Source organism: Pseudomonas sp. D(2018) (assembly GCF_005502555.1).
GTDB lineage: Bacteria > Pseudomonadota > Gammaproteobacteria > Pseudomonadales > Pseudomonadaceae > Metapseudomonas > Metapseudomonas resinovorans.
Map to the genome: position 1 here is coordinate 54,724 of NZ_SCOK01000014.1, position 56,438 is coordinate 111,161.

Annotated in this window: 50 protein-coding genes and 1 pseudogene (1 of these 51 running past the window's edge); 35 read left to right on the top strand and 16 right to left on the bottom strand. The window is 63.8% G+C overall.

What is annotated here, in order from left to right; all coding sequences use genetic code 11:
• The 3 genes in view from hpaE to FFS60_RS11635 are tightly spaced (at most 10 nt apart) and all read right to left on the bottom strand, a layout consistent with a single transcriptional unit that may run on beyond the window.
• Positions 1-649: the beginning of a 5-carboxymethyl-2-hydroxymuconate semialdehyde dehydrogenase gene (hpaE, locus tag FFS60_RS11625; protein ID WP_137822076.1), read on the bottom strand. It extends 812 nt beyond the left edge of the window; the window shows 649 of its 1,461 coding nt (coding positions 1-649); the start codon lies at positions 647-649; its stop codon lies beyond the left edge, outside the window.
• Positions 650-654: 5 nt separating this feature from the next.
• Positions 655-1,428, bottom strand: a complete 774-nt coding sequence (locus tag FFS60_RS11630; protein WP_137822045.1) for a fumarylacetoacetate hydrolase family protein — start codon at positions 1,426-1,428, stop codon at positions 655-657.
• Between the two features lie 10 nt (positions 1,429-1,438).
• Positions 1,439-2,098, bottom strand: a complete 660-nt coding sequence (locus FFS60_RS11635) for a fumarylacetoacetate hydrolase family protein (RefSeq protein WP_137822046.1) — start codon at positions 2,096-2,098, stop codon at positions 1,439-1,441.
• Between the two features lie 167 nt (positions 2,099-2,265).
• Here FFS60_RS11635 and hpaA point away from each other — a divergent pair, with 167 nt between their 5' ends.
• Complete coding sequence (gene hpaA / locus FFS60_RS11640) at positions 2,266-3,183, top strand: 4-hydroxyphenylacetate catabolism regulatory protein HpaA (RefSeq protein WP_137822047.1); 918 nt, start codon at positions 2,266-2,268, stop codon at positions 3,181-3,183.
• 151 nt (positions 3,184-3,334) lie between these two features.
• On the opposite strand, the gene FFS60_RS11645 is transcribed toward hpaA, so the two are convergent.
• The gene (locus FFS60_RS11645) at positions 3,335-4,582 is read right to left on the bottom strand and encodes an OprD family porin (protein WP_137822048.1); all 1,248 of its coding nucleotides are present in this window, start codon (positions 4,580-4,582) and stop codon (positions 3,335-3,337) included.
• A 381-nt stretch (positions 4,583-4,963) separates the two neighbouring features.
• On the opposite strand from FFS60_RS11645, the gene FFS60_RS11650 reads away from it, so the two are divergent.
• From FFS60_RS11650 to FFS60_RS11660, 3 genes are read left to right on the top strand one after another with little or no spacing between them, the layout of a single operon-like run.
• A complete protein-coding gene (locus tag FFS60_RS11650; protein ID WP_137822049.1) occupies positions 4,964-5,986 on the top strand; it encodes a TRAP transporter substrate-binding protein in 1,023 nt (340 codons plus the stop codon).
• Between the two features lie 6 nt (positions 5,987-5,992).
• A complete protein-coding gene (locus FFS60_RS11655) occupies positions 5,993-6,523 on the top strand; it encodes a TRAP transporter small permease (RefSeq protein ID WP_028630980.1) in 531 nt (176 codons plus the stop codon).
• The gene (locus FFS60_RS11660; RefSeq protein WP_137822050.1) at positions 6,520-7,842 is read left to right on the top strand and encodes a TRAP transporter large permease; all 1,323 of its coding nucleotides are present in this window, start codon (positions 6,520-6,522) and stop codon (positions 7,840-7,842) included. Before FFS60_RS11655 ends, FFS60_RS11660 begins: the two co-directional genes overlap by 4 nt.
• A 264-nt stretch (positions 7,843-8,106) precedes the next feature.
• On the opposite strand, the gene FFS60_RS11665 is transcribed toward FFS60_RS11660, so the two are convergent.
• The gene (locus FFS60_RS11665; RefSeq protein ID WP_028630978.1) at positions 8,107-9,354 is read right to left on the bottom strand and encodes an MFS transporter; all 1,248 of its coding nucleotides are present in this window, start codon (positions 9,352-9,354) and stop codon (positions 8,107-8,109) included.
• Between the two features lie 209 nt (positions 9,355-9,563).
• Between FFS60_RS11665 and FFS60_RS11670 the strand changes: the two genes are divergently transcribed.
• The gene (locus FFS60_RS11670; RefSeq protein WP_137822051.1) at positions 9,564-9,857 is read left to right on the top strand and encodes a hypothetical protein; all 294 of its coding nucleotides are present in this window, start codon (positions 9,564-9,566) and stop codon (positions 9,855-9,857) included.
• Positions 9,858-10,006: 149 nt separating this feature from the next.
• On the opposite strand, the gene FFS60_RS29435 is transcribed toward FFS60_RS11670, so the two are convergent.
• Both FFS60_RS29435 and FFS60_RS11680 read right to left on the bottom strand, forming a co-directional pair.
• A complete protein-coding gene (locus FFS60_RS29435; protein ID WP_028630976.1) occupies positions 10,007-10,333 on the bottom strand; it encodes a hypothetical protein in 327 nt (108 codons plus the stop codon).
• 89 nt (positions 10,334-10,422) lie between these two features.
• The gene (locus FFS60_RS11680; protein WP_137822052.1) at positions 10,423-11,757 is read right to left on the bottom strand and encodes an aspartate aminotransferase family protein; all 1,335 of its coding nucleotides are present in this window, start codon (positions 11,755-11,757) and stop codon (positions 10,423-10,425) included.
• 240 nt (positions 11,758-11,997) lie between these two features.
• Here FFS60_RS11680 and FFS60_RS11685 point away from each other — a divergent pair, with 240 nt between their 5' ends.
• The 3 genes from FFS60_RS11685 to feaR all read left to right on the top strand — a co-directional run bounded on the left by FFS60_RS11685 (position 11,998) and on the right by feaR (position 16,044).
• A complete protein-coding gene (locus FFS60_RS11685) occupies positions 11,998-13,485 on the top strand; it encodes an aldehyde dehydrogenase (protein ID WP_137822053.1) in 1,488 nt (495 codons plus the stop codon).
• 38 nt (positions 13,486-13,523) lie between these two features.
• On the top strand, positions 13,524-14,933 hold the full coding sequence (locus tag FFS60_RS11690; protein WP_137822054.1) for an APC family permease: 1,410 nt from the start codon (positions 13,524-13,526) through the stop codon (positions 14,931-14,933).
• Positions 14,934-15,093: 160 nt separating this feature from the next.
• A complete protein-coding gene (gene feaR / locus FFS60_RS11695; protein ID WP_028630972.1) occupies positions 15,094-16,044 on the top strand; it encodes a transcriptional regulator FeaR in 951 nt (316 codons plus the stop codon).
• A 71-nt stretch (positions 16,045-16,115) separates the two neighbouring features.
• Here feaR and cra read toward each other — a convergent pair whose 3' ends face one another.
• Complete coding sequence (cra, locus tag FFS60_RS11700) at positions 16,116-17,105, bottom strand: catabolite repressor/activator (RefSeq protein WP_137822055.1); 990 nt, start codon at positions 17,103-17,105, stop codon at positions 16,116-16,118.
• 205 nt (positions 17,106-17,310) lie between these two features.
• Here cra and ptsP point away from each other — a divergent pair, with 205 nt between their 5' ends.
• The 16 genes from ptsP (at position 17,311) to FFS60_RS11780 (ending at position 34,800) form a co-directional block, all read left to right on the top strand.
• Complete coding sequence (gene ptsP / locus FFS60_RS11705) at positions 17,311-20,172, top strand: phosphoenolpyruvate--protein phosphotransferase (RefSeq protein ID WP_137822056.1); 2,862 nt, start codon at positions 17,311-17,313, stop codon at positions 20,170-20,172.
• A complete protein-coding gene (gene pfkB, locus FFS60_RS11710) occupies positions 20,172-21,128 on the top strand; it encodes a 1-phosphofructokinase (RefSeq protein WP_137822057.1) in 957 nt (318 codons plus the stop codon). Before ptsP ends, pfkB begins: the two co-directional genes overlap by 1 nt.
• Positions 21,125-22,870: a PTS fructose-like transporter subunit IIB gene (locus FFS60_RS11715; RefSeq protein WP_137822058.1), complete on the top strand. Its 1,746-nt coding sequence runs from the start codon at positions 21,125-21,127 to the stop codon at positions 22,868-22,870. Before pfkB ends, FFS60_RS11715 begins: the two co-directional genes overlap by 4 nt.
• A gap of 56 nt (positions 22,871-22,926) precedes the next feature.
• Positions 22,927-23,340 (top strand): alternative ribosome rescue aminoacyl-tRNA hydrolase ArfB, encoded by a 414-nt coding sequence (arfB, locus tag FFS60_RS11720; protein ID WP_028630967.1) that lies wholly within the window; start codon positions 22,927-22,929, stop codon positions 23,338-23,340.
• A gap of 338 nt (positions 23,341-23,678) precedes the next feature.
• Positions 23,679-24,440 carry an ABC transporter permease gene (locus tag FFS60_RS11725; protein WP_051246919.1) on the top strand — a complete coding sequence of 254 codons (762 nt, stop codon included), beginning with the start codon at positions 23,679-23,681 and terminating at the stop codon, positions 24,438-24,440.
• A complete protein-coding gene (locus FFS60_RS11730) occupies positions 24,430-26,145 on the top strand; it encodes a GspE/PulE family protein (RefSeq protein WP_028630965.1) in 1,716 nt (571 codons plus the stop codon). Before FFS60_RS11725 ends, FFS60_RS11730 begins: the two co-directional genes overlap by 11 nt.
• A 4-nt stretch (positions 26,146-26,149) precedes the next feature.
• Positions 26,150-27,337 (top strand): type II secretion system F family protein, encoded by a 1,188-nt coding sequence (locus tag FFS60_RS11735; RefSeq protein ID WP_028630964.1) that lies wholly within the window; start codon positions 26,150-26,152, stop codon positions 27,335-27,337.
• 88 nt (positions 27,338-27,425) lie between these two features.
• The gene (gene gspG / locus FFS60_RS11740; RefSeq protein WP_028630963.1) at positions 27,426-27,860 is read left to right on the top strand and encodes a type II secretion system major pseudopilin GspG; all 435 of its coding nucleotides are present in this window, start codon (positions 27,426-27,428) and stop codon (positions 27,858-27,860) included.
• Positions 27,829-28,242 carry a prepilin-type N-terminal cleavage/methylation domain-containing protein gene (locus tag FFS60_RS11745; RefSeq protein ID WP_137822077.1) on the top strand — a complete coding sequence of 138 codons (414 nt, stop codon included), beginning with the start codon at positions 27,829-27,831 and terminating at the stop codon, positions 28,240-28,242. The genes gspG and FFS60_RS11745 overlap by 32 nt, the downstream gene beginning before the upstream one ends.
• The gene (locus tag FFS60_RS11750) at positions 28,239-28,664 is read left to right on the top strand and encodes a type II secretion system protein J (protein WP_028630961.1); all 426 of its coding nucleotides are present in this window, start codon (positions 28,239-28,241) and stop codon (positions 28,662-28,664) included. Before FFS60_RS11745 ends, FFS60_RS11750 begins: the two co-directional genes overlap by 4 nt.
• Positions 28,664-29,254, top strand: a complete 591-nt coding sequence (locus FFS60_RS11755) for a prepilin-type N-terminal cleavage/methylation domain-containing protein (RefSeq protein ID WP_137822059.1) — start codon at positions 28,664-28,666, stop codon at positions 29,252-29,254. The genes FFS60_RS11750 and FFS60_RS11755 overlap by 1 nt, the downstream gene beginning before the upstream one ends.
• Complete coding sequence (locus FFS60_RS11760) at positions 29,244-30,290, top strand: type II secretion system protein GspK (protein WP_256658072.1); 1,047 nt, start codon at positions 29,244-29,246, stop codon at positions 30,288-30,290. Before FFS60_RS11755 ends, FFS60_RS11760 begins: the two co-directional genes overlap by 11 nt.
• Positions 30,232-31,317 (top strand): hypothetical protein, encoded by a 1,086-nt coding sequence (locus tag FFS60_RS11765; protein ID WP_169338783.1) that lies wholly within the window; start codon positions 30,232-30,234, stop codon positions 31,315-31,317. The genes FFS60_RS11760 and FFS60_RS11765 overlap by 59 nt, the downstream gene beginning before the upstream one ends.
• Positions 31,314-31,913, top strand: a complete 600-nt coding sequence (locus FFS60_RS11770) for a GspMb/PilO family protein (protein ID WP_256658073.1) — start codon at positions 31,314-31,316, stop codon at positions 31,911-31,913. Before FFS60_RS11765 ends, FFS60_RS11770 begins: the two co-directional genes overlap by 4 nt.
• 75 nt (positions 31,914-31,988) lie before the next feature.
• Positions 31,989-32,540 (top strand): hypothetical protein, encoded by a 552-nt coding sequence (locus tag FFS60_RS28675; protein WP_171016515.1) that lies wholly within the window; start codon positions 31,989-31,991, stop codon positions 32,538-32,540.
• Positions 32,524-34,800 carry a type II secretion system protein GspD gene (locus FFS60_RS11780; protein ID WP_137822060.1) on the top strand — a complete coding sequence of 759 codons (2,277 nt, stop codon included), beginning with the start codon at positions 32,524-32,526 and terminating at the stop codon, positions 34,798-34,800. The genes FFS60_RS28675 and FFS60_RS11780 overlap by 17 nt, the downstream gene beginning before the upstream one ends.
• A gap of 122 nt (positions 34,801-34,922) precedes the next feature.
• Here the strand turns inward: FFS60_RS11780 and FFS60_RS11785 are convergent.
• Positions 34,923-35,108: pseudogene (locus FFS60_RS11785) on the bottom strand (IS3 family transposase); the annotation flags it as partial.
• A 376-nt stretch (positions 35,109-35,484) separates the two neighbouring features.
• On the opposite strand from FFS60_RS11785, the gene FFS60_RS11790 reads away from it, so the two are divergent.
• Genes FFS60_RS11790 through FFS60_RS11810 form a run of 5 tightly spaced genes read left to right on the top strand, consistent with a single transcriptional unit; the run spans position 35,485 to position 39,751 of the window.
• Positions 35,485-36,135: a penicillin-binding protein activator LpoB gene (locus FFS60_RS11790; protein WP_137822061.1), complete on the top strand. Its 651-nt coding sequence runs from the start codon at positions 35,485-35,487 to the stop codon at positions 36,133-36,135.
• Between the two features lie 28 nt (positions 36,136-36,163).
• Positions 36,164-37,324, top strand: a complete 1,161-nt coding sequence (locus tag FFS60_RS11795; protein WP_137822062.1) for a hypothetical protein — start codon at positions 36,164-36,166, stop codon at positions 37,322-37,324.
• Between the two features lie 14 nt (positions 37,325-37,338).
• Positions 37,339-37,788, top strand: a complete 450-nt coding sequence (locus FFS60_RS11800) for a hypothetical protein (RefSeq protein ID WP_028630953.1) — start codon at positions 37,339-37,341, stop codon at positions 37,786-37,788.
• Positions 37,788-38,717, top strand: coding sequence for a hypothetical protein (locus FFS60_RS11805; protein WP_137822063.1), 930 nt, complete (start codon positions 37,788-37,790; stop codon positions 38,715-38,717). The genes FFS60_RS11800 and FFS60_RS11805 overlap by 1 nt, the downstream gene beginning before the upstream one ends.
• Before the next feature lie 20 nt (positions 38,718-38,737).
• On the top strand, positions 38,738-39,751 hold the full coding sequence (locus FFS60_RS11810) for a hypothetical protein (protein WP_028630951.1): 1,014 nt from the start codon (positions 38,738-38,740) through the stop codon (positions 39,749-39,751).
• Positions 39,752-39,986: 235 nt separating this feature from the next.
• Here FFS60_RS11810 and FFS60_RS11815 read toward each other — a convergent pair whose 3' ends face one another.
• The 3 genes from FFS60_RS11815 to FFS60_RS11825 all read right to left on the bottom strand — a co-directional run bounded on the left by FFS60_RS11815 (position 39,987) and on the right by FFS60_RS11825 (position 44,269).
• Positions 39,987-41,318, bottom strand: coding sequence for an MFS transporter (locus FFS60_RS11815; protein ID WP_137822064.1), 1,332 nt, complete (start codon positions 41,316-41,318; stop codon positions 39,987-39,989).
• Between the two features lie 70 nt (positions 41,319-41,388).
• Positions 41,389-42,465: a C45 family peptidase gene (locus tag FFS60_RS11820; protein WP_137822065.1), complete on the bottom strand. Its 1,077-nt coding sequence runs from the start codon at positions 42,463-42,465 to the stop codon at positions 41,389-41,391.
• Between the two features lie 76 nt (positions 42,466-42,541).
• Complete coding sequence (locus tag FFS60_RS11825) at positions 42,542-44,269, bottom strand: amidohydrolase (protein ID WP_137822066.1); 1,728 nt, start codon at positions 44,267-44,269, stop codon at positions 42,542-42,544.
• Between the two features lie 108 nt (positions 44,270-44,377).
• Here FFS60_RS11825 and FFS60_RS11830 point away from each other — a divergent pair, with 108 nt between their 5' ends.
• Positions 44,378-45,295, top strand: coding sequence for a LysR family transcriptional regulator (locus FFS60_RS11830; RefSeq protein ID WP_137822067.1), 918 nt, complete (start codon positions 44,378-44,380; stop codon positions 45,293-45,295).
• 135 nt (positions 45,296-45,430) lie between these two features.
• Here FFS60_RS11830 and FFS60_RS11835 read toward each other — a convergent pair whose 3' ends face one another.
• From FFS60_RS11835 to FFS60_RS11845, 3 genes are all read right to left on the bottom strand, one after another.
• Positions 45,431-45,856: a VOC family protein gene (locus FFS60_RS11835; protein ID WP_137822068.1), complete on the bottom strand. Its 426-nt coding sequence runs from the start codon at positions 45,854-45,856 to the stop codon at positions 45,431-45,433.
• Positions 45,857-45,974: 118 nt separating this feature from the next.
• On the bottom strand, positions 45,975-46,883 hold the full coding sequence (locus FFS60_RS11840) for a LysR family transcriptional regulator (protein ID WP_051246911.1): 909 nt from the start codon (positions 46,881-46,883) through the stop codon (positions 45,975-45,977).
• Positions 46,884-47,271: 388 nt separating this feature from the next.
• Complete coding sequence (locus tag FFS60_RS11845) at positions 47,272-48,189, bottom strand: LysR family transcriptional regulator (RefSeq protein WP_028630945.1); 918 nt, start codon at positions 48,187-48,189, stop codon at positions 47,272-47,274.
• A gap of 232 nt (positions 48,190-48,421) precedes the next feature.
• Here FFS60_RS11845 and FFS60_RS11850 point away from each other — a divergent pair, with 232 nt between their 5' ends.
• The 5 genes from FFS60_RS11850 to FFS60_RS11870 all read left to right on the top strand — a co-directional run bounded on the left by FFS60_RS11850 (position 48,422) and on the right by FFS60_RS11870 (position 55,931).
• Positions 48,422-49,912: an aldehyde dehydrogenase gene (locus tag FFS60_RS11850; RefSeq protein ID WP_137822069.1), complete on the top strand. Its 1,491-nt coding sequence runs from the start codon at positions 48,422-48,424 to the stop codon at positions 49,910-49,912.
• Positions 49,913-50,068: 156 nt separating this feature from the next.
• Complete coding sequence (locus tag FFS60_RS11855) at positions 50,069-51,121, top strand: ABC transporter substrate-binding protein (RefSeq protein WP_028630943.1); 1,053 nt, start codon at positions 50,069-50,071, stop codon at positions 51,119-51,121.
• 146 nt (positions 51,122-51,267) lie between these two features.
• Positions 51,268-52,671, top strand: coding sequence for an APC family permease (locus FFS60_RS11860; RefSeq protein ID WP_137822070.1), 1,404 nt, complete (start codon positions 51,268-51,270; stop codon positions 52,669-52,671).
• 215 nt (positions 52,672-52,886) lie between these two features.
• Positions 52,887-54,269 carry an aspartate aminotransferase family protein gene (locus FFS60_RS11865; protein WP_028630942.1) on the top strand — a complete coding sequence of 461 codons (1,383 nt, stop codon included), beginning with the start codon at positions 52,887-52,889 and terminating at the stop codon, positions 54,267-54,269.
• A gap of 864 nt (positions 54,270-55,133) precedes the next feature.
• Entirely contained in the window at positions 55,134-55,931 is a 798-nt protein-coding gene (locus tag FFS60_RS11870; RefSeq protein ID WP_028630941.1) for an SDR family oxidoreductase, read from the top strand.
• 82 nt (positions 55,932-56,013) lie between these two features.
• Here the strand turns inward: FFS60_RS11870 and FFS60_RS11875 are convergent, their stop codons facing one another.
• A complete protein-coding gene (locus FFS60_RS11875; RefSeq protein ID WP_028630940.1) occupies positions 56,014-56,358 on the bottom strand; it encodes a cupin domain-containing protein in 345 nt (114 codons plus the stop codon).
• Positions 56,359-56,438 lie beyond the last annotated feature (80 nt).

Sequence of the window (56,438 nt, forward strand, 5' to 3'; positions counted from 1 at the left end):
CGCGCACGTCCGGGTGGCGGACCAGGGCGTCGCCAGCGGTGCCACCGTAGCCCTGCACCACGTTGAGCACGCCTTTCGGGATGCCGGCTTCCAGCGCCAGACGGCCCAGTTCGTTGGCGGTCAGCGGCGACAGCTCGCTCATCTTCAGCACCGCGGTGTTGCCCAGCGCGAGGCAGGGCGCTGTCTTCCAGGTGGCGGTCATGAACGGCACGTTCCAGGGGGAGACCAGGCCACAGACACCCACCGGCTGGTAGAGGGTGTAGTTGAGCATCTGATCGTCCACCGGGTAGCTGTGGCCGTCCATGCGGGTGCAGACCTCGGCGAAGAACTCGAAGTTGTGCGAGGCGCGGGGGATCAGCACATTCTTCGTCTGATGGATCGGCAGGCCGGTATCCAGGGTTTCCAGCTCGGCCAGGTGCGGCACGTTCGCATCGATCAGTTCACCCAGCTTGCGCATCAGCTTCGCGCGCTCTTTCGCCGGGGTGTTGGCCCACTTGGGGAAGGCGTCCTTGGCGGCGGCCACGGCGGCGGCGATTTCCTCGGCACCGCCGCTGGCGACTTCGCCGATGGCATCGCCGGTGGCCGGGTTGTAATTGACGAAGACCTCTTTGCTCTCGACTTCCTGGCCGTTGATCCAGTGCTTGATCATGTTGCTCATGCCTCTTGTTGCTTGCTGGCGAAGAAGGCCTCTTCGCTGACGATTCGGTTGACCAGGCGGCCCACGCCTTCCACTTCCACCACCACTTCATCGCCGGGCACCACGTCGGCCAGGCCTTCCGGCGTGCCGGTGGCGATCATGTCGCCCGGCTGCAGGGTCATGAAGCTGGAGAAGTATTCGATCAGGTAGGGGATGTCGAAGATCATGTCCGCGGTGGTGCCTTCCTGTTTCAGCTCGCCGTTCACCCAGGTGCGCAGCTTCAATTTCGAGGGATCGGGCACGTCGGCGGCGTCGACAATCCAGGGGCCGACCGGGGTGGTGGCATCGCGGTTCTTCACCCGCAGGTTGGGCCGGTAGTAATTCTCCAGGTAGTCGCGGATGGCGTAGTCGTTGCAGACGGTGTAGCCGGCCAGGTAGGCGAGGGCGTCCTCGCGCTTGACGTTGCGCGCCGGCTTGCCGATGACTGCCACCAACTCGCACTCGTAGTGCATGTAGGCGACGTTGTCCGGACGCCAGGTGACCTGGTCGTGGCCGGTGTAGGTACCCGGCGACTTGATGAAGGCCAGCGGCTCGGTGGGCGCCTTGAAGGACAGTTCGGCGGCGTGGTCGGCGTAGTTCAGCCCCAAGGCGAACATGCTGCCGGTAGCGGGCGGCAGCCACAGGACCTGGTCTTCGGCGAGCAGGCGGCCATCGGCAAGGCGGACAGCATTGCCTGCTTCCACGGTCACGGCGTGGACTTCGCCCTGGTAACGGATGCGTGCGTGTTTCATCTCGGGCTCCTTATTCCGCAACCACGGTGTTGGCGAGGCGGCCGAGGCCGCTGATTTCCACTTCCACGAGGTCACCGGGCTGCAAGTCGACGCGGCCTTCCGGGGTGCCGGTGATCAGCACGTCACCTTCGTGCAGGGTCATGAAGTCGCTGATCTCCTCGATCAGCTGGGGAATGCCGCGCACCAGGTTGGCGGTAGTGTTTTCCTGGCGCAGTTCACCGTTGACGAAGAGCTTGAGCGTTAGGGTGTGCGGGTCCTGAATCTGCGCGGCGGGGACGAATTCCGGGCCGATGGGGCAGAAGCCGTCGCGGCACTTGGCCTTCACTGCCGGGCGGTAGTAGCTCTCTTCCGGCAGGCTGAACTCGTTGACGATCACGTAGCCGGCCACATGGGCCATGGCGTCTTCGGCACGCACACGGCTGGCGCTCTTGCCGATCACCACACCCAGCGCCGGGCCGGGTTGCAGGTGCTCGACGCCCTTCGGATACACCACCGGTTGGCCGTGGCCGTTGCGGGTATTTGGGGTCTTGATGAACAGCACCGGCTTGACCGGCGGCTTCTGGTAGGGGGGCTGCTGGAATTCGTCCAGACGGCTCTCCAGCAGGCCCTGGTAGTTCAGCGCGACGCCGAACAGGGTGCCGGTGGCGACGTGGTCGAGTGCAGGGCGCATGGTGGTCTCCTGTGGATAAAAAGCGGGTGGACCGTGACAGGGGCGCCACCCGTAACGAGGTTTTCGTTAATGTGTTAACGTTATATTTAACATGTTAATGATCGTCAAGCCTTGCGTCTTCGCCTTTCGTCATCGAAGGTGTGCAAAGGCAGCGGAGAAAGGTCGCCATGTCAGAGCGCCAGCCCATTCCCAACATCAACATCGGCCAGGTCTACGACCAGCGTTACGCCGATGCCGAGGTGCATTACGAGGCCCTGGGCAAGCTGGCGGACTTCTTCGGCCGCAACATGCCGGTGCATCGCCACGACCGGTTCTTCCAGGTGCACTACGTGAAGAGCGGTGCGGTGCGGGTCTACCTGGATGAGCAGCAATACCGCCAGGAAGGCCCGCTGTTCTTCCTCACGCCACCGACCATCCCGCATGCCTTCGTCACCGAGCAGGACGCCGATGGCCACGTACTCACGGTTCGTCAGCAACTGGTCTGGCCGCTGCTGGAGGCCGAGCAGGGCCTGGCCGACGGTCCGCAGATTGCGCCGGTGTGCGTCGCCTTTTCGGAGCTGGGGGAGGAATACCGCGAGGAAGTGCAACGCCTGGATTTACTCTTCGACCAGTTGCGCAGCGAGTTCGGTGCCCAGCGTCCGGGGCGCGAGGCGAGCCTGTCGGCGCTGACGCGGCTGATCTTCATCAGCCTGCTGCGTCTGTCGGCCCGTTCGCTCAAGGCGCAGCCGGCGCGTCACGAAGACCTGCAGGTGTTCCACCGCTTCAACGGGCTGATCGAGGCGCACTACCGCGAGCACTGGCCCCTCGTGCAGTACGCCAGCCAGATGGGGGTGACCGAGGCGCGCCTGAACGACATCTGCCGACGCATCGCCGACCTGCCATCCAAGCGCCTGATCCACGACCGGGTGATGCAGGAGGCCAAGCGCCTGCTGCTGTTCACCGGCAACTCGGCCAACGAGATCTGCTACCAGCTGGGCTTCAAGGACCCGGCCTACTTCAGCCGCTTCTTCGCCCGCAACGCCGGCATGAGCCCCGGGGAGTATCGCCATCGCCGGGCCGGGGACAAGGAAGAGGCCTGGCGCTGATCCGCTCTTGGCCCAGGCGTTGGGCCTCCTTCCTCGGCGCCAACCTGCGGCAGGACTGCGTCCCGCTTGGCGAATGAATTCGCCCCTGCAGGACCGTGCCGGAGGGAAGCCGGGAGTCACCCGTTTCCCCTTGGGAGAGGGGGCGGGCGGTCTACCAGAGCGCCAGGGTGTAGCCGAGGATGATGCGGTTCTCGTCGATGTCCTGGGTCAGGCCGTCGCCTGAGCGGAAGGTGACGTTGCGCAGGCGGATATTGAAGCCGCGCAGGCTGCCGCTCTGCACCACATAGGCGAGGTCGGTGTCGCGCTCCCATTCACGGCCGTCACGCACTGCGCCCTGTTCCACGCCATCGCCGCTGACGTATCGGGTCATGAAGCTCAACCCCGGAATACCCAGGCTGGCGAAGTCGTAGTCATAGCGCAGTTGCCAGGAGTCTTCCTCGGGCTTGGTGAAGGTGTTGTAGGTCACCAGGTTGACCACGAAGGGATCGCCACCGGTGAGGAAGGGGAAGGCGCTATCGCCGGACAGGCGCTGCCAGGCGGCAGAGAAGCGCTGGGCGCCGACGGTCAGGCTGAGCATGCCGTTGAAGTTGCGGTTGTCGACGCGCCCGGCCTTGCCTGCCCCCGTATCGCGGCTGTCGAAGTAGCGCAGGTCGCTGCGCAGGCTGAGGCCCTCGCCCAGGGGCAGTGTGTGCACCAGGCCGGCGAAGTGCTGGCGGTAGATGTCTTCCAGCTCCGAGGTGTACGCGGTCAGCACGAGGCTGGGCGTCAGCGCATAGGTGCCACCCGCGAAGTCGAAGTGGTCGCTGGTCTGCCCGGCGTAGCCGATGTCATCGCGGCTGGAAGAGTCCCGCAGGTTGGTTTCGGTCAGGCGCCCGACATTCAGGGTCAGGCCATCCAGCTCCTGGCTGGTGAGCAGGCCGCCGGTGAAGGTCGAAGGCAGCAGGCGGGTGTCGTTGTACATCGCCACCGGCAGGGTCGGCTGCAGGGTACCCAGGCGCAGCACGCTCTTCGAGGCGCGCAGCTTGGCGGTCAGGCCCAGCTCGCTGTAGTCGTCCACCGGTTCCTTGCTGGAGGGGCCGAAAGGCAGTAGGCCAGTGCCTCGGCGGTCGCGACTGGAGTCGAGCTTCACCCCCAGCTCGCCCAGGGCATCCAGGCCGACGCCGATGCTCCCCTCAGTGAAGCCGGACTCGAAGCGGGCGATGAAGCCCTGGCCCCATTCGGCTGCCTTCGACTGGGGCGCGCCATCCTGGCGGAAATCGCGGTTGAGGTAGACGTTGCGCAGCTCGAGGCTGGCCTTGCTGTCGCCGGCCAGGTCGGCGACGGCGGGCGTGCTGCAGGCGAGCGCCAGCAGGGTGAGGACGGTTGCTTCACGAGTGCGTTGCAGGTGGGGCCTGATCATTGTTCTTGTCTCCAGAGGCCGTTGCGATGGCGCCGACACCAGGTGGGGCCAAGTGGCGGCGACGCAGATTACTAGCATCTGATTAATATCTTAACAATCAATATTTTTGTGTTTCCCTGCCAGGCTTCCGGCGTCAGGGCTTTGCCGGTAATGATGTGTGAATTTATTAAGTAATTGAGTAATAAGGTTTTTTATTCTGTTCGTGGAATGGGTGTGACGAACATGGCTTCTGGCAAAGAGTTGTCTGTGGTTGACAGCGTCATTATAAAGGTTAATGTGTTAACGAGATCTTGAATCTGTTAACGAGATCGGCGCTGCCGATGCTGCATTGCGGGCTTGGCAGGCACACACGCGAGTACAAGAACAACGAGGCTCACCCCCATGAAGATGTCCAAGCTTGCCGTCCTGCTGGCTGCTGCCTGCGTTTCCTCCGCTGCCTTGGCGGAACCGGTCTACACCCTCAAGGTCGCGCACTTCCTGCCCGCCAATTCCAATGCCCAGCGCAACATCATCGAACCTTGGTGCCAGCAGCTCGCCAGCGAATCGGCCGGCCGCCTGAAATGCCAGCTCTATCCCTCGATGCAGTTGGGGGGCACCCCGGCCAAGCTGGCCGACATGGCGCGCAATGGCGTGGCCGACATCGTCTGGACGGCGCCGGCCTACTCGGCAGGCAAGTTCCCGCGCATCGAGGCCATGGAACTGCCCTTCATGCTGCCGGCGGGGGCCAAGGCAAGTAACCCGATCATCTGGCAGTACTACGAGCAGTACGCCAGGGACGACTTCAAGGGCTACAAGGTGCTGTCCATCCATGGTGACGGCGGCATGGACATCCACACCCGTGGCAAGGCCGTGGCCAGCCTCGATGACCTGAGGAATCTCAAGTTGCGTGCTTCCAGCCGCACCGCTGCGAAACTGGTGGAAGCCCTTGGCGCCGCCCCGGTGAGCATGCCGCCGGCGCAGATGACCGAGTCCATCTCCAAGGGCGTGGTCGACGGTGCTCTCGCCTCTTGGGAAGTGGTGCCGCCGACCAAACTGGACGAGGTCACCGACCACCATTCCTCCATCCCAGCCGGCCAGCCCGCGTTCTCCTACACCGTGCTCGCCATGCTGATGAACGAGCGCAAGTTCAACAGCCTGCCCGAGGACCTGCGCGCCATCATCGAGCGCAACAGTGGCCCGACCTTGAACGAGCGCTTCGCCACGGCCTGGGACAGCTTCCTCGACAAGGCCCGCAATGCAACGCCGGCCGCGCAGATGGTGGCCATCGACGAGTCCGCCTACGCGGCCATGCGCCAGGCTGCCGCCCCAGTGGCCGAGGCCTGGGCGAGTGAGGCCAGCGACAAGGGGCTGGATGGCAAGGCCCTGCTGGAAGGCGCCCGCAGCCTGTCGACCCAGGCCCGGTGACCCGCGATGAACGAGTCCCTTTCCTATGACGCCGCGCCCGAAACGGGGCGCGGCACCGCGGGCCGCCTGTTGTACCGCGTGACCCAGGGGTTCGCCCTGGGTGGCGGGTTGATTCTGCTGGCGCTCGTGGCCATGTCCTTGCTGTCGGTTATCGGCCGCAAGCTGTTCGCCACGCCGGTCCATGGTGATATCGAACTGATGGAGATTGGCGCAGCCGTGGCCATCGCCGCCTTCCTGCCGCTTTGTGAACTGCGTGGCCAGCACATCAAGGTGGATGCCTTCACCCTGAAACTGCCGGCGCGGGCCCAGGCCTGGCTGGATGCCTTCGCACATACCCTCTGTGTGATTGCCGCCCTGGTGCTGGCCTGGCGCACCGGCCTGCAGGTGCTGGAGAGCCGAGAGTACGGCGAAGTTTCGACCCTGCTCTCGGTCCCCCTGTGGATACCCCTGCTGTTGATCGTGCCGAGCCTGCTGTTGCTGGCCGTCGCCGCCGCTGCCCGAACCCTCCATTGCCTTGCCCGGGAGCAACACGCATGAGCGGACTCAGTCTTGGCCTGCTGGCGCTGGCCGCCACCTTCACCCTGTTGGTGCTGCGCGTGCACATCGGCCTGACCATGCTGGTGGGCGGCGCCTTGTGCTTCCTCGCGGTAAACGATGGGGACTTCTCGGCGCTGCTGTTCAGCCTGAACAACCTGGCCTGGTCGCGTCTGTCCAACTACGACCTGGCGGTGATCCCGCTGTTCGTACTGATGGGCCAGTTCGCCACCCACGGTGGCCTGTCCAAGGCCATCTTCCGTTGCGCTGCAGCCTTCGTCGGTCACTTGCGCGGCGGCCTGGGGATGTCCGCCATTGGTGCTTGCGCCGGTTTCGGCGCCATCTGCGGTTCCTCACTGGCCACCTCGGCCACCATGAGCCAAGTGGCGCTGCCGGAGCTGCGCCGGCACAACTATTCCGGTCGCCTGGCCACCGCCACCGTGGCTGCCGGAGGTACGCTGGGCATCCTGATCCCGCCATCGGTGCCGCTGATCATCTACGCGGTGCTGACCCAGGAATCCATCGCCAAGCTGTTCGTCGCGGCAGTGGTACCGGGTCTGCTGGCCGCTGTGGGCTACCTGATCGTGGTGCGCCTGATGGTCGCCCGCGAGCCAGAGGGTCACCAGCACAGTGAGCCGGCCAGCGCGGCCGAGCGAATCAAGGCGTTGCTGCAGGTAGTGCCGGTTCTCGGCGTGTTCCTCGTGGTGATCGTCGGCATCTACGGCGGTTGGACCAACCCCACCGAAGCCGCCTCCATCGGCGCTGCCGCCTGTGGCCTGCTGGCGCTGACGCAGGGCGGCCTGCGTTGGGAAGGTCTGCAACGCTGCCTGCTGGGCACGGCCGAAACCTCGGGAATGATCTTCCTGGTGCTGCTCGGCGCCGACCTGCTCAATGCCGGCCTCGCCCTGACGCAGATGCCTACCGAACTGGCCGAGTGGGTCAAAGCCAGTGGCCTGGCGCCGATCCTGGTGCTCAGCGCCATCCTGCTGCTCTACCTGCTGCTGGGCTGCGTGATGGACTCCCTGGCGATGATCCTGTTGACCATCCCGATCTTCTACCCGGTGATCATGGGCCTGGAGTTCTTCGGCATGACCGAGGTGGAGAAGTCCATCTGGTTCGGCATCCTCGCCCTGATGGTGGTGGAAATCGGCCTGATCCACCCGCCGCTGGGGATGAACCTGTTCATCGTCAACAAGGTGGCGCGCGACGTGCCCTACCTGGAAACCGCGAAGGGCGTGCTACCGTTCCTCGCCTCCGATCTGTTGCGCATCGTCCTGCTGGTGGCCTTCCCCGGCATCTGCCTCTGGCTGCTCAGCCTCTGATCCCGATGCGCGCTGACCGGTTGGCGTAGAGCGAAGCGAAACCCAACGGGCGGAGCCACGGCCCGGCTCCGCTGGTGGGTCGATAAAGCGCGACCCACCCTTGGCCCGCGTGCTGACCGGTAGGTTGGCGTAGAGCGAAGCGAAACCCAACGGACGGAGCCAAGGCCCGGCCCCGCCGGTAGGTCGATAAAGCGCGACCCACCCTACGGCTGTGCGCTGGCGGTGTTCCGACGGCGTCGCCATCCTACAGATGCAGGATGAGGCTCACTGGTCCTCCTTCGGGGCGCTGGCGATGTCTCGCCCCAATTGGCGCTGTCGAGGCAACAACCAGGCGCAATAGCCCAGCAGCAAGACGCCGGCGCAGGCCATGGCCCAGGGGGCGCCGACGTACTCGGCCAGCACGCCCACCAGCAGTCCGCCGATGGCGTCGAAACCGAAGCGCGTCGAGGTGTAGAGCGATACCACGCGGCCGCGCAGGCGTTCCGGGGCGAGGCTCTGCAGAAGGATGTTGGTGCCGACGTTGCAGTTGGTGATGGCGAAGCCGAGTACGGCCATGGCCAGCAGTGAAACAATCAGTTGTTCGCTCGCGGCGAAGGCCAGCAAGCCCGCGCCGCCCGCCAGCGCACACGCCATGATGCTGTTGACCAGACTTGGCAGCGCGTGGCGATTGGCGAGGAACAGCGTGCCCAGCAACGAGCCCAGTCCAGCGGCGCCCCAGAGCCAGCCCAGGGTGCGTGCGTCGCCAACGAAGATGTCCTTTGCGAACACCGGTAGCAGCACGGCGTAGCTGGACGCGGTGAGATTGACCACCAGCACGCTGAGCATCATCAGGCGGATGGTCGGCCGGCTGGCGACATAGGCAAGGCCCTCGCGAAAGACATCCCCAGTGGAGCCGGCGGCGCGTGGCGTCGGGGCCATGCGGATCACCAGCAGACCGGTCGCCAGGCCCAGGTAGGACAGGGCATTGAGCGCAAAACAGGTCGCCTCGCTGGTGAAGCCCAGCAGCAGGCCGGCCAGCGGCGGGCCGACGAAGCGCGAGCTGTTGAACAGCATGGCGTTGAGCGCCAGGGCGTTGGGCAAGTCCTCCTTGCCGCTGACGAACTGGCTCAGGAGGGACTGGCGCAAAGGTGTGTCGAAGGCGTTGAGGATGCCCAGCAGCGCCGCCATGGTGACGATCAGCGTGGGGCTGATCAGGTCAGTGGCCGTGAGCAGTGCGAGGGCGATGGCCTGCAAACCGAGCAGGCCTTGCACGCCGATCAGCAGGCGGCGTTTGTCGTGGCGGTCGATCCAGGCGCCGGCCAGTGGACCGACGAGCAATTGCGGCAACAGAGACGCAAAGGTCGTGACGCCCAGCAACGCGGCCGAACCGGTGAGGCGATAGATCAACCAGGCCAGCGCCACCTGCTGCAGCCAACTGCCCAGAGTGGAAACGGCCTGGCCGGCGAAATACAGGCGGAAATTACGGTGGCGCAGGGCGCGGATTGCGGTTGGCCAAGGGCGAGGATCAGGCATTCGAGTGAGCACGGAAAGCGGCGAAGGATGAAAGTTAATATATTAACTTGAACCAGTTGCCCCTGTGCCTGCTCGTTGATCTTAAAGGGATCGATTCAACATCAACGACGTTGATGTTCTCTATCTGGAGTGATCACTTCTTAATCAACGCCCCATCCGTAAGATTGGCTCCGTACCCAGTTACCAGCCCCCTCGAGGAGCCCACGATCATGAAAACCCAAGCCTTCGCTGCCCTGTTCATCGCCGCCCTGAGCACCTCCGCCTTCGCCCTGCCGTCCGACTATCAGCCGGTGCTGGGTGAGTCCCGGGAAGCCACCACTATCCAGGTCATCGAGCCAGTGGCTGCTGAAGGTGGCTTCATGGTGCTGGACCGCGTCGCTGAAGGCGGTTCCGACCGTACTCAAGGTTTCCGTGTAGCCGAAAGTGGCTCCGACCGTACCCATGCCTTCCGCGTCGCTGAAGGTGGTTCGGATCGTCTGCTGCAGGCTCAACGCGTCAGCTGATTCCAACGCGCTGCAACCCCTCGAAGCCCGGCGGACGCCGGGCTTTTTGTTTATGGCCGCACAGCCACTGGCAGGCGCCTGTGCCTGTAGACCGTAGGATGGGTTGAGGTACGAAACCCATCGTCACCGAGTTGATAGGTTTCGCATGCTCACGGAACGCCGCGCCATCGTGTGGGCGAACGAGTTCGAACCCATGCCGAGGTCGAGCTGGCGAGCGAGGTCCTTGTTGGACAGGCCGTCGAGGCGCTGCAGGTCAGCAGCTCCACGACGCGGCGTTCGTCCTGGCACAGAGCCGGTTGCAGTGGGTCGAAATCGCGGTAATGGTCGAGGTAGTCGCGGTGGGGGCGGGCGTCCATGCGCAACAGCTGGAAGTCGCGGGCGCGAAGCTGTGGATCGACCCGGTAGAAGGCGAAGCAGGAAGCCGGGACCACCCGGCTGACGGCGTGCAGGCAGTGCAGGCCGAAGTCATCGTGCATGGCGCATCCTCCTGAACGGAAGAGCGCGGCATGGCCGCGCTCTTGAATGGGCCTGGCGCCTTTAGGTGTCGCCGACGCGCAGCTGATCCTTACCGGGCTTCCTGGAAGCCGATCGCCAGTGCGTTGACGATGGTGTCGATCTGCTCCTTCTCGATCACCAGCGGCGGCGAGAGGATGATCTTGGTGCCCACCGGACGCACCATCACGCCGTTGGCGCGGGCGATCTCGGCCACGCGGTTGGCGTAGCCACCCATGGGGTCGATGGGCTCGCGGCTGGTCTTGTCGCTCACCAGGTCCAGCGCCACCATCAGGCCCTTGCCACGCACTTCGCCCACGGCGGCGAAGCGTTCCGGGAAGGTGGCCAGACTCTTGAGCAGGTGGTCGCCCTGTTTCGCGGCGTTGGCCGGCAGGTTTTCCTTCTGCACGATGTCGAGGTTGGCCAGTGCGGCGGCGCAGGCCACCGGGTGCCCGGAATAGGTGTAGCCATGCATGATGGCGCCGGTGAAGTTGCCATTGCCGGCGAAGGCCTGCTCGATGCGCTCGTTGACCACGGTGGCACCCAGCGGGATGTAGCCGGAGGAGATGCCTTTGGCCAGGCACATGATGTCCGGCTTCACGCCCCACAGGCGGCTGCCGAACATGGAGCCGGAGCGGCCGAAGCCGGTGACGATTTCGTCGGCGATCAGCAGCACGCCGTATTTGTCGCAGACCTTGCGGATCAGCGGCCAGTAGTTCTCCGGCGGCACGATCACGCCGCCAGCGCCCTGGATCGGTTCGGCGATGAAGGCGGCCACGGTGTCCGGGCTCTGGAACTGGATTTCGCGCTCCAGCAGGTCAGCGCAGATCTGCCCGAGTTCTTCCGGGTCCTGGCTGTAGGGGTTGCGGTAGAGCCAGGGCGTGTCGACGTGGAAGCAGCCCGGCAGCAGCGGCTCGTAGTTGCGGCGGAACACGGTGTTGCCGTTGACCGACGCCCCGCCGAAGTGGGTGCCGTGGTAGCCCTGGCGCAGGGAAATGAACTTGGTGCGGTCGGCCTGCCCTTGCAGCTTCCAGTACTGGCGAGCCAGCTTCAGGGCGGTTTCCACGGCGTCCGAGCCACCGGAGCTGAAGGCCACGCGGCGCATGCCCTCCGGTTCCAGCATGTCGATCACCAGGCGAGACAGCTCTTCGGCGCGCGGGTGGCTGATGCCGTCGAACAGCTGGAAGTATTCCAGTTCATCCAACTGGGCGGTAATGGCCGCTTTGATCTCCGCCCGGCCGTGGCCGACGTTGACGTTCCACAGGCCTGCCACGCCATCCACCAGGCGATTGCCCTTGTCATCGATGACGAAGCAGCCCTCGCCGCGGAGGATACGGATGGGTTCGCGCTGCTTCATCTCGTTGGGGTGCAGCATGGGGTGCCAGAAGGCGCTGTCGCGGGTACTCATGTGAAATCTCCTCTAGGGCAGCGGTGCAAGCTGCGTGGCTGCATTTGTGCCTCAAACGGTCGACGAATACTTGCATCTGCCTGCCACGGGGTTTGCCTTTTTCTGCCAGAGCGGCTGGCAGCCATTGGCAAGTTCGGCGGCAGCCAGGATCAAGATCGCGCCCAGGGCTTGGCGCACAGTTTCTCTCGACTATCCGAGTGACCCGGTCGCCATGACGGCCGAGCGAGAAGAGGAATCGAGATGAGCATTGCCCTTGACCCCCGCGTGACGGCCTTCGTCCACGCCCACCACGGCCTGTTGATCGACGGCCAGTCACGGTCTGCGCTGTCCGGCGCCGAGATGCCCGTGCACAACCCGGCCACGGGCGAGGAACTGGCCCGTGTCGCCGTGGCCGGCAAGGCCGATGTGGATCTGGCTGTGGCCGCGGCGCGGCGTGCCTTCGAAGGCAGCTGGGCGGCCCAGCGCCCGGCCGACCGCGAACGCCTGCTGCTGAAGTTGGCCGACCTGCTGGAGGCCCATGGCGAAGAGCTCGCGCAGCTGGAAACCCTGAACAACGGCAAGTCGATCAACCTGTCGCGGGCCATCGAGGTCGGCGCCGGCGTCGAGTACGTGCGCTACATGGCCGGCTGGGCCACCAAGATCGAAGGCAAGAGCCTGGACCTGTCCATCGGTGCCATTCCCGGCGGCAAATTCCGCGCTTACACCGTGCCCGAGCCGGTTGGCGTGGTCGGCGCCATCGTGCCGTGGAACTTCCCGCTGTTGATGGCCCTGTGGAAGGTCGTCCCGGCGCTGGCTTGCGGCTGTACCGTGGTGCTCAAACCCGCTGACGAGACCCCGCTGACCGCTCTGCGACTCGGCCAGCTGTGCCTGGACGCCGGCATCCCCGCCGGTGTGGTGAACATCGTCACCGGCGTCGGTGCCGAGGCCGGCGCGGCACTGGCGGCGCATCCGGGTATCGACAAGCTGGCCTTCACCGGCTCGACCCCGGTGGGCAAGCTGATCGCCCACTTCGCGGTGGAGAACATGACCCGCTTCACCCTGGAGCTGGGGGGCAAGTCGCCGGTGATCGTGCTCGACGACACCGCCCTGGACAACGCTGCCGCAGGTGCTGCCGGGGCGATCTTCTTCAACAATGGCCAGGTCTGCACCGCCGGCTCGCGCCTCTATGTGCAGCGCAAGTCGTTCGACCAGGTTCTGGAGCGCCTACACGGCATTGCCACCTCCCTCAGCATCGGCGCGGGCCTGGACCCGAGCGCGCAGATCAACCCGCTGATCTCCGCCAAGCAGCAGCGCCGCGTGCTGGGCATGATCGACAGCGGCCGCGCCCAGGGCGCCAGCGTCATCTGCGGCGGCGAGGCCCACGGCGAGCAAGGCTTCTTCGTCAAGCCGACGGTGATTGCCAACGTGCGCCCGGACATGCAGGTGGTGCGCGAGGAAATCTTCGGCCCGGTGCTGGTGGCCACGCCCTTCGACGAAATCGACGAAGTGGTTCGCCTGGCCAACGACAGCCCCTACGGCCTCGCCGCGAGCATCTGGTCCAACGACCTGAAGCAGGTGATGGGCCTGATCCCGCGCCTGAAGGCCGGCACCGTGTGGGTCAACGCCCACAACCTGCTGGACCCCTCCATGCCCTTCGGCGGCTTCAAGCAGTCCGGCATCGGCCGCGAGATGGGCCATGCGGCGATCGAGGCCTTCACCGAGAACAAATCCGTGTGCATCGCCTACTGAGCGACGCTCCCCCGCATCCACCCGTGAGGAACACAAGAATGAACAAGACCTCCACCAATGGCCTGGACGTGACGGCACCGGCTGCGCCCGTTGCGTCCGCCCGGCCGGCAAAGAAAGCCCTGGGCTTCACCACCATGATCGCCATCTGTATCGGCGTCGTGGTGGTTCAGGGCGCGATGATGTCGGCGTTGCAGGGACTGGGCTTTGGCGGCCTCGGCTTCATCGCCGCCTTCGCCGTGGCCTTCATCCTGGCGCAGTGCTACGTGCAGAGCTTTGCCGAGCTGTCGCTGATGTTTCCCCAGGCGGGGACCCTGGCGACCTACACGCAGAAGGCCATCGGTCACTTCCCCGCCATCGTTGCGGTGTTCGCCGGCTACGTGATCGTGGCGATGTTCGGGCTTTCCGCCGAGCTGCTACTGGTGGATGCGATCCTCGACAAGCTATTCCCCGGCGTCTTCCCCGCCACCCTGGTGCCGCTGTCCATCCTGGTCGTTCTCACGGTGCTGAACATCCTCGGCACGGATGTGTTCGCCAAGCTGCAGAACGTCTTCACCTTCGCCATGGTGGCGGCTCTGTTGCTGGTGGGCCTGAGCGCGGTGGGCGGGCTGGCCGAAGCACCGGCGGCAGGCTTCGTGCCTGACGTTAACTGGGGCTGGGATGGCATTCTCGATGGCAGCTTCATCGGCCTGGTGGCCCTTGCCATGTGGCTGCTGGTGGGGGCCGAGTTCATCTGCCCGCTGATTGGCGAGGTACGCCAGCCGGAGCGCAACATCCCGCGCTCGATGACGCTGTCGCTGACCATCACCTTCACCCTGTTCGTGATTTTCTGCGTCGGCGCCAGCCGCTACCTGTCGGTGGAAACCCTGACGACCTCGCCGTTGCCGTATCTGGACTACGTGTTCGCGGTGTTTGGCAAGGGCGCGGTGATCATCGCCACGGTCATGGCGCTGACCGCCACCTGTTCGACCGTCAACACGGTGCTGGCAGCGGTACCCCGCATGCTCTGCGGCATGGCCGAGAACGGCCAGGCCTTCCCGCAGATGAAGGTGCTGCACAAGCGATTCGGCACGCCGTGGATGGCCATCGTCTTCGTGGCGATCATCATCGCCCTGCCGTTCTTGCTGATGGGGCCGGATTCCATCATCACGCTGCTGATCGCGGCGTCCACCAGTTGGCTGCTGGCCTACATCATCGCCCACGTCAACGTGATGGTGCTGCGTCGACGCCAGCCGGACCTGCCGCGCCCCTACAAGTCAGCCTTCTACCCGCTGCCGCAGATCGTCGGCATCCTCGGCATGGGCTACATCGCGCTGAACAATTCCCCGTCGCCGGAGATGACTCAGACGGTGTACCTGCTGACTGGCGCGGTACTGGGGCTGGTGGGCCTGATTGCCTTGGCGTGGGTCAAGCTGGTGATGAAACGCAAACTCTTCGAACCGGATATCTGAGGTTCGCCAGGGCGATTCAAGGGCCGCAATGCGGCCCTTTTTCATGTGCGCCCGTGGGCGAGCGAGTCAGCGGCGATGATGGCTTGCTGATACATTATTAACATGTTAATTATGTGGCCATAACGACAAGGCCGGCTTCAGCCCGCTCCGGAGGTGTCCGATGGTTACCCCAGCTGTCCGCTCCCATGATTTCGATTCCTGGCTCCGTGCCCTACAAGGTGTTTGCGGGCGCTTCGAGTCGCGGCCGGCGCTCAGCCAAGGCCTGTTCATCGGCGAGATCGCCCGCCAGGATATCTCCGGCCTGGAGGTCGCGCAGATTCGCACCAATGCCGGGATGATCAGCCGCCAGCGTACCTCCATCGATCACGACGACGATCGCCACTGCTTCCTGGTCGTCCAGCGCAGCGGCCGCGCCCAGTTGCGCCAGAACGGCGAAAGCGTCGAACTGGCACCCGGCGAAATGGCCCTGATGGATTCGGCGCGCGCTTGCGAGATCCTGCCCCGCGGGCTGATCGAGCACGCTTCTTTCCATTTGTCCCGCGAGGACGTCTGCCGCCATTTGCCGGAGGGCCGGCCGACCTTTGGCAAACTCTCCCAGCACTGCGCCAGCGGCCGTGTGCTGCGCACCCTGGTGGAGCAGATCTGCGGCGGTGAACTGGACCATTACGCCGGCCTGGAGGAGGGCGATGCCCTGCAGGAAGCGCTGATCGCCCTGCTGGCGCCGACCCTCAAGCAGCAAGCCGGACAAACCACCAGCGAACTGGACGGCTCCCACAATGCCGGCCTGCGCAGCCTGGCCCAGCAATTGATCGACCAGTCCCTGTCGGAACCCGGCTTGACGCCGCTGGCCCTGGCCAAGCAACTGAATATCTCGGTGCGACAGCTCTATCGGCTATTCGAGGACCAGGGCGACAGCGTCTGCCGCTTCATCCAGCGTGCGCGCCTGAAGCGCAGCGCCGCCGACCTCGCTAACCCGCGCCTGCGCAATGACTCGATCACGGATATCGCCTTTCGCTGGGGCTTTACCGATTCCGCGCATTTCAGCCGCACCTTCAAGAAGCACTTCGAGCAGTCACCGAGGGAATATCGCGCAAACGCGTTCATCGGTTGAGGGTGCGGGTTTGTAGGAGCGGGCTTGCCCGCGAAGCTCTTCTGGCGCCGTTTTCGCGAGCAAGCTCGCTCCTACAGGGCGATCCTCTGTTTCAACTTCCGCACTACGCCGCGCACCCCCGGCTCGTAGACGTCCCGCTCCACCGCCGCCAACGCCAGCCCCAGCACTTGTTCGGCAATCAACTCATGCTGCTGATACATGGAATTCACCGGCAGTGGCAGGAAGTCCAGCAATTGGGTATCGCCGAAGGTGCCCACGCGCAACCGCTCAGGCCAGGCGCCGTGTTCGCGCAGGGCGTCCAGCACGCCGGCCAGCAGCACGTAGGCGGTGGTGATCAATACATCTGGCAACTCGCCCTGTTGCAGCAGGTCGGCCATCAGGCGCTGGCCGCACTCGCGGCTGAAGTCTTCGCCCTGGAGTTCCAGTACTTCGCACGTGTGCCCCTTCAGTGCGTCATGGAAGCCGGCGCTGCGCTCGGCGCTGATGGGCAGGTCTGGCCGGGCGCCGAGCAAGGCAATACGGCGGGGCGCCGGTTGCAGCAGGCTGCGGGTGAGTTGCTGGCAAGCCAGGCGGTCGTCGCTGACCACCGAGCAGAATCGCCGGGGGTCGCGTACCCGGTCCACGGCGATCACCGGCAGGCCCTCATCCAGCAGTTGCCCGAGACTGTCGTCTTCCTTCGGCAGGCAACTGGCGACGATCAGGGCGTCGCAGCGCCGCGCACGGAACAGCTTGAGCAGTTGCCGCTCGCTGTCCGGTTCGTCGTCTGAGCTGGCGATCAACAACTGATAACCCCGTGCCCGCGCGCCTTGTTCCAGCAGCTTGGCCAAGCGGGCGTAGCTGGGGTTTTCCAGGTCCGGAAGGATGAAGCCGAGGGTCCGCGTTTGCCGGCTGCGTAGCCCCGCGGCCTGGGGGTTAGGCTTGAAACCATGCTCGTCCACCACCGCCTGCACGCGCTCCACGGTCGCCGGGCTGATGCGCTTCTGCTCGGCCTTGCCGTTGATCACGTAACTGGCCGTGGTCACCGAGACACCGGCCAGGCGGGCGATATCACTGAGTTTCAAGTTGGCGACTCCTGTTATGCGGATGTGTTTCATCGGACGGGCTTCAAGAATCGAAGATTATCGAGTAACGTGCCAGCTCAGTTTAGTGAAACGATTCAGCAGGCGCTCTGTCTACTCTTTAGCCAACCAATTCGACGGCTGGTAGCGCAGGTTGATGGCAGGTGACAAATACAAGAAGGGCGCAACGCCCGTGAGAGGTGACGCAATGCTCGAACTGACCGCAGGGCAGATTTCCATGGGCCTGGTCGCGACGGATAAAGCCGCCGCATTGCGGATGCTCGCCGAGTTGCTGGAGGGCGATGGCCTGGTCGCGCCGGGTTATCTTGCCGGGCTGGAGGCGCGTGAAGCCCAGGGTGCCACCTACCTCGGCCAGGGCATCGCCATTCCCCACGGCACCCCGCAAACCCGCGAGCTGGTGTTCACCACCGGCGTGCGCCTGATGCAGTTTCCCGATGGCGTGGAGTGGGGCGATGGCCAGCGGGTCTATCTCGCCATCGGCATTGCCGCCAAGTCCGACGAACACCTGCGCTTGCTGCAGATACTCACCCGCGCGTTGGGCGAGGCGGATCTGGGCAGCGAGCTGCGGCGCGCCGAAACCCCGGAAGACATCCTCAAGCTGTTGCAGAGCGCGCCCCAGGAGCTGGCCCTGGACGATCAACTGATTGGCCTTGGTGTCGCGGCGCAAGACTACGACGAGCTGGTGCTGCAAGGCGCCCGCCTGCTGCGCCGTGCCGATTGCGTGGGCAGCGGATTCGCCGCCGCGCTGCTGCAGGGTGAACCGCTGCCGCTGGGTGATGGCCTCTGGTGGTTGCACAGCGACCAGGCGGTACAACGGCCGGGCCTGGCGTACCTCACGCCGGAAAAGCCACTGCGCTATCTCGATCAACCGCTCAATGGCCTGTTCTGCCTGGCGAGCCTGGGTGACGCCCATCTGGCCCTGCTGGAACGGCTGTGCGCCTTGCTGATCGAGGGCCGGGGGCGCGAGTTGGCCCGTGCTACCCAGCGCCGCGCCGTGCTGGAAGCATTGGGGGGCGAAAGCCAGCCCGACTGGCCCTGCCTGCGTCTACCCCTGGCCAACGCCCATGGCCTGCATGCGCGTCCGGCCAAGGAGCTGGTGCAACTGGCCAAGACCTTCGACGGCGAGATCCGGCTGCGGGTAGCCGACAGCGGTGCTGCTGCCGTGTCCGCGAAGAGCCTGAGCAAGCTGCTGAGCCTCGGCATCCGCCGTGGCCAGGTCATTGAGATCATGGCCGAGCCGGCCATCGCCGACGCCGTGTTGCCGGTCCTGAAGACCGCCATCGAACAGGGACTGGGCGAAGAGATCGAACCGTTACCGATCTGTGCAGAGCCCGTGCAAGAGGAAGAGCCAGAAGCCCTGCCCATCGCCGCCCCGTCGCCGGGTAGCCAGCTCCAGGCGGTGCCCGCTGCCCCCGGCATTGCCGTTGGCCCGGCGCACATCCACTTGCACAAGGAGTTCGACTATCCGCTGCGTGGCGAGTCCCCCGACTTCGAGCGCGAGCGCCTGCTCCAGGCCATCGGCCATGTACGCGGCGAAATCGAGGCGCTGGTGCTGCGCAGCGAGGCCAAGGCCATCCGCGAGATTTTCATCACCCACCTGGAGATGCTCGCCGACCCGGAATTGGGCGATGAAGTGGACGCCCGCCTCAAGCAGGGCGAAAGCGCCGCCGCCGCCTGGATGACGGTGATCGAAAGCGCTGCCGCTCAACAGGAAAGCCTGCACGATGCGCTGCTGGCAGAGCGCGCCGCCGACCTGCGCGACATTGGCCGCCGCGTGCTGGCCCAGCTTTGTGGGGCCGAGGAGGCGCCTGAACCGCAAGAGCCGTACATCCTGGTGATGGACGAAATGGCGCCGTCGGATGTGGCGCGCCTGGACCGCAACCGCGTGGCAGGTATCCTCACCGCCCGTGGTGGCGCCACGTCCCACAGCGCCATCGTCGCCCGTGCCATGGGCATTCCTGCGCTGGTCGGCGCCGGGGCGGGTGTCCTGCTGCTGGCGGCGTGCACGCCACTGCTGCTGGATGGCCAGCGTGGTCGCCTGATCGTGAACCCGAATGCCGAGCAACTGGAGCGTGCGCGCCAGGAACAGGAAGGTCGCCAGCGTCGCCTGCAACTGGCCGATGCGCACAAGCTGGAACCGGCCCTGACCCGTGACGGTCATCGCGTGGAAATCTGCGCCAACCTGGGCGAGAGCGCCGGTGCGGCCAAGGCGGTGGCCCAGGGCGCCGAGGGCGTGGGCCTGCTGCGTACCGAATTCATCTTCATGGCTCATCCCCAAGCGCCGGATCTGGCCACCCAGGAAGCCGAGTATCGCCGCGTGTTCGATGCTCTCGACGGGCGCCCGCTGGTGGCGCGAACCCTCGACGTCGGCGGCGACAAACCTTTGCCTTACTGGCCCGTGCCGGAAGAGGAAAACCCTTTCCTCGGCGTGCGTGGCGTGCGCCTGACCCTGCAACGTCCGCACCTGATGGAAACCCAGTTGCGTGCGCTGCTGCGTGCCAGCGACGGTCGCCCATTGCGCATCATGTTCCCCATGGTTGGCAGCGTCGATGAATGGCGCCAGGCCCGCGACATGAGCCTGCGCCTGGCCGCCGAGATTACCCAGGCCGATCTGCAACTTGGGATCATGGTCGAGGTGCCATCGGCGGCGCTGATCGCGCCGGTGCTGGCGAGGGAAGTCGATTTCTTCAGCATCGGCACCAATGACCTGACCCAGTACTGCCTGGCCATTGACCGTGGCCATCCGACGCTCTCCGCCCAGGCCGACGGCCTGCATCCGGCGGTGCTGCAACTGATCGACCTCACCGTGCGTGCGGCCCATGCCCAGGGCAAGTGGGTAGGCGTGTGCGGCGAGCTGGCCGGCGATCCGCTGGCGGTGCCGCTACTGGTCGGCCTCGGGGTGGACGAACTGAGCCTGTCTGCCGGAGGCATTGCCGAGGTCAAGGCGCGCGTGCGCGAGTTCAGCCTGTCGGCGGCCCGCGAACTGGCCGAAGGCGCGCTCACGATGGAAAGCGCAGCGGCGGTGCGCGAATTGGCGGAGCGCTTCTGATGGCACGCATCCTGACCCTGACCCTGAATCCCGCCCTCGATCTGACCCTGCGCCTGGAGCGACTGGAACCCGGCCAGGTCAATCGCAGCCTGGAACAGGCCAGCCACGCCGCCGGCAAGGGCGTGAATGTGGCCCAGGTACTGGCCGATCTCGGCCACAGCCTGACCGTCTCGGGCTTTCTTGGAGCGGACAATGCCGACGCCTTCGAGGCGCTGTTTGCTCGGCGTGGCTTCACCGATGCCTTCATCCGCGTACCGGGGGAGACCCGCAGCAATATCAAGCTGGCGGAAGTCGACGGCCGCATCACCGATATCAACGGGCCCGGTCCGCGGGTGGATGCGATGGCCCAGGTCGAACTGTTGCTCCAACTGGATAGCCTCGCGCCTGGCCATGACCTGGTCGTGGTGGCCGGCAGCCTGCCTCGTGGCGTGGAGCCGCATTTCCTGACCGACTTGATTGTGCGGCTCCAGCGCCATGGGCTGAAGGTCGCCCTGGACACCAGCGGCGAAGCCCTGCGTGCCGGTCTGCTTGCCGTGCCCTGGCTGATCAAGCCGAATACGGACGAGCTCGCTGAAGTTGGCCGTCGAGACCTGACCGGGGTGGAGGCCCAGCGGCAGGAAGCCCGTCAACTGCAGGCGATGGGCATCGAGCACATCGTCATCTCCCAAGGCGCCGATGGCGTGAACTGGTTCGGCCCCGGCGTGGCTCTCCATGCCCAGCCGCCACGGGTCACCGTGGCCAGCACCGTGGGCGCGGGCGATTCCCTGCTGGCCGGCATGATCCATGGCCTGCTCAGTGGCTGGCCGGCGGCGCGCACCTTGCGCCATGCCACCGCCATCGCCGCCCAGGCCGTAACCCAGGTCGGTTTCGGCATCAGCGATGCCGCGCAACTGCAACAGCTCGAAGGCGCCGTCGACGTCCAGGCGCTGCCAGAACAACAAGAGGTGTCCCGATGAAACTCGCCATAGTCACCGCCTGCCCCAATGGCATGGTCACCAGCGTGCTGTGTGCGCGCCTGCTGGATGCCGCCGCGCAGCGTCTGGGTTGGAGTACCAGCGTCGAGGTGGTCGACCCGCAGCATCCGGAGAACCAGCTGTCCGTTGCCACGCTCGACGCCGCCGACTGGGTGCTGGTGGTGCGCAGTGGTCCGTTGGACCTCAGCCGCTTCGCCGGTAAGCGCATTTTCCTCGCCAGCCCGAGCGAAGCCCTGCGGGACAGTGAAGCGTTCCTCCTGCGCGGCGCTGTCGAAGCGCGGGAGCAGGAACTCGAAGCTGCGGCTGCCGCGCCCGACGCCAACGCGCGCCCGCGCATCGTCGCTGTGACGGCTTGCCCCACGGGCGTGGCGCACACCTTCATGGCGGCAGAGGCGCTGAAGCAGGCGGCCCAGCGCCTGGGCTATGAACTCCAGGTGGAAACCCAGGGTTCGGTGGGCGCGCGCGATCCGTTGAGCCCGGAAGCCATCGCGGCTGCCGACGCTGTTCTGCTGGCCACTGATATCGAAGTCGACACCGGTCGTTTCGTCGGCAAGAAGGTGTTTCGCTGCAGCACCGGCGTCGCGCTCAAACAGTCCGAAGCCACCCTGAAGCGCGCTGTAAGCGAAGGGCAGCTGCTGGAAGGCAAGGCGGGTCGGGAAGCCCAGGCGAGCAAGGCCAAGGCCGAGCCCAAGGGGGCCTACAAGCACCTGCTTACCGGAGTCTCCTACATGCTGCCGATGGTGGTGGCGGGGGGCTTGCTGATCGCGTTGTCTTTCGTCTTCGGCATCGAGGCGTTCAAGGAGGAGGGCACCTTGGCGGCCTCGTTGATGCAGATCGGCGGCGAGGCGGCGTTCAAGCTGATGGTGCCGTTGTTGGCGGGCTATATCGCTTACTCCATCGCCGACCGACCGGGCCTGGCTCCGGGCATGATCGGCGGGCTTTTGGCCAGCACCCTGGGCGCGGGGTTCATCGGCGGCATCATCGCGGGTTTCCTGGCTGGCTATTCGGCGCGGGCCATCAATCGCCATCTGAGCTTGCCGCAGAGCGTCGAGGCGCTGAAGCCGATCCTGATCATCCCGCTGCTTGCCAGCCTGTTCACCGGCCTGGTGATGATCTACGTCGTCGGCAAGCCGGTAGCCGGCATGCTCACCAGCCTCACCCATTTCCTCGACAACATGGGCACCTCCAACGCGATTCTCCTCGGCCTGTTGCTGGGCGGGATGATGTGCGTGGACCTCGGCGGCCCGATCAACAAGGCCGCGTACGCGTTCTCAGTGGGCCTCCTGGCATCCCAGAGCTACGCGCCGATGGCGGCCACCATGGCGGCCGGCATGGTGCCGCCCATCGGCATGGGCATTGCTACCCTGCTGATGCGCCGCAAGTTCGCCCAGAGCGAGCGTGAGGCGGGCAAGGCGGCATTGGTACTGGGGCTCTGTTTCATCTCCGAGGGGGCCATCCCCTTCGCCGCCAAGGACCCGCTGCGGGTGATCCCGGCCAGCATCGCTGGCGGTGCTCTGACCGGGGCGCTGTCCATGTATTTCGGCTGCAAGCTGATGGCGCCCCACGGCGGCCTGTTCGTGCTGCTGATCCCCAATGCCATCAACCATGCGCTGCTCTACTTGCTGGCGATAGTCGCCGGCAGCCTGGTAACCGGCGTGCTCTATGCGTTGCTCAAGCGCGGCGCTGAGCAAGAGATGGTGCTGGAAGGCAGCCGCACGGCCTGAGGACCTGTAGGATGGGGGCGACCCATCCTACGGATTGTCCTGCGACTGCCTTTGCCATGCTGCTTATCTCCAATACCGTTCACCTGCCCGACGACGAAATCGAGCTGACCGCCATCCGCGCCCAGGGCGCGGGTGGGCAGAACGTCAACAAGGTGTCCAGCGCAATGCACCTGCGCTTCGATATCAATGCCTCGTCCTTGCCGCCCTTCTACAAGGAACGGCTGCTGGCGCTGCGTGACAATCGCATCACCAGCGAAGGCGTGATCGTCATCAAGGCCCAGCAGTACCGCACCCAGGAACAGAATCGCGCGGACGCCCTGGAGCGCCTGGCGGAGCTGATCCGCAGCGTGGCCAAAGTGGAAAAGGCGCGGCGGCCGACCAAGCCCACGCTGGGCTCGAAGAAACGGCGCCTGGAAGGCAAGGCCAAGCGCGGAGCGGTCAAGGCGGGGCGGGGGAAGGTGGATTACTGAGGTGGTTGGGCGGGACCGTGCGCTTGATTCGCTTTTTGGGTTTCGCAGCATCACCGCACGGGGATGGCCGGACTGGGTAATTGGACAGGTTCCATGCCTTTAGCGATTCCATGCAACTGAATCATTCGGGGTGGCAGCGCATCGAATAGGTGCTCCTTGGAACGTTCCGTCGACGTAGTCGGAAAAGTCGCCAATCGTCAGGGGCGGCTGCCGATGGTGTCGGATGCGCGAATTTCGCATATTCCCTGGCCTCAAAAGAGCCGCTACCTGTGACGGGTGGCCAGGAGATCTGCGCCTTGAACCTGCTTCCCCCGCTGCCAGACGTGCTTGCACTTCGCATGGAGCTCTTGCTCGCCATGACGAGGCGTGAAGTTGAGTCGCGCTATCGGGATGCAGTAATGGGGCGCATCTGGATCATCGTTTCGCCCGTTCTACTGCTCCTGATCTACACTTTCGTCTTCGGCGTGGTGCTCAAGTCGCGCTGGGGAAGCGACCAGGACACCTTTTCCTTTGCGCTGACGCTTTTCGCTGGGCTCCTGCTCAACGGCATTCTCGCCGAGGGTCTTTCCAGGGCCCCAGGCATCATTCCAGGTAACGTCAACCTGGTGAAGAAACTGGTCTTCCCGCTTGAGATCCTTCCCGTCACCCCCATACTGGCTGCCTTCATCAATTCGGCGCTGGGCTACCTGGTACTTATCGTCTTTCTCGTCATCAAGGGCGTCGCGCCGGGGTGGCCGGTTATCCTGCTGCCGCTGATGCTCCTGCCATTCCTGCTTTGCGTAACGGGGCTGGCCTGGTTCCTATCCGGACTCGGCGTCTACGTTCGCGATACTGGCCAGTTCGTCCAGTTCCTCCTGATCCTCCTGCTGTTCATCAGCCCTGTCTTCTATCCGCTCAGCTCGCTGCCGCCTGCTGTGCAGCCATACCTGTACATGAACCCGCTGACTGTCCCGGTGGAAATGGTTCGTGCCGTGTTGTTCGACTCGCCGCTGCCAGAGCTCGGTGTCATTGCGCTCTACTGTGCTGTGTCGACGCTGGTGTTCCTGCTTGGTTTGACCTGGTTCCGTCGTGTCCAGGAAGGTTTTGCCGATGTCCTTTGATTCCCAGCAGGCGCTTTTGCAGTGGCGGTCGCTTGGGCAGCGGCTACTCGAACGTGGGCTGGTGAACCAGCAAGAGCTCGACCGTGCCCTGGCCATGCAGCGCAAGGTCGGTGGGCGATTGGGAGGCATACTGGTGCGTTCCGGTGCGCTTGCGGAAAGCGCGTTGCTTCAAGTTCTGGCCGAGCAATTGCAGATGCCGTTGGTGGGGGAGCACCTCGAGCCGCCTTCGGAACAAGTGATTACGGCGTTCCTGCAAACCTCCCCGATCAACTCCGATTGGTTCGTGGAGGAGCAAGTGGTGGTGTGGGAGGACGGTGAACAACTGCTGTTCGCCGCCCGAGATCCGCTTTCGCCTTCGATCCCGGAAACCCTCCAGTATTTCTATCCGGGACGGGCCATACGACCGGTGCTGTGTCGAGCCCAGGATATGGACGCCTGGCTTGAACGCTGTCTCGATCTCGCCCGCCAAGGGGCTATCCAGGGGGGGGACGGCCGTGACGACGTGCGCCATTTGCGCGAAATGGCTGAGGAGGCTCCGATAGTCGAGCTGGTCAACAACGTGATGGGGCAGGCTATCGAGAAACGCTCGTCGGATATCCATATCGAGCCGCGTGAATTCGATTTCCGCATTCGATTCCGGATTGATGGCGTGTTGCAGGAACAACTCAACTTGCCGCGCGAGCGATTTGCTGCCGTGGTTTCGCGGATCAAGCTGATTTCCGCCATCGATATTGCCGAGCGTCGACTTCCGCAGGATGGGCGCATGAGCATTCGCGTCAGCGGCACCGAACTGGATGTGCGCGTCTCGACATTGCCCGGTGTCCATGGGGAATCAGTCGTGATGCGGTTGCTGCCCAAGGAACGTGAATCCTTGCGACTAGATCGTTTGGGCATGTTGCCAGATCATCTGGGCATCCTGCGCGAATGGATAGCGGAGCCCCACGGCATCATCCTGGTTACCGGACCTACCGGATCCGGCAAGTCGACCACCCTCTACGGTACCCTTGAGGAGATCAACGATGGTGTGCGCAAGATCATCACGGTGGAAGATCCGGTCGAGTACCAGGTACCCAACATCACCCAGGTACAGGCCCACGCCGATATTGGCCTGACCTTCGCCGCAGCGCTACGTTCGATTCTCCGTCAGGACCCGGACGTCATCATGATCGGTGAGATTCGTGACCTGGAAACCGCAGAGATTGCTGTGCAGTCTTCCCTGACCGGCCATCTGGTGTTCTCGACCCTCCACACCAACGACTCGGTAAGTGCCTTCACCCGCCTCGTGGACATGGGTGTCGAGCCATTTCTCGTAGCCTCTCCGGTGCGCGGGGTTCAGGCCCAGCGCCTCGTCCGCAGGCTCTGCCAGTACTGCGCGGAAACGTGCGCTCCGAGCATTGGCGACGCGGAGCTGGAAGACACTCGCGTGGTCGCTGCCCGGTTATTTCCAGGGCAATCGGCGCGGTGGAAACGGGCTCGTGGTTGTGAGCGTTGCGAAGGTACCGGCTACCGTGGGCGCCTTGGAATCTATGAGTTGGTTGATCTGACTCCGGAAATGCGCGAACTGATCGTACAGCGAGCAACTGCCGAGCAACTGCGGCGTTTGGCCTACGAGCAGGGCATGCGAAATCTTCGAGGCGACGGCCTCTTGAAGGCCTGGCTCGGCGAAACCTGTCTCGATGAAGTTCGTCGTGTAACCAGTGGTTGATCTCATGACCTTCATCTATGAGGCCATCGATCGGAACGGTCGGCGATTCACCGGCGAACTCAATCTTCCCTCTCGGCAGGACGCGCTGCGGCAATTGCAGAACCAGGGATTGACACCACTCCGCCTGGAGCAGAAGAGGCGGGCGCTTGGCCGTCGTCGCCATCTGCGTGCTGAGGAGTTGAACATGGCCTTCCATGAACTTGCGACTCTGCTCGCTGCAGGAGTGACGCTCGCGGAAGCTGTGGCGGCTCAGGAGCGGACTGCACACCATCCCGTCCTGGCGGCTGCGTTGGAGGTCATCGGAAGCGGGTTGCGAAGTGGGCAATCGTTTCCCGCTGTACTAGAGGCATCCGGACTGCCCTTGCCTAAGTACGTCTACCAACTCGTGGCCGCTGGCGAACTGACTGGCGACCTGGCCGGGGCGCTACGCGACTGCGCCCAGCAGCTGGAGTACGAAAGGCGTACTCGTGCGGAGATCACTGGGGCATTGGTGTATCCGAGCATCCTGGTCTTGAGCGGTTTGCTTGCGATAGCGACCTTGTTCGTATTTGTCGTTCCCAAGTTTGCCAACCTGCTCGATGAAGTGGTCGAACTTCCCTGGTTGGCTTGGATAGTGCTGAGCACTGGGGTATGGAGCAACGGGAATGCCGGCCTGTTGATGTTAATCGTCCTGGGCTTGTGCGTCGGAGTCGCGATGGGCCTGAGTAACGAGCGATTGCGGGACTGGGCCTTCGATCAACTGGCGAGGGTGCCACTGGTTGGTGAGTGGCTTCTCCAGGCAGAGATCGCGCAATGGTCCAAGGTGCTTGGAACGCTTCTGGGAAACCGCGTCGCGCTGGTCGATGCCCTGGAATTGGCTGGTGGAGGGATGCGCATCGCTCGACAGCGCCAGGTGCTGGAGCGTGTTACCCAGGATGTGAGGGGCGGCACTGCTCTGTCTGTGGCGCTTGAAGAGCGCCAGGCTATCACGGCCATTGGCGCAAACCTGGTTCGTGTTGGAGAGGCTTCCGGGCAACTCGCTGAGATGCTGCTGAGTCTGGCAACGCTGTATGAAGAAGCCGGTCGGGGCCGGATGAAGAAGACCCTGGTGCTGATCGAGCCGCTGGCCATTCTGCTGATTGGCTCCGTGTTTGGTTTGATCATCACTGGTGTTGTCTTGGCCATCACTAGCGCCAATGACATGGCGCTCTAGGTATCGATTGCAAGCTGCCCCGCTTCGTTCGCGGGAGCGACCGGCAATTTGAATCCCGTCGGAAGGCGGAAACATCTGCGGAATCGGTATGAGCAAAGTGGCACAACGAGGTTTTACCCTTCTCGAGATGATCGTGGTGCTAGTGATCATCGGTCTATTGATGGGGCTTGTGGGGCCGCGTCTGTTCAGTCAGGCGGACAAGGCCAAGGCGCAGACCGCCGATACCCAGGTAAAGATGCTCAAGGGGGCGTTGCTAACCATGCGCCTGGATATCGGTCGCCTTCCGAGCGAGCAGGAAGGGCTTGGACTGCTCAATGCTCCACCGGCCGATGAGCGCATCAAGGCATTTTGGAAAGGCCCCTACCTGGAGGGGGGCGTGCCGCTGGATCCGTGGAACCGCCCCTACGTTTACAGCGATAGATCAAGTACCGAGCAACCGTTCACTCTGTTCAGTCTGGGAGCAGATGGGCAGCCTGGTGGTGACGGGCTGGATGCCGATGTTGGCTACCTGCCGCAGCGCTGATCGGGTGCGAGGGTTTACCTTGCTTGAGCTGCTGGTCGTGCTCGCCGTGGTCGCGGCTATCGCTGCGGTCGTGCTGCCAGGGTTGGCAAACATGCAGTCGGCCTGGTCTCGTCGGGTGGCTCTGCAGGATATTCAGGAGCAACTTCAAAGCCTGGGCCTCCGAGTACGCAACGACGGGAGGGAGCTGACCATCGATGCAGATGGCGCGTCGCGCGCGGAGATGTTGCAGGTGCCTACCGGTTGGTTGATCGTCGCGGAACCTCCCGTGCGCTATCTGGCCAATGGGGTCTGTCTCGGCGGCAGTTTGCGGATCATTCACGATGGCCTGCCACGTGATGTCCGGTTGGACCCGCCATTCTGCGCTCCGCAAGGGCTTCCATGAGAGCTTCGCACCAGGCGGGATTCACACTTCTTGAGGCCGTCGTGGCGATGACATTGCTGGCTGTAGTGGGCGGCGCGTTGCTGGCATGGCTCAACTCCGGTTTCAGAAGCTTGCAGCGAGTCGAGGCCGCCGAGGAACGGATTGAGGCTGCCCAGGTTGCAATGGCGTACCTGGAAACGCTGAATCCGATGCAAGACCCCAATGGAGAAGTTCGGTTGGGGCACTACCTGCTGAGTTGGCAAAGTTCGCCTCGTTCAACGCCCAAACCCGTAGTTAGTCGTCATGGTGCCCAGCCCGGCATCTACGATGCCCAGCTGTTTCGCGTCGAAACGCAAGTGCGAGCGCGGGACGAGCTTCTTTTCCGCTTTCGCCTTGAAAAGGTCGGCCATGTGCGGGTAGCCAGCCGTTCTGGAGACGGATGATGGAACGACGGGTCTGTAAACAGTCTGCGTTCACGCTACTTGAGGTGTTGGTGGTCCTCATGCTGGTCTCGCTCGTCAGCGCACTTCTCATGCAGGCGCTGACCTACATCGGCAAGGTCAATAGTACGTTTCACCTGCATGCGGGCAGCAAACGAGTGGAGACGCTTGCCCATGGCTGGTTCCTGGATGCCGTGCGGAACCTCGTCGCTCCTGAACAGGGGGATGTTGCGATGCGTTTACGTGGGGACGAGCTCAGTTTCGAAGCTGTCTCTCTGGGCACCGTGGACCGTCGACAGGGTATTCCCCAGCCGTTTGCGTTTCGTATCGAAGCGCGGGGCCAAGGGCGAGATGCGGAGCTGATATACGTGCGTCCGCTGTTGGACAGCCGTTGGTCAGTTTCGTCGCTGCCAGCGGATGCCCATTTTAGTTACCTGGATGCCAGGGGGGCGTGGCATCAAACATGGCCACCATCCTCAATGAACGTAGACCAGCTACCTGAGGCCATCGTGCTCGAAGCATTAGAGGACAATCTCTACGTCCTGGCCGTTTTACAGCTACCTAAAGTCAGGCCGTCGGTACATGAGCACTGAACAACATCGCAGTCGTGGTTTCGTGCTGGTCGGCGTGGTCTGGTTCCTGGCCGTCATGACTTTACTGGCAGCAGCAGCCGTGCTCTGGGTCGAGCGCTCCGTGAACGTTATGGAGAACCGGCGTGCGGCCATGTTGAGGGAGATCGAGGAAAGTACATTGTTGGCGCGCGTGCAGTGGCTGATCGCGACACAGGGGTACACCATCGCTGGGCTGACGATTCCGAGTGACGGGGTAGCCCAGGCTCCGCAGCTGGATTCGTCGGTCATGCCGGTGGGCGGTGAGCTGCCTTTGGATGGCCGTCCACTTTGCATGGCAAACGGCTGGTGCCTGGGGCTGACGGATGATGCAGCACGGCTCAGCCTCTCAGCTGTGGATCCTCGTCTTTTAGGTAACCTGCTGCTCGGCCTGGGCGTAACGCCGGAAGAGGTACCGGCCATGTTGGCGCAGTGGTCCGACTACCTCATGCCAGAGGGGGCTCCGCGCCTGGGTAGCGCCGGTGGTCGCGCCACCTGGAGGGGCGGCAGCCAAGACTCGCGTCGCACTCCACGTTCGGTGTTGGAGGTTTTCCTTCTCGATCGCTGGCAGCCCTGGGAGGAGCACTTGCTGAATGCCGACTGGACCGAGTTGGTGACGACCAGCGCTACGCCGTTGAACATCAATACTGCAGATCCTCGTGTCTTGAATCTGGCCTGGGGCTTGCCGGTGGAGCAAGTAAGTCGACTAGTGGCGGCTCGCGAGCAGCAGTCACTCGCACGGTCCACCGATTTGCGTGCCCTGTTGGGTGCACACGCAAACCTTGTTCCCGACGATGGCTGGACCCGCCTCGCTAGCTCCACGCTGTCGATCCGTTTGCATCCCACTGGAGTGGAGCGAGCGACGGAGTACGAAGTCAGCTTCAGCTCCGACCATCGAATGCTGCCACCTTGGCAGCTCCAACTGAAAAGGTCCGTGAAGCGAAATGAAGCTGACTCGATCCATGCGTCTGGAGACGTTCCCGGAATTCTCTCCGCCCCGCTTATGGCAGGCCCGTGGTGAGGACGGGCAAGTCGCGCTGAAGTGGACGCGTCGTAGTGTAGGCGTGTTTAGTGGCTGGCCGGTGCAATGGGTCATTGATCGCTCCCTGTGCATCTTCCATTGCTTGGACCTTGAACATGTTCCTCGATCCGATCGTCCCCGGGCGCTGGCGTTGAAGCTCTTATCAGTCTCTCCATTCCGCCATGCCGGACATTATGTGGTCTGGCGAGGCGGGCGAGCGATGGTGTGGTCGTGGGATGAGCGCGAACGTGAGGAAGCGGCTGCGACCCTGAGCGATGCGCCGAAGCGTTATCGCTGCATTCCTGAACCGTTGCTCCAGGCGCTACCCAAGTCCGAGGGGGCGACGGTACGTATGGTGCGACTCGGATCGGGAGTGGATCTGCAGGTGTGGCAAGGAAATACCTTGGTCATGAGTCATTGTTTTCCCATGTTGCCTGACCCCGAGAAGTACCTCCCACTGCTGCGAGGATTGACAGGAGTAGAGGTGTCTTTTGCTGTCGAGGCTACTTGTATCTCTTCGCTCAATCGCCCATGGGCCAATTCCGCAGTCGTCGGTGCTTCATCTCACTGGGAACGGTGGCTTCCGCATGTATTGGCGGCTTCCTTGGCGCTGGGGGGAGGACTGAACATGGGAATCGGATTTTCCTGGTGGTGGGCAGGGCGCGCCTTGCAGGCCCAGTACGATGAGTTGAGCCGTCAGGTCGAGCCTGTGTTAATAGCTCGCAGTACAGCGCTCAGGGCCAATGAAACAAGTGTCAATCTGGTTCAAGCCTCGCGGGCCACGTCACAAAGCAAATTGCTCAGTCAGGTTGCCGCACTGTTGGACCGCGATAGCCGCTTGCTCGCTTGGCGCTTTGGAGGGCAAGAGCTGGAGCTCCAACTGGACACCCGCAAGGTTGATCCTCGCTTCTATGTCAATCGCTTCATGGAGGCCGGAAACTTCGAGAATGTGCGAGTGGAGCCTGTGCCGCGTGATGGGGGAGTAATACTGAGCCTGAGCTTGTCGCACACAGGAGGTGAAGGATGATGTTGAACAACCGGATTCCCTTCCGCGCTCACTGGAATCAGCTCCGACGGCAGTATCAGGAAAGTCTCCCCCTGCGAATGTCGCTTTGGTTGGCAGTAATGCTGTTAGTCGTGCATCTGATTCTGCTTTGCCAGGATTGGCGTGTCGAACGTGAGGACCACTATCGGAGGTTGGCTAAGGATTGGCTCAAGCTGCAAGCGATTTCCCGTCAGACGTCGTGGCCGGAACGTTCGAAGCAGGCGGATGATGTCTTGCTTCGCGTGCGCGAGCGATTCTGGTTGTCCACCAATGCATCTCAGGCGCGCGCGGATGTTCAGGCCTGGTTGGACGATCAGGTCACGATGGCTGGCGTGGATGACGCGAAGATTACTGTTCTGGCACCTACGGGATTTGATCGCGAGGACTCCGTAGCACGGATCGAGGCTCAGGTTCGGGGTGTGTTTCACCCCGAATCGTTCAGCCGGCTGCTACATGCGATCGAGGGAGAGCCACGGCAAATCGTGGTGGACTACCTCGAGCTTAATAACCAGATATCTCCTGCGATTAACCTCCAACTCTCTTTTCTGTTCCTTCAGCCGTCCCAGGCTGCGCTATAGCGGCGCATGGTCCAAATGAGTGGGAAAGGTTGGGACGTTTCCTACCACTAACTCGGCGTTTAGCGGTGGCCGCAAATGCGAGACTTCTTCGCCTTTGCGCCCGCATCCCATTGCCCGACTCGCGTGACATTCATGGACCCCCAATCAACCCTGCGCTGGTACCTGCTGTTCCCCGCACTCACTGTTTCTTTCGGATGGTTGATCGCACCTGATACGGAGCCCCCCAGTGCGAGCATCTCGAACCAGGATGACTGGGTGCCTGTGAGCCTCCAACCTCATTCTGTCGATCCGGCTGGGGCCAAGCAATTGTCCGAGATGCAGTGGTGGGGGGGCGAGCGTTCGTCACCGGAAACTCGCGACAAAGAAAAGCGGGTTTCGACAGGAGAAGACGGCGTTGCCAGGGTTGAAGTTGCCTGGCGTTTTCACGGCATCGTCCGGGATCACCAAGGGACCTTCGCACTGATTTCAAAGGGCGCTACTACGCCGCCTCTGCGATTTTCCCGGGGCGCCATCTTGCCGGGAGGTGAGCGTCTGGAGCTGATCTCGACGCAAGGTATTCGATTCTCTCTCGCCGAAGACGGCGAGATTCAAGGTTTTGACAGGGAACTCTATGCACCACAGCAATAACCCGACCGAGCGATTCTCGTGCGGTCCATTGTTCATCGCAACATGCCTGGCTCTATCAGCGGGTTGCAGCACCACTCCCATGCAGATTCCTCACCCCTTGCTGGAGGTTGATAGTGCTCGTGGCGATGAGGAGCCAGGCGCCATCGCCACTACCGAGAGCGATGATAAACAGGTCGCGCCAGCTCAATTGGAGACCCATTTCAGCCGGACGCCCAGCGGTTTAGCGGTGGAGCGCGTGGGCATCGTAGATCGTGGTGACAAGGTTGTGCTTGATGACAAGACCGCCGATATCCGGCTCAACATTGAGGATATCCAGTTGCCGGCATTCATAAACGAGGTGTTCGGCAATATCCTCGAATTGCCATTCGAGATCGAAAGCGCCCTGAAGGGCAAGGTTGATCGGGTCACGGTCCGGCTGGAGCAACCCCAAACCCCGCAGATGGTCTATGAAGTGGCTAGGCAGATCCTGGCTAACTATGGCGTCGAGATCGTTCGGCAGGGCGATGTGTTTCGATTCCAGATTAAACAGGTTGGGTTGAGTCCCGACGAACCACCGATCCTGATTAGCGGGGATGCCCGGCCGGAGGTGCCCATCGCATATCGACCCGTGTTCCAGTTCATGCCCCTGAAAAATGTCGATACGCGGGACGTCATTCCCTGGCTCAACAGTGCCTATGAAAAGTCTGGGCTCAGTGTGTCGGCTGACGCGGCGCGAAGCGGATTGATGCTGAAGGGCATGTCGTCCATCGTTCGGCAGGCCTCTGAAGCGGTTCGCCTGCTCGATCAGCCCTTCATGCGTGGTCGTCATAGCCTGAGGGTTGATCCGGCGTTCGTAACTGCTGCTGACATGGCTGAGCAACTCAAGACTCTGATTTCGGCTCAGGGTTACAGCGTGAGTATTGGTCAAGCCTCCGGCACCATTGTCCTTGTGCCGCTGGACAGCTCCAACGGTCTCATCGTTTTTGCCAATGACGAGAGCCTTCTTGGTCTGGTGCGTGAGTGGGCGCAGCAGGTGGATCGAGTTCCCGTTGCCGCGGCGGTCGTAGGGCAGGGCGAAGGAAGCGAAAAAGAAGGGTTGTTCTATTACGAAGCACGCAATACACGGGTCACGGAGCTCGCCCGATCGCTGAGGTCGCTGATATCTGGGCTTGCTGGGGAGGGGGCCTACGGCATCACGTCCGGACTGAGAAACAGTGCTTCAGCGCGCGCGGGGATGGCCACCGGCGGCCGGAAACCAAGCGAGGAAGGAGCTAAGGCTCCCGTTTCTCCCTTGCTGCAGGCTGCCGGAGCTGCCGCTCTTATGGGGGGAGGGCAGGACCGCTTGCTGGGCAGTCTGGCGTCGGACATCACCGGCAGTGGGACGATAGTGGAGGACGAGAACCGAAACGCCATACTGTTCCGGGGCTCAGCCAGGACTTGGCAGCAGATGCAGGGGCTTATCCGTCAGATGGACAAGCCTGCGCGTCAGGTACTCATCGAAGTCACGATCGCGAGCGTGAATCTCAGTGATGCAAAGTCCTTGGGGATGGAGTGGAAGATCCTGAACGGAGACTTCAGCAATGCCAAGCTGAGCGGCACCATGGGGGGCGGGGGATTCAACTACGTGGTCAACACTGCAGGGGGCAATATGGCGACCATTTCCGCCATGGCCAAGGATCAGCGTGTCCGGGTGCTAGCTACCCCGCGCATATTGGTCAAGAGTGGTGAACAGGCCAATATAAACGTGGGTAGCGATATTCCTGTGCCCACTGCACAGATCAACGATGATAGTACGACCGGCGGAACCACCAACTTACGCAACGAGATCGCTTATCGCTCCACGGGTACCATTCTGAACGTCGCACCGGTGGTCTATTCCAACAATCGAGTCGATCTCACCGTGAGCCAGGAGCTGAGCGACAGTGGTGGAAGTGGCGGCGAGGGGAAAGGGAGCAGCCTAGCGGCCCCGACTATTACTCGGACTTCCCTGGAAACGGCCTTGACCCTGAAGAGCGGTGGTTCCGTGCTGATGGGTGGATTGATCCGGGACAACGTCACGGACGCCAGTACCGGCGTGCCTTTACTTAAGGATATACCTTGGTTGGGAGCGCTCTTCGGTAACCAGGAGGTCGTCAAAAGCCGCGAAGAGGTCATCCTGCTGATCCAGCCATATGTGCTGGAAAGCGACGAAGACGCTAAGGAAGTCACCGCCAAGCTGCGCGCAATGCTAGATCGATCGCTTGCATGCTCCGGAAGGGCAGGACAGTGCGGGTTGGACTGACGACCCTTTAGCATGGCGGACACGCCGCTCCGTTGGATATCAGATTTCGCAAGTCTTATTAGGCTCGGTGCGAAAAGTGGCTGCGGGCTTCGCGCGTGGTGCTGCGTTAAAATCGGTAGTGGTCAATCCATCCGGGACAGTGGGTTAAGTTTTTCTTCGGCCACTGCAGGTGACAACCCGTTGTTGAATTGATGCGGCCTGATCCGGTTGTAGCGGTGCATCAGGTAATGACTGATGTCCCGCTGGGCCTCCCGACCAGTCAGGTAACCAGTCGCTGGCGTCCACTCCGACTTCAGGCTGCGGAGCAAGCACTTCTCTCAATCTGGAGCCGGATGCGAAGGAGCTGAGGCCGTGAGAGACCAGGTCACTGTTAGTACGGATTGATGTTCCGGTAACGGATCAAGACGTCAGTTGCTCGAGCCGATCAGTCTCGACCTGTGCATGGGCCTCGTTATTCCGAATGCGGCGCTTCCTGACCTGCCAGTCTTCGCTTTTGCCATCACGGCAATTCATGGGTTCGCGGTGAAGAACGAGCAACGTAGCCCCGGTTTGTTTTCGATTCTGTAGCACATTGCCATTGCATTGACATCAAGGCTAATCTTCGCCCTCAGAATTCGATACATCAGAAACTCCCACATATCATCACGTCAGAGCCCGCCACAGATGGTAAGAAAACAACCAGGGATGAACGTCGTACGTAGCCATGCTTCGCGGCTTGTTCTGGTAGCCGCTGCCGGTACTATGCTGGCCGGCTGCGCCAGCACGGGAGTGAACAACACCTCGGGCCGGAAAACGGTCTACGAAGATGTCCGAAGCAGCAGTACCGTCGTCCAAGGCGTTGGCATCGAGTCGCAGGATATCGTCGGCGTGACGGACAAGATGATGCGGGACATGCTGGCCACTCCGGTCCTGGCCGGCCGCAACCCGCCGCCACGCATCATCATCGACTCCGAGTACTTCACCAACGAAAGTTCTTCGCGCATCAACAAGAACTCCATCACCGATCGTCTGCGCATCGAACTGCAGCGTGCCGCTCAAGGTCGCATGGTCTTCGTCGGCCGCCAGTACGCAGCAATGGTCGAGAACGAGCGCGAACTCAAGCGCGCCGGTGTGACCGATGGCGGCACCATCCGCAAAACCCAGGGTACGGCGGGCGCGGACTTCCGTCTGGTGGGGCGGATCACTTCCCTGGACGCGGTCGATACCGCTACCAGCACCACCTCGCGCTATCAGCAGATCACTTTCGAAATGATCGATCTCGAATATGGCACCGTCGTCTGGGGCGGCATCTACGAGTTCAAGAAAACCGCGCAAGACGATGTGATTTACCGCTAAGGAAAAGTCCCGCCAGAGGATGGGTGCCATGCGCGTACTGCTAGCTCCGCTGCTGCTCCTGGCGTCGGCGGTCATTGCCGCTCCGGCGCCACCAGCGCTCACCGCGGCCTTGGAAAAGGTCGAAACCGACGCTCCCGCCAACCAGGTCCTGAACCAGCTGCAGGCGGCAACGCTGGCGCTCGACCTCGGACGTGATGACGACGCAGGTCGACTATTCGATGAAGCCCTCACGGGCGTCACCGCCGTCTATGCGGACTCGCCGCAAGCCGCCGCCGCCCGTGGCCTGTGGCGCAACGAGGGGAGCAAGGACTACAAGGGCGAGCCTTATGAGCGCGCCATGGCGTTCTATTACCGCGGCCTGCTCGACATGCAGGCCGGGGATTACGAGAACGCCAGAGCCAGTTTCAAGAGCGGCCTGTTGCAGGACGCGTTTGCTGAAGAGGCGCAGAATCGTGCCGACTTCGCACTGTTGCTGTTTCTCGAGGCCTGGTCTTCGCAGGTGCTCGGCGCCACTTCGCTGGCCGAGGAGCGCTATGCCGAACTGGCGTCGCTAAGGCCAGAAATTCCACGTCCCGGGGCCGACCATAGGCTGCTCATCATCGCCGAGACCGGAAAGGCGCCACGCAAGCTGCAGGATGGCGTGGGCGGCAACCTGCTGGTGTATCGCCGTGGAAAGCGCTTCACCGAGCAAGGGGCTCAGATCCGGATCAACGGGCAGGTCGTGCGCATGAGCCCAGCCGAGGACATCTTCTGGCAGGCGTCGACCCGTGGCGGCAGGCCCATCGACGGCATCCTCGAAGGCAAGGTCCAGTTCAAGCAGGGCAGCGAACGGGTCGCTGCCAACACCGCCGGCGCCGTCGCCCAGATCGCGCCCCAACTTTCCGCCCAGAGCGGCAGCGCGGGCAGCGCAGCCGTCGGCGTTGCGCTGGTGGCCAGCGCGGCAGCCCTGGTCTCCACCAACATGAAGGGACGCGCCGATAACCGCTTCTGGAACAACCTGCCGGACAAGGTGCATGTCTATACCTTGCCCATGCCGGCGAACCCCGGCGAACTCACCTTCGAATTCCTAGATGCCTCGGGGACTGTAATTCCCGAGCTCACCCAGACCCGCCGCATCCAGGTCGACGACAAGGGGCGGGGCATCCTCTGGGTGCGCGCTCGCCGGGCGACGGACGTGGACAGCCGATAAGGAAGCATCAGCCAATGAACTCCAAACTGACTTGCCTGTTGGTCGGCGCCGCCCTGGCGCTGAGTGGCTGCAGTGCCGTCGACCCTAACGAGGGCGCCAGGCCTGGCGTTCGCGTGGCCGACGAGCGCGCGCCCAACGCCGGGATCAACCTCGACACCGTAGTCATTCTCGACAAGGCCCTGCAGGACCGCCGTTCCGGCAAGCTCGCCATCGAGAACAGTGGCGCCCGGCGCACTGCCACCGGCACCCTCGAAGTCTTCGCGGTGATTCGCAATCGTACTGACCATCCGCTGCAGATCGAGGCCAGGACGCAGTTCTTCGACGACCTACCGGTGCCCGTCGAGGGCCCGACGCAATGGCAGCGGGTCTACCTCGACCCGCAGTCGGTCGGTGCCTACCGGGAATTCTCGACCCGCGCCCAGGGCATTGCCCACTACTACATCGAAGTACGGGAGGGGCGCTGATGGGTAAGGGCCATTTCCCCCTGGCGGTGCTGACGGCCCTGCTCGCGGGCGGGCCATTGGCCCATGCCGAGGAACAGCCCTTCGACTCGTCCGTCCTGGAGAGTCGCCTGGAGCAGGCAACTCCGGCCGGACGAGTGCCCCCGCCGAGCAGCCAGCCAGGCGCAGCGGCCTTGCCCGACGAGCAGCCCTACATCACCGAAGCTGCCCCGCCAACGGAAGAAGCCTCTGGCGCCACCCTGGCCGAGTTCGACGCTGCCTACCGGCAGGCGCGCTCGCCACGGCTTGCGATCTACTTCAATCGCGAACTCAGCGACGAGATACGCGAGTGGATTCCTGTCCAGCGGCAACAGGTCACCCTGCAATCCACCCAGTCAGCAGCCGGCTACAGCCAGGACGCAGGTCAGTTCGCGGCGCATGGGACGGCTACCCTGCAGGTGGAGAGCACTGACGAGCTGCACCACGGCGCCAGCGGTAAGCGTGAAGACCCCAGCGAGGCCTGGAAATGGCGTTTCGAGGATGCCATCACCCGCCTGTTCCTGGAGGCGAACGTCAAGGTCGTGGATCGCTCGGTCATCCTGCGGCAGATGGCGCGGCAGAACCTCTCGGCCGACTCCACCAGCCTGAACGAGATATCTGCCCTCGACCGGTACGCCGACATCCTGGTGGAAACCAGCGTGACCCGCTCCGGCTCTGAGCCTGGCTACGACTTCCGCGCCACTGCGAAGGACATCCGGACCGGACGCATTCTCGGCACGGCCCTGGTCAATGGCTCGGACGTCGAAGGCGCGCGTAAATCTCGCTTCGTCGCCACCAACAAGGGTTACGAGCGGCAAGAGGAAAGCCCGGAGATGACCGTGGAAGGCATCTCGCGGGCGCTGACGCTGAAGCTCATGCGCTCCCTGTCGCAGCAGATAGGCAACAGATCCTGACGCGGCCGGCCGGTTAGGCCATGGACGCGAACACTTACAACGAACAAGGTAGAGACGCGATCGTGAAGCTCCTCACCACCGCCATTCTGGGTTGCGCAATGCTCACGGGCTGCGTTCACCGCCCGAGCACCGAAGAGATCATGGCCGAGTTGGCCCGCATCGAGGCGGAGACACCCCCCGATGTGCGCGCGATGATGGAGAGTTCCATGGCCGCACGGATAAAGCAGATCCAGCCGGGGCAAACGCTGCAGGGCCAGCTTTCCATCGCATCGGAGATTTACAGCTTCCAGGCGGAACCGGGCTCGCAGGTGACCGTTACGGTTCGTTCGGAAGTATCGGACACCTCGCTCTCCCTGCATCACGTGACCAAGGCGATGGTAGAAAAGCCGATCGCATTGGACCAGTCATATGGCCGGAGCTTCGACATTAATGGCCCCAACTCGGAAGTCGTGATCACCCTGCCGCCGGATGACGACAAGACCTACTTCATTCTTGTGCATTCGATGCCGAAGAATGGCGCGATGCCCCAGGCGGGAGGGGCATACTCCCTGAGCCTGGTATCCGGCGCAGCCCCTGCGCAGGACATCCTCCGCCTGCCGCAACCCATCCTGGGCAGCGGCGGGAAATACATGAGTCCTTTTACCGAAGACGATACTGTGGCGCCCTGGGTCGAGAAAGGGTTGACCGTATCCGCCGGTATGAGTACCGGCAGTGCCGTGGGCAACCTTGCGGCGGCGAGCCAGAACGGAGGCGCTGCCCTGGTTGGGGCTGGAGCCACCTTGGCAGCCCGGGAGTTGGCGTTACAGGCGGTGGGTGGGTGGGACTTCATCAAGGCAAACTCGGACCTCTCGTTCAACTCCGCCGCAGATCTCGCCCGTGACCTCCACTTTCGTCACGCCGGGCATCCCCAGTACAAAGACGTGCTGACCGCCGTCTACCCCATCTACCCGGAGGTTCAGGGAGAAATCCAGCTTCTGGAGCGGGACCAGGCTGCGGAAGCGGCTACTGCCGCGATGTGGTCGAAGGGTCAGTGAGTAAGTCCAGCGAATAGCCGCCCGCTTCACTCACGCGGCCTTCAACGTTCATGGACAGAACTGCATTCGCTAAAACCGGCTGGGCTGCATTCTGCGAGGATGAAGCGGTGGTTGGTCGGCGCGTTCATATCGGCGAGTACAACACCCAAAAGAAAACGGGCCCTGCTGGGCCCGTTCTTCATTTGAACAGGAGTTACCTTGGCGTGTGAGTGAAAGGGCGGTTCCTACTGGCCGCTCATGCCGACTGCACCATTCCCGCACCCACTCCAGTCCCTGCCTCCGCATCAATCGCTTCCATGCTCAGATGCGCCGTCTCCCGTAGCAGGAACGAACACAGCGCCACCAGGGCCAACGCCGCTGCGCCGTACGCCGCCACACCAAAGGGGCTGCCGGTGGTGATCAGGATGGCGGTGGCCAGGCTGGAGGCGGTACCGCCGCCGAAGGCTGCACCGATCTGGTAGGCGGCGGACATGCCGGAGTAGCGCATGTCGCGGGGGAATTGTTCGGCGAGGAAGGCCGGGATCGGGCCCTGGGTTGCGCCCATCAGTGCACCGACCACGATGTACGCCATGCAGGCGATGGGCAGGCTGTGGCGACCCACCAGGGCGAAGAAGGCGAAGAAGCCGGCGGCCATCAGGGCGGCGCCGAGGATCATCACAGTGCGGCGGCCGATTCGGTCGGAGAGGCTGGCGAATAGCGGTGCGCTGATGACGATGGCCACCGACAGGCAAACGTCGAACAGCAAGGCTTCGGTGCTGCCGTAGCCCAGTTGCGTGGCGTAGGCGAGGAAGAAGGTGCTGCCTATGTAGGCGATGGTCACGTAGCCGAAGGCGATGCCGGTGCACAGCAACATTTCCCGGGGGCGCGAGCGCAGGGCGGCGACCAGGGGCAGGCGGGGGCTTTCGTTGCGTTGCAGCGGCTTGCTGGCGGGGTTGGACAGGCGTGCGTACAGGCCGATCAGTACCAGGATACCGCCGAGCCAGAAGGGGATGCGCCAGGCGAAGTCGGCCAGGTTGTCAGCGTATGCGGTGCTGACGATGGCGAACACCGCAGAACCCAGGATGCCGCCGATGCCGATGCCCATGCTGGTGAAGCTGCCCCACAGGCCGCGCTTGCCGCGGGGTGCAGACTCGATGCCGAACAGCGCCGCGCCGCCCCACTCGCCGCCCGCGGCAAAACCTTGCACAAGGCGCAGCAGTACCAGCAGCACGGGCGCCGCGGCACCGATGCTCTCGTGGGAGGGCAGGCAGCCGATGGCCAGGGTGGAAAAGCCCATCAGCAGCAGGGTGATCACCAGGGCTTTCTGGCGGCCGGCCTTGTCGCCGAGGTGGCCGAACACCATGCCGCCCAGGGGACGGGCGAAGAAGCCGGCACCGAAGGCGCCGAACGCCACCAGCGTTGCGGTGAGCGGGTCCAGGTCGGGGAAGAACACCTGTGGAAAGACCAGGGCGGCGGCGATGCCGTAGATGACGAAGTCGTAGAACTCCAGGGCGGTGCCCATGCCCGAGACGAAGAACGTCCGGAGCGCCGATTGCGAACCCGATGCCGGGGAAGGTTGATTGGCCATGTGCCTTTGCTCGTCTTGTCGTTGTTGGAGGGAGCTGTTGGCGGCCGGTGGCGCCGGCCGCCGATCAGGGTCAGAAACGCACGCTGCCCGAGCGGGCCAGTACCACTGGGTTGCCAGCGGCGTATTCCAGCTCGAACTGCTCGGTGTCGATGCCGATGGTGAGCAGGGTTTCCCAGCGCTCCTTGGGCGCCAGGGCCAGGTCCGGGTGGAAGCAGATCGGCGCCTGCTCGCCCAGGTCGCCGCACATGGCACTGGCGCGGGAGGCCAGGGTTCTGCCGGACATGGCGTCCAGATTGCCGTTCACGTGGTCCAGGCGGGCGTAGGTGGTGGACACGTCCAGGGTGCGTTCGCCAGGAACCAGCTCCGGGGCGAGGAAGTGGTTGGTGTGGGTGATCCAGCCGTCCTCGCGAGGGAGTACCACGGCGGTGGCTTCGCGGGAGAGTTCGATGCTCGCTGCGCGGGGCGATGCATCGTGGCGCGAGAACACCGTCAGCACGGTGGACGCGCTGACCCGCGCCGAGCGGGCGAGGGCAATGGCTTCGTCCACGCTGCGGGCTTCTTCCAGCAGGCGCCGGGCGATGGCGTGCACCGGCACGCCGGCGCTGTCGTTGTCGCTGCGGTGGTGGAGGATGTTGAAGTGCAGGCCGAGGCCTGCGCTGTTCACGCCGATCTTGCCGAGCATGCCGAACTCGGTGAACAGCTTGACACCAAGGCCGGTGCTGCCCGTGAGCTGCAGCATCAGGCCATTGGGCACCAGGGCGTCGTGCCAGTCCCAGGTCTGGATGGTGCGCGGGGCCTTGGCGCCGCGTGGGGCGAACACGGCGGTGGAGCATTCGCCTTCGGGCGGTGTCGGCATCACCGCGAGGATTTCGGTGCGGGCGTTCAGTGCCGCCAGTTGCCAGACCGGCAGCCCGGCACCTTCTGCGGTGGCCGCCACTTCCTGGGCCAGTGCCGGGCTCCAGGCTTCCAGGGCGCCGAGGCTGGCTTCGCCCAGCTGGCGGACCTGGGCAGGATCGACATCCACCTGGGAGAAGAAATCGAGGTAGAGCGATACCGTTTGCCGGATCTGCTCCGCCCACCGTTCACCGATCTGCCGGCCACGGATCTGTGGGTTCTGGGTGTCGGTGACGAAGGTATGGACTTTCACTGCAAGTTACCTGTTGAACGTTGGATTGTTTCGGGGCAGCACACCGGAGCGGTGCCCTGTGGCGGGAAGAAATAGGTCAGCGATTGCGGGTGAAGACATCGCGCCCGGCGAACCAGGTTTTCAACACCTGGGTATCGCGCAGGGCCTCGGGCTCGACCTGGAACACGTCGCGGTCCAGCAGGACCAGGTCGGCCTGTTTGCCCGGTTTCAGCGAGCCGATCCGGTCGTCGAGGCGAATGGCGCGGGCGGCGTTCAGGGTGTAGGCCTGGAACATCGTTTCCCGGTCGATTTCCTCGGCGGCGTTCAGCACGCCTTTCGGGCCCTTGCGGCTGACGGCCTGGTAGATGGCCTTCCACGGCTCGGGCGTGGTGATCGGCCAGTCGCTGGCGCCGGCGATGATGGCGCCGCGCTTCAGCAGCGAGCGGGCCGGGTACTGGTACTGGAAGGCCATGGCGCTGACATAGGGCTGGACCAGGTCGACGCTCAGCTCGTCGGCGCTGGCCCAGTAGAGCTGCATGGAGGCGATCACATCCAGCGGCTTGAAACGGGCGAACTCCTTCGGGTTGACCATCTGCAGGTGCGTGATGGAGTGGGGGATTCCACTGTTGCGGGTCTTGCGCGCCTGCTCGATGCCATTGAGGGACTCGCGCACGGCGCGGTCACCGATGGCGTGCACATGCACCAGCCAGCCACGGGCGTCGGCGGCATCCACCAGTTCGCCGAAATGCGCCGGGTCGATCAGCAGCTCACCGCTCTTGTTGGAGTTCTTGTAGGGCTCCAGCATCGCCGCGCTCTGCGCCGGGTGCTCCGCCACGCCATCGGCGAAGACCTTGATGCCGGGCAAGCTCAGGTTCGGCACGCCGTGGAATTGCTGGCGCACCTTATCGAGTTCGTCGAGGTCCTTGGGCGTGGCCTTGGAGTCGGCCATCAGCAGGGTGGCGACATGGGCGGTGAGCTCGCCGGACTCGGCCAGCGCCTTGTAGGTGGGCAGTACGCCAACCGAGCTGTTGTCTAGTGGCCCGCCGGGAATCTCGTTGGCCAGCGGGTCCATCCAGGCGGTAATCCCCAGGCTGTTGTAGTACTTCAGGGCGTCGCGGCCGCCGGCCAGCAGGTCGCGGTCGGAGGGCAGGGGGATCAGCTCCTGGGCGGCATACAGGCCTGCGTCAACCAGAAAACCGTTGGGCTGGCCGTCTTTGCTGTGACCGATGGTGGCCAGCGCTTCGCCCGTCAGGCGCTTCACCTTGGCGGCGTCGATACCCGCGCGCTTCAGCATGGCCTGGTTGGCCCAGCCGGTGTGGTAATCCCAGCCGGCGAAGAGGATTGGCGTATCGGTCCATTCGCCGTGGTTGAAGCGCTGCCCGAAGGCGTCGAGCTGGTCCCAGTAGCTGGAGGGCAGACCGCCGACTACCAGGAACTCGCCACGCTTGGCCTTGCCGTCTTCACGCCATTGGCGCAGGCGTTGCTCCAGCTCATCCAGCGGAATCTCCTCGCCATTGAGGTTGGCCTGGCGCATCTGCAGCCCACCCTTGATCACATGGGCGTGGGAGTCGATGAAGCCCGGCATCAGCACCTTGCCGCCGAGATCCAGCACTTGTGTCTCCGCCTGCTTGAGCTTCAGGACCTCGGCGTCGGAGCCGACGGCCAAGATCTTGCCGTTCTCGATGGCGACTGCCTGTTGCAGGGGGTGGCCCGGTTCGGCGGTGTAGACCTTGCCGTTGTGCAGGATGAGATCGGCGGCTGCCATAGTTTCCATGGAAGAAAAGGCGAGGGCGACGGAGAGTGCCAGGGAGACAATCGGCTTCATGGGTGGGTGGCCTTGATTCTTGTTGGTCTGTGGGCAAAGACTAACCAGTCGGCCAGCCTGGAATAACGCCGGGCTCGGCATAACTTCTTTTCTGAAGTGGAAATAAAAATGGACCGATTGACCGCGCTGGGCATGTTCGTGGCCGCCGCCGAACAGGGTAATTTCAGCCGCGCCGCCGAGCAGCTCGGCACTACGCCGTCCTCGTTGACCAAGGCCATCGCGCAACTGGAAGAGGGCCTTGGCGCCAAGCTGTTCGAGCGCACCACCCGTCGGATGTCACTCACCGAGGCTGGGCACATCTACCTGGAAGGCGCTCGTCAGGCGCTGATGCAGTTGCAGCTCGCTGGCGAGGGGGTCGAACAGTTGCAGCACGAACTGCGCGGCAGCCTGCGCATCACCGCGCCGCCGTCATTCGCCCCAGCCTTCCTCAATGCCGTCTGCTGCCGCTTCCTGCGCGAGCATCCTCACGTGCACCTGGAGGTGGACCTCTCTGACACCTACGTCGACCTGGTGGACGGTGGCTATGACCTGGCCTTGCGCGATGGTCCCACCGACCTGCCCGGCGTGATCGCCCAGCCGCTGGTGGAGAACCGCATCACCCTCTGCGCCAGCCCTGCCTACCTGGCGAGTCGGGGCGGGGAGGTGACCCTGGACAATTACCTACAGCACGACTGGCTGATCCTCCGGCATCCCTTGCTCAACCGGCATTTCTGGTGGGTGACCAAGGACGATCAGCGCATCCGCCTGAACCAGCCCGCGCCGCGTGTGTCGAGCGACAACTACGACTTCCTGCTCGCCTGCCTGCTGGACGGCCAGGGCCTGCAGTTCATCCCGCAGTGGAGCGCGACACCTTATCTGGCGCGAGGCGAACTGGTTGAGGTGATGCCCGAGTGCTGGCGCGAACCGAGCGGCTTCGGTCCGCAGATCTACGTGCTCTACCTCACCCACCGGCGCAACACGCGCAAGGTGAAGGTGTTCATCGAGTACCTGAAGGCGTACTGGCAGGAGCACGGCGCCAGCGCGTGAAAGGCACCGGGCGCGTTTGTCGGACGCCACCGTCGGCCGTGGCTGCTGGCAGGCCCGCCTCCCTGAAATGTCCGGCAGGAAACCCCTGCCGCGATCCACCCCGTGCGCTCACAAGGGGGACGCGGATCAAAGGGCTTACTTGGCGAACAGCTGGCCGATGTCCTTGAAGGCCTTGAACTCCAGGGCGTTTCCGCACGGGTCGAAGAGGAACATGGTGGCCTGCTCGCCGACTTGGCCCTTGAAGCGGATGTGGGGTTCGATCACGAACCGGGTGCCGAGTGACGCCAGGCGCGCGGCCAGGGCTTCCCACTGGGGCCATTCCAGCACCACGCCGAAATGCGGCACGGGCACATCGTGGCCGTCTACCGCGTTGGTGTGGGCGTGGCACTGCGAGTCGGTCTTGGGATGTTCGTGAATCACCAACTGGTGACCGAAGAAGTTGAAGTCCACCCACTGGGTGCTGGAACGGCCTTCCTCCAGGCCGAACACTTCGCCGTAGAAGGCACGGGCGGCGGGGAGGTCGTAAACGGGAATCGCCAGGTGGAAGGGGGAGAGGCTCATCGAAGTCTCCGAGCGGTTGCCTGTAATTGGAGGCTTCAATGTTCGATTCGAACCCTTCGGGGCGAAAGCGAATATGCGCATCGCTCAGCCCAAAGGATCTTTATGCTTGGTGTCGCCGTCAATTTCGCTGGGCGAAGCGGACGCTCAGCTCCTCCATGTAACCGAGCGCTGACTGCTGCAGCACCCTGCGGAACAGGTCGACCTGTGGCAGTGCCTTGTTGCCGTAGCGGCACACCAGCACAATCTCCCGCGTGAACGCCCACTCACCCAGGGCACGTACCTGAACCGTGGATGCGCTCCGCAACCAGACCCCGGCAAAGGGAATGATGGCCACGCCCAGGCCGGTTTCCACCATGCGCACGATGGCGTCCAGGTCATCCAGCTCCATGACCTGGTCCACGTGCAGCTTGCGGTCCTTGAGGAACTTGCCCACCAGCCGCCCGCCGAACGACTTGCTGTCGTAACGGATGAAGGGGTGGCACTCGAGCATTTCGGCGATGCTGTCGAAGCGCGTTCCCGGCGGGTGGATCAGTACGAAGGGCTCCTCCAGCACTCGCTCCATATGGATTTCCTTGGCGAGCGGGAAGGGCGGCTCGATGATCAGCGCCAGGTCCAGGTCACCGGCCTCCACCTGGCCCACGAGGTCCAGCGAAACGCCGGGAATCAGCCGGGCTTCCAGCAGCGGCGCGGCCTCTTTGAGGCGCTTGAGGGTTTCCGGCAATACACCGGTCTGCACCGTACCGATGGCGCCTATGTTCAGGCTGCCACGATAGCCCTCCAGGGTTTCCGGCAGGCACATGCGGGCGTACAGCGCCAGCATCTCTTCCGCCATCGGCAGAACTCGCAGCCCGTTGGCATTGAGGGTGACCGACTTGGCCGTGCGGTCGAATAGCGGCATACCGAGTGCATCTTCCAGGCTCTTCATCTGCGCGCTGACCGCGGCCTGGGTCAGGCTGACCTGGCGGGCGGCAGCGGAGAAACTACCAAGCCTGGCCACTGCCACGAATGTCCTGAGTTCTCTGATCACGTTCGCGCTACCCGTCCTGGAAATGCTGCCGCCATGCTACTGGAGTCGCCCCGGCGATGGTGGACCGATGGCACGTGGATCGTTGGGTTTCGCTGCGCTCTACGCCAACCTACGGGTCTGTAGGATGGGTTGAGGCACGAAACCCATCGGGCGGAGTGGCAGGGGGCACGGACCGTTGGGTTTCGCTGCGCTCTACGCCAACCGACGGGTCTGTAGGATGGGTTGAGGCACGAAACCCATCAGGCGGAGTGGCAGGGCGCGCGGATGGTTGGGTTTCGCTGCGCTCTACGCCAACCTACGGGTCTGTAGGATGGGTTGGGGCACGAAACCCATCGGGCGGAGTGGCAGGGCGCACGGATCGTTGGGTTTCGCTGCGCTCTACGCCAACCTACGGAGCTTCTGCCTTCTGGGCGAGTCGTTCGCGGCAGAAGTCGACGAACAGTTGCGCAGGCTTGGTGAGCTGGCCGCGCTTGAGGCGGGCGGCCACCAGGCCGGAGGTGGCGACGGGTTCGGTGATGTCGACGGTGACCACCTTCTTGCCGTCGTAGGTGCATTCGGAGTGGGGGCGGGTGACCAGCAGGGAGAAGCCGAAGCCCTGGCCGACCATGCCGCGCACCATCTCGATCGACGGTGAGCTGAAGACGATGTTGGGCGTCAGGCCCAGTTCATGGAACAGGCTGACGAAGTAGGTGCGGCTCGGCTGCACGTCGAGCAGGATCATTGGCTCCAGGCAGAGGTCGCGCAGGGAGACCTGGGGCTGGCTGGCGAAGCGATGATTCTCCGGCAGCAGCGCGTAGGGCTTCTGCGGCGGCATCAGCGGTTCGGTGGCGATGGTGCTGTCCAGGTCGTGCTCGTAGAGGAAGGCCAGGTCGAAGGTGCCGGCGGTCAGGCCCTGCACCAGTTCCTGCTGCTCGCCGTCGCGGATGCGGATGTCCACGCCGGGGTAGCGCTCGCGGAAGCCCGCGATCAGTTGCGGCAGATAGAGCGGTGCGACGGTCTCGAAGCAGCCGATGTCGATCTGCCCGGCGACGATGTCGTTGTCGGCCAGGGCGTTCTGTTCGAATTCGCGCGCCACCCGCAGCAACTCCTGGGCTTTCTCGTAGAAGCGCGCGCCGCTGGGCGTGAGGGATACGCCCTGGGCGTGGTGGCGGATGAACAGCTGCACACCGAAGCTCTCTTCCAGGCCCTTGATGGCGGTGGAGATGGACGGCTGGGCGATGTACAGCTTGCGCGACGCTTCGGCCACGCTGCCGGCCTCCACTGTCGTCACGAAATACTTGAGTTGTCGCAAGGTATAGGTAGCCACTGGCACCTCCGCTTCTTGTCGGCCGCTGGCGCTGTGCGGGCGGCTCATTCTTCTCGTAGTCGTGAGTGGCACCTTACCCCAGACGCGCCGTGCCAGGCCTGATGGGCTGCCGAGCTTTTTCATATGACTCGAGCATATTTTTAATAATTTTCCTCTGCCGATAGCTGGCGCACCATCTGCCTCGACCCGAATAACAACATGACCGCGACGACGGTCGATCTGGGAGTGCAGCGTGTTAGATCTCGGCTATTGGCAGCAAAAAGCTGCCCGGCAAGCATTCACTGACAAGGCGCTGATCGGCGGCCGCCAGGTGGCCGCCGCCTCCGGTGCCACCTTCGACTCCATCAACCCGGCCACCAATGAACTGCTGGCCCGCGTCGCCGCCTGCGGCGAGGCTGAGGTCGACCTCGCCGTGCGCACTGCGCGCCGCGCCTACAACGAAGGCCCTTGGGCGCGCATGGCACCGGTGGAGCGCAAGAAGGTGCTGCTGCGCCTTTCCGAACTGATGATGGCCCATCGCGAAGAGCTGGCCCTGCTGGACTCGCTGAACATGGGCAAGCCGGTGATGGATGCCTGGAACATCGACGTGCCCGGCGCCGCCCATGTGTTCGCCTGGTACGGCGAGGCCCTGGACAAGCTCTATGATCAGGTGGCGCCCACTGCGCCGAACGCCCTGGCCACCATCACCCGCGAAGCGCTGGGCGTCGTGGCCGCCGTGGTGCCCTGGAACTTCCCCCTCGACATGGCCGCCTGGAAGCTGGCTCCAGCCCTGGCCGCCGGCAACAGCGTGGTGCTCAAGCCTGCCGAGCAGTCGCCGTTCTCCGCCCTGCGCCTGGCCGAACTGGCGCTGGAAGCCGGGCTGCCGGAAGGCGTGCTGAACGTGGTGCCGGGCCTGGGCGAAAGCGCCGGCAAGGCCTTGGGCCTGCACCCGGATGTGGATTGCCTGGTGTTCACCGGCTCCACCCAGGTGGGCAAGTACTTCATGCAGTACTCGGCGCAGTCCAACCTCAAGCAGGTCTGGCTGGAGTGTGGCGGCAAGAGCCCGAACCTGATCTTCGACGACTGCCGCGACCTGGACCTGGCCGCTGAGAAGGCGGCCTTCGGCATCTTCTTCAACCAGGGCGAGGTCTGCTCGGCCAACTCGCGCCTGTATGTACAGCGCTCGATCCGCGACGAGTTCATCGAACGCCTGCTGGCCAAGGCCCGCGACTGGATGCCCGGCGACCCGCTGGACCCGGCCAGCCGTGCCGGTGCCATCGTCGACGCCGGGCAGACTGCGCGCATCATGTCCTTCATCGAAGGCGCGCAAGGGGAGGGCGCTCGGTTGCTCACCGGGGGGCGTCGCCTGTCCTTCAATGGTTCCAGCAACTTCGTCGAACCCACTGTCTTCGCCGATGTGAGCAGCGACATGCAGTTGGCGCGTGAAGAGGTGTTCGGCCCTGTGCTGGCCGTCAGCACGTTCGATACCGAGGAAGAGGCGTTGCGCCTGGCCAATGACAGCATCTACGGCCTGGCTGCCTCGGTGTGGAGCGATGACCTGCACCGCGCCCACCGCGTCGCCCGCGCGCTCAAGGCGGGCACGGTGTCGGTCAATACGGTGGACGCCCTGGACGTCACCGTGCCCTTCGGTGGTGGCAAGCAGTCCGGTTTCGGCCGCGACCTCTCGCTGCATTCCTTCGACAAGTACAGCCAACTGAAAACCACCTGGTTCCAGCTGCGCTGAGGTCGCCATGACGACCCGGCCGCGTGCTCCTTCGGTGCGCGGCCGCCCATAACGAGAAACACCTTCCTGTCGCGTGGTGCACGCGCGGGTTCACGGCTTCCTGGCCACGACTGCCTCAGCAACTGACCACAACTTACAAGTAGTGAGGGAGTTTTCATGCTCAAGTCCTTACCGTGCATCCGTGTCGCCTTTGGCGTCGCCCTGCTGGCCGCCGCCGGTGTACCCGCCCAGGCCCAGTCCTCCAGCCTCACCGTGATCTCTTTCGGCGGCGCTACCAAGGCCGCCCAGGATGCGGCCTATTTCAAACCCTTCGAACAGAGCGGCGCCGGCAAGGTGGTCGCTGGTGAGTACAACGGCGAATTGTCCAAGGTGAAAGCGATGGTCGACATCGGCCAAGTCACCTGGGACGTGGTGGAAGTGGAAAGCCCCGAGCTGTTGCGCGGCTGCGAGGAAGGGTTGTTCGAGCGTATCGACCCGGCTCTGCTCGGCGAGTCGGCCAGTTACATGCCCGGCACCGTCAGCGAGTGCGGCGTGGCCAGCTACGTCTGGTCCATGGTGCTGGCCTACAACGCCGACAAGCTGGCCGCCGCACCTGCCTCCTGGGCGGACTTCTGGGATACCCAGCGTTTCCCCGGCAAGCGCGGCCTGCGCAAGGGCGCCAAGTACACCCTGGAAGCCGCGCTGCTGGCCGACGGGGTTAAACGCGAAGACCTCTACAAGGTGCTGGAAACCCCGGATGGTGTGACCCGTGCCTTCCGCAAGCTGGACCAGATCAAGCCCCATATCCAGTGGTGGGAAGCCGGCGCCCAGCCCCCGCAGTGGCTGGTGGCGGGTGATGTGGTGATGTCGGCCGCCTACAACGGTCGCATCGCCGCTGCGCAGAAGGAGGGTTCCAGGCTTGCCATCGTCTGGAACGGCAATCTCTACGACCCGGACCACTGGGCCATTGTCCGCGGCAGCCCGAACAAGGCCCTGGCCGAACGCTTCATTGCTTTCGCCAGCCAGGCGGATACGCAGAAAACCTTCTCCAGCCAGATCCCCTACGGTCCGGTCCACAAGGACGCCTTGGCCGCACTGCCCGCTGCCACCCAGATGCAACTGCCCACCGCGCCGGCGAACCTGGCCGATGCGCAATTGGTCAGCGCGGAGTTCTGGGTCAACCACGGCGAGGAGCTGGAGGAGCGCTTCAACGCCTGGGCGGCACGTTGAACATTGCGCCCCGCAGACGCCGGAAGTGCGGCGAGCGGGCGGGGCGTGACTGGCGGGGCCGGACCTTACCGCGCCCTGCACTACCAGTGCTCGTCGGTGGTTACGGCCGGGCGGGCCAATAACAAGTACAAGATCGGGAGAATGTCATGAGTGCAAGTGTGTCCGTTCCTGCCCATGGGCAGGTGGAAGAGGGCGGATTCCGCCGCGTGCTGGGCCTTGGCGCGCTATTGGCGGTGGCCATCGGCTTGGTGGTGTCCCAGGGTGTGATGGTGCTGATGCTGCAGGGCGCCGGTTTCTCCGGGTTGGGCTTCATCGTCCCGCTGGGGCTGGCCTACCTGCTGGCCCTGAGTTACGCGTTTTCCTTCTCCGAACTGTCGCTGATGATTCCCCGCGCCGGCGGCCTTTCCAGCTACACCGAGGTTGCCCTGGGGCATTTCCCGGCCATCCTGGCGACCTTCTCCGGCTATGTGGTGGTGGCGATGTTTGCCTTGTCGGCCGAACTGCTGCTGCTCGACCTGATCGTCGGGAAGGTCTATCCGGGGGTGTTCCCGCCCTTCAGCGTCGCCTTCGGCGTGCTCGGCCTGTTCACCGTGCTCAACCTGATGGGCATCGACATCTTCGCCAAGCTGCAGACCGCCTTGGCGGTGGTGATGGTGATCGTGCTGCTGGTGCTGGGCCTGGCCGCTGTCGTTGAAGGCGCGCCCAGCGAAACCGCCAGCACGGTGCTGCACGGTGACTGGAACCCCATGGGGGCGGGTGTGCTGACCCTTACCGCACTGGCCGTGTGGGGCTTCGTCGGCGCCGAGTTCGTCTGCCCGCTGGTGGAGGAAACCAAGCGTCCCGAGCGCAACATCCCGCGTTCGATGATCATCGGCCTGACCGTCATCTTCATCACCATTGCGCTCTACTGCCTGGGCGCACTGTTCATGGTGCCCACCGAGGCCCTGACCACCGACGCACTGCCGCATTACCTGTTCGCTACCACGGTGTTCGGCAAGGCGGGTGAAGTGTTCCTGGTGATCGCCGCGGTCACCGCCACCTGCAGCACCCTGAACACCTCGCTGGCGGCCATCCCGCGCATGCTCTATGGCATGGCGCAGAACGGCCAGGCTTTCCCGCAGTTCAAGCGGCTCAGCCCGCGCGCCCGCACGCCCTGGGTGGCGGTACTGTTCGTGGCCGCCATTACCGGCCTGCCGATTCTGGTCATGGGCCAGGATGCCGCCTCCATCAACCTGCTGCTGCTCGCCGCGGCCCTGGCCTGGCTGCTGGCCTACATCATCGTGCACCTGGATGTGATCGCCCTGCGTCGCCGTTACCCGGCCATCGCCCGACCGTTCAGCACGCCGTTCTACCCGCTGCCGCAGCTGTTCGGCATCGTCGGCATGCTCTACGCCATCTGGTATGCCTCGCCGAGTCCGGACATGACCGGCAAGATTTTCGGCATTGCCGGTGTGGTGCTGGCGCTGGTGTCGCTGATTGCCGTGGTCTGGATCAAGGTCGTGATGCGCAAGGACCTGTTCCGCCCTGAGCCGCTGGAGCAGATCCAGTGACACGCCGCGACTGAATGCAGGGTCGGGCGACATGCAGTTCGTCGCCCGGATACCTGCCCGCATGCCCGGCACCCGGCCGGGCATCGGGCGCCTGGGCGCTCGGCGGGCAGGGCAGCTTTTTCGTATAGCTCGAAGACATATTTAGTATTTTCCCTGCCCATCGGCTTCGGCCAGCATCGGTACAGCTGAATAGCGGGAAGAGGAGACCCCCAAAGATGAACGCTCAATTCCAGGCACAACGCGAAACCCGTGATTACCAGGCAGCGGATGCGGCCCACCACATCCATGCCTTCCTCGACCAGAAGGCGCTGAACGCCGAAGGGCCGCGAGTGATCGTCGGTGGCGAGCGCCTCCACCTCTGGGACAACGACGGCAAGCGCTACCTCGACGGCATGTCCGGCCTGTGGTGCACCAACCTCGGCTACGGCCGCAAGGACCTCACCGCCGCTGCTACCCGCCAGTTGGAGCAGCTGCCGTACTACAACATGTTCTTCCACACCACCCACCCGGCGGTGGTGGAACTGTCGGAGCTGCTGTTCAGCCTGCTGCCGGGCCACTACAGCCACGCCATCTACACCAATTCCGGCTCCGAGGCCAACGAGGTGCTGATCCGCACCGTACGCCGCTACTGGCAGATCCTCGGCAAGCCCGAGAAGAAGATCATGATCGGTCGCTGGAACGGCTACCACGGCTCCACCCTGGGCGCCACGGCGCTGGGCGGCATGAAATTCATGCACGAGATGGGCGGCATGCTGCCGGACATCGCCCACATCGATGAGCCTTACTACTTCGCCAACGGCGGCGACCTGACTCCCGAGGAGTTCGGCCTGCGTGCGGCGCGCCAGTTGGAAGAGAAAATCCTCGAACTGGGCGCCGACAAGGTTGCCGCCTTCGTTGCCGAACCTTTCCAGGGGGCCGGCGGCATGATCTTCCCGCCGGAAACCTACTGGCCGGAAATCCAGCGCATCTGCCGCAAGTACGACGTGCTGCTGTGTGCCGATGAAGTGATTGGCGGCTTCGGCCGTACCGGCGAATGGTTCGCCCACCAGCACTTCGGCTTCGAGCCGGACACCCTGTCCATCGCCAAGGGCCTGACCTCCGGCTACATCCCCATGGGCGGCCTGATCCTCAGCAAGCGCATGGCCGAAGTGCTGGTCGAGCAGGGCGGTGTGTTCGCCCACGGCCTGACCTACTCCGGCCACCCGGTGGCCGCGGCGGTGGCCCTGGCGAACCTCAAGGCACTGCGCGACGAAGGTGTGGTGACCCAGGTGAAGACCGACACCGGCCCTTACTTGCAGCAGTGCCTGCGCGAAGTGTTCGGCAACCACCCGCTGGTGGGCGACATCCAGGGCGCTGGTCTGGTTGCCGCGCTGCAGTTCGCCGAAGACAAGGCTACCCGCAAGCGCTTCGCCAACGAGAACGACATCGCCTGGCGTTGCCGCACCATCGGCTTCGAGGAGGGACTGATCATTCGCTCCACCCTCGGTCGCATGATCATGGCGCCGGCCCTCGTGGCCACCCGTGCCGAGATCGACGAGCTGGTCAGCAAGACGAAGATCGCGGTGGATCGCACCGCGCAGGAGCTGGGACGTCTCTAGTCCCGCTACGGACCGCCGGCGACCAGGGCCGGCGGTCCGCCACCACAGCTGCTAGGCAGTGTTACGGCGCCCGGGATTGCTGCCCGCGCGCCGTTTTTTTCTGTCGGAATTCAGGTGTCGTATAGATCCTTTGCAGGGGCGAATTCATTGGCTATGTCTGCGTTAGCTGTTGCAGCGCTGAAGGAATGGCTCTAGCACGGGCCTTCGAGGCTTCCGCGCCAGCCTGACACAACCCTCATCCGAACGCGGCCCGCCCCGGCCCCTCTCCCAGAGGGCGAGGGGTGACTCGCGCCGGCGAGGCACGAACCATCCTGAAGCCCACACCGGCCTGATACTGGGCAGACGAGGTGGGGCAGCGACTACGCCCCTTCAGGAGGCCGAGCGGAATCGTTGTGCAGGGGGACGAGCGGCATGGATGCCGCGAGAGGCGTGTGGGGCCATGGATGGCCCCTCGCGCCGTGCCCCCGGAGCAACGATGGAGCGAGGGAAGTCCGGCGAAGCCGGACCCGGATGCAGGGGCAAGCCCTTTGGTTCCTTTCGGCGATTGAGAAAGGGACTCGTCCGGGGGGACGAAACCAGAAACATCCGCAGAACTCGGCAAGCAGCCTGGCTCAGGACGTTCTAGCAACACTTAACGCAGACATAGCCAATTCATTCGCCAAGCAGGCCGAAGGTCTGCCCCCGGAATTCCAATGGGTCGCTTCGCAACCCTTGGCGGATGAATTCCCCACAAGAGCAAACGCTCAAGGATTTATGGGTCCTCCCCGCGACGAACGGTTTGAGAAGGTATATTGCGGTCATAATATTACGAGTGTAATTTAAGCGCACTGCTCACCCCCGAGCCCTTCCCCTGGAGACTGAACCATGAGCGAACACAAGCACCAAGGCGTGGCCCTGATCACTGGCGCGTCCACCGGCATCGGTGCCACCTATGCCAAGCGCCTGGCCGAGCGGGGTCATGACCTGTTGCTCGTCGCCCGTGACCAGAACCGCCTGGAAGCCCTGGCAGCCGAACTGCGCCAGCAGGCCGGCGTGAAGGTGGAAGTGCTGAAGGCCGACCTGACCGACAAGGCCGATCTGACCCGCGTTGCCCAGCGCCTGCGCAGCGATTCCGCCATCAGCGTGCTGGTGAACAATGCCGGCGTGGCCGTCAGCGGCAGCCTGCTGGATACCGACCTGGACCGCTTCGACGCGATGATCCAGCTCAACGTGGTAGCCGTGACCCACCTGGCCGCCGCCGCTGCCGCCAACTTCGTCGCCCAGGGACGCGGCACCATCATCAACATCGCCTCCGTGCTGGCCCTGGCGCCGGAAATGTTCAACGGCACCTACAGCGGCACCAAGGCTTTCGTGCTCAACCTCAGCCAGTCGTTGAATTCGGAAGTGAAGGACAAGGGCGTGCGTGTGCAGGTAGTACTGCCGGGGGCGACCCGTACCGAAATCTGGGAGCGCTCGGGCACCGGTATCGAGAACATCCCGCAGGAAATCCTGATGGACGTGGTCGAGATGGTGGATGCCGCGCTGGCCGGTCTGGATCAGGGCGAACTGGTGACTATCCCCTCGCTGCCGGAGCAAGGCGACTGGGAGCGCTTCACGGCGGCCCGCTTCCACATGGCACCGAACCTGTCGCGTTCGTCGGCGGCGGATCGCTACAAGGCCTGATTGGCTCCCCAATGCAAAAGGCCGGGCGAATGCCCGGCCTCTTGCTTCGCGAGTGAGTTCGTTCCCGCAAGAGGGAAGGGAATCAGGCGAAAACGAAGTACTTGCGCACCGTCTCCACCACTTCCCAGGTGCCTTTCATGCCGGGTTCGATCACGAACACGTCGCCGGCCTTCAGGTGCTTCGGCTGCTCGCCTTCCGGGGTGATGATGCAGTAGCCATCCAGGAAGTGGCAGTACTCCCACTTCTCGTAGTTGACCTCGAACTTGCCGGGTGTGCAGATCCAGGTGCCCATGATCTTGCTGCCGTCCTTGGACAGGTAGGCGTTGAGGTTCACGGTGTGCGGATCGCCGCCGATGCGCTTCCACTTGGTGGCGTCCAGGACGGGGGTAGGGCAGGTCTCGCGCAGGACGGTGATGAAGTCGGACATTTCAGCTCCAGACAATCTGATGAAAGGCCCGTCACCATAGGTCTAATGATCTGCCGGGAGTTGTCTGGATTCGACCCCCA

Excerpts from the sequence above, each read along its gene's own strand:
- FFS60_RS11635 (WP_137822046.1), bottom strand. The coding sequence starts at position 2,098 with ATGCGCCCTGCACTCGACCACGTCGCCACCGGCACCCTGTTCGGCGTC.
- pfkB (WP_137822057.1), top strand. The coding sequence starts at position 20,172 with ATGGCACGCATCCTGACCCTGACCCTGAATCCCGCCCTCGATCTGACC.
- FFS60_RS11825 (WP_137822066.1), bottom strand. The coding sequence starts at position 44,269 with ATGAAGCCGATTGTCTCCCTGGCACTCTCCGTCGCCCTCGCCTTTTCT.
- FFS60_RS11865 (WP_028630942.1), top strand. The coding sequence starts at position 52,887 with ATGAACGCTCAATTCCAGGCACAACGCGAAACCCGTGATTACCAGGCA.
- gspG (WP_028630963.1), top strand. The coding sequence starts at position 27,426 with ATGAGCAAAGTGGCACAACGAGGTTTTACCCTTCTCGAGATGATCGTG.
- FFS60_RS11685 (WP_137822053.1), top strand. The coding sequence starts at position 11,998 with ATGAGCATTGCCCTTGACCCCCGCGTGACGGCCTTCGTCCACGCCCAC.
- FFS60_RS11745 (WP_137822077.1), top strand. The coding sequence starts at position 27,829 with ATGCCGATGTTGGCTACCTGCCGCAGCGCTGATCGGGTGCGAGGGTTT.
- FFS60_RS11780 (WP_137822060.1), top strand. The coding sequence starts at position 32,524 with ATGCACCACAGCAATAACCCGACCGAGCGATTCTCGTGCGGTCCATTG.
- FFS60_RS11815 (WP_137822064.1), bottom strand. The coding sequence starts at position 41,318 with ATGGCCAATCAACCTTCCCCGGCATCGGGTTCGCAATCGGCGCTCCGG.
- FFS60_RS11630 (WP_137822045.1), bottom strand. The coding sequence starts at position 1,428 with ATGAAACACGCACGCATCCGTTACCAGGGCGAAGTCCACGCCGTGACC.
- FFS60_RS11650 (WP_137822049.1), top strand. The coding sequence starts at position 4,964 with ATGAAGATGTCCAAGCTTGCCGTCCTGCTGGCTGCTGCCTGCGTTTCC.
- FFS60_RS11805 (WP_137822063.1), top strand. The coding sequence starts at position 37,788 with ATGGGTAAGGGCCATTTCCCCCTGGCGGTGCTGACGGCCCTGCTCGCG.
- FFS60_RS11875 (WP_028630940.1), bottom strand. The coding sequence starts at position 56,358 with ATGTCCGACTTCATCACCGTCCTGCGCGAGACCTGCCCTACCCCCGTC.
- FFS60_RS11715 (WP_137822058.1), top strand. The coding sequence starts at position 21,125 with ATGAAACTCGCCATAGTCACCGCCTGCCCCAATGGCATGGTCACCAGC.
- FFS60_RS11690 (WP_137822054.1), top strand. The coding sequence starts at position 13,524 with ATGAACAAGACCTCCACCAATGGCCTGGACGTGACGGCACCGGCTGCG.
- FFS60_RS11725 (WP_051246919.1), top strand. The coding sequence starts at position 23,679 with ATGGAGCTCTTGCTCGCCATGACGAGGCGTGAAGTTGAGTCGCGCTAT.
- FFS60_RS11810 (WP_028630951.1), top strand. The coding sequence starts at position 38,738 with ATGGACGCGAACACTTACAACGAACAAGGTAGAGACGCGATCGTGAAG.
- feaR (WP_028630972.1), top strand. The coding sequence starts at position 15,094 with ATGGTTACCCCAGCTGTCCGCTCCCATGATTTCGATTCCTGGCTCCGT.
- FFS60_RS11790 (WP_137822061.1), top strand. The coding sequence starts at position 35,485 with ATGAACGTCGTACGTAGCCATGCTTCGCGGCTTGTTCTGGTAGCCGCT.
- arfB (WP_028630967.1), top strand. The coding sequence starts at position 22,927 with ATGCTGCTTATCTCCAATACCGTTCACCTGCCCGACGACGAAATCGAG.
- FFS60_RS11655 (WP_028630980.1), top strand. The coding sequence starts at position 5,993 with ATGAACGAGTCCCTTTCCTATGACGCCGCGCCCGAAACGGGGCGCGGC.
- FFS60_RS11870 (WP_028630941.1), top strand. The coding sequence starts at position 55,134 with ATGAGCGAACACAAGCACCAAGGCGTGGCCCTGATCACTGGCGCGTCC.
- FFS60_RS11755 (WP_137822059.1), top strand. The coding sequence starts at position 28,664 with ATGGAACGACGGGTCTGTAAACAGTCTGCGTTCACGCTACTTGAGGTG.
- FFS60_RS11795 (WP_137822062.1), top strand. The coding sequence starts at position 36,164 with ATGCGCGTACTGCTAGCTCCGCTGCTGCTCCTGGCGTCGGCGGTCATT.
- FFS60_RS11860 (WP_137822070.1), top strand. The coding sequence starts at position 51,268 with ATGAGTGCAAGTGTGTCCGTTCCTGCCCATGGGCAGGTGGAAGAGGGC.
- FFS60_RS11760 (WP_256658072.1), top strand. The coding sequence starts at position 29,244 with ATGAGCACTGAACAACATCGCAGTCGTGGTTTCGTGCTGGTCGGCGTG.
- FFS60_RS28675 (WP_171016515.1), top strand. The coding sequence starts at position 31,989 with ATGCGAGACTTCTTCGCCTTTGCGCCCGCATCCCATTGCCCGACTCGC.
- FFS60_RS11770 (WP_256658073.1), top strand. The coding sequence starts at position 31,314 with ATGATGTTGAACAACCGGATTCCCTTCCGCGCTCACTGGAATCAGCTC.
- FFS60_RS11750 (WP_028630961.1), top strand. The coding sequence starts at position 28,239 with ATGAGAGCTTCGCACCAGGCGGGATTCACACTTCTTGAGGCCGTCGTG.
- FFS60_RS29435 (WP_028630976.1), bottom strand. The coding sequence starts at position 10,333 with ATGCACGATGACTTCGGCCTGCACTGCCTGCACGCCGTCAGCCGGGTG.
- FFS60_RS11855 (WP_028630943.1), top strand. The coding sequence starts at position 50,069 with ATGCTCAAGTCCTTACCGTGCATCCGTGTCGCCTTTGGCGTCGCCCTG.
- FFS60_RS11830 (WP_137822067.1), top strand. The coding sequence starts at position 44,378 with ATGGACCGATTGACCGCGCTGGGCATGTTCGTGGCCGCCGCCGAACAG.
- FFS60_RS11665 (WP_028630978.1), bottom strand. The coding sequence starts at position 9,354 with ATGCCTGATCCTCGCCCTTGGCCAACCGCAATCCGCGCCCTGCGCCAC.
- FFS60_RS11735 (WP_028630964.1), top strand. The coding sequence starts at position 26,150 with ATGACCTTCATCTATGAGGCCATCGATCGGAACGGTCGGCGATTCACC.
- FFS60_RS11765 (WP_169338783.1), top strand. The coding sequence starts at position 30,232 with ATGCGTCTGGAGACGTTCCCGGAATTCTCTCCGCCCCGCTTATGGCAG.
- FFS60_RS11680 (WP_137822052.1), bottom strand. The coding sequence starts at position 11,757 with ATGAGTACCCGCGACAGCGCCTTCTGGCACCCCATGCTGCACCCCAAC.
- FFS60_RS11670 (WP_137822051.1), top strand. The coding sequence starts at position 9,564 with ATGAAAACCCAAGCCTTCGCTGCCCTGTTCATCGCCGCCCTGAGCACC.
- FFS60_RS11730 (WP_028630965.1), top strand. The coding sequence starts at position 24,430 with ATGTCCTTTGATTCCCAGCAGGCGCTTTTGCAGTGGCGGTCGCTTGGG.
- FFS60_RS11645 (WP_137822048.1), bottom strand. The coding sequence starts at position 4,582 with ATGATCAGGCCCCACCTGCAACGCACTCGTGAAGCAACCGTCCTCACC.
- FFS60_RS11835 (WP_137822068.1), bottom strand. The coding sequence starts at position 45,856 with ATGAGCCTCTCCCCCTTCCACCTGGCGATTCCCGTTTACGACCTCCCC.
- ptsP (WP_137822056.1), top strand. The coding sequence starts at position 17,311 with ATGCTCGAACTGACCGCAGGGCAGATTTCCATGGGCCTGGTCGCGACG.
- FFS60_RS11660 (WP_137822050.1), top strand. The coding sequence starts at position 6,520 with ATGAGCGGACTCAGTCTTGGCCTGCTGGCGCTGGCCGCCACCTTCACC.
- hpaA (WP_137822047.1), top strand. The coding sequence starts at position 2,266 with ATGTCAGAGCGCCAGCCCATTCCCAACATCAACATCGGCCAGGTCTAC.
- FFS60_RS11800 (WP_028630953.1), top strand. The coding sequence starts at position 37,339 with ATGAACTCCAAACTGACTTGCCTGTTGGTCGGCGCCGCCCTGGCGCTG.